The organism is Bacteroides sp. f07 (assembly GCF_042854785.1).
Classification (GTDB): Bacteria; Bacteroidota; Bacteroidia; order Bacteroidales; family Bacteroidaceae; genus Bacteroides.
Map to the genome: position 1 here is coordinate 3,171,932 of NZ_BAABXI010000001.1, position 57,671 is coordinate 3,229,602.

A 57,671-nucleotide genomic window follows, 5' to 3' on the forward strand; every position below is an offset into this window, starting at 1 on the left:
CAGACATTCTCACTTTGATAGACAGGAGTAGTGCGTGTGTTGTAGATTGCTTCACCATTTATTTTCAGCCATTGACCTATCTCTTTCAAGCGCCGTATTCCCTCTTCCTCGATAGTGCCTTCCGGCGTAGGCCCCACACCCAAAACCAAAGAACCGCCTTTAGCCACAATCTCCGTGAGAATATTGATTACTTGAGCTGCCGATTTGTAAGGAGCGTCTTTCCACCATCCCCAATGATTGGTCAGTGTGATGCAACTTTCCCAAGGATGATCCAGTTGCTGCTTGGGAATAGTCAGTTCCGGCGTTTGGTAATTTTCGTTCCGTCCGGGCACAGTCCGGTCTACCGCTATCAATCCGGGTTGGTATTCGCGTGCCTTATCTATGATTTGATCCATCTTGATGTCTTCCTTGGGAGCCCTTACCCAGCCCCCGTCCAGCCAAAGAAGGTCTACCCGACCATAACGTGTCATGAGTTCATTGATTTGATTAGCCGTATATCCTTGAAAACGTTTCCATTTATCCGGATTCAGCTTGATGTCATAATTCACATTCCGGGTGGGCGTTGCCCTGTCTTTACTCCAGTAATCATTGCAATGCCAATCGGGCTTGGAGAAGTAAGCACCTATCATAAAGTCTTTCTGACGGAAAGCATCAAACACTTGATAGGTCACATCTTTTAAAGGATTGTTTCTAAATGGCCCTTTAGTTATCGAGAAATCAGTTTCCTTCGTGTCAAACATACAAAAGCCGTCGTGATGTTTGGTAGTGAAAATCATATATTTCATGCCGGCATCTTTCATAATGTCTGCCCATACTTCCGGAGCAAACTTGGTGGGATTGAAAGATTCGCTTAATCCCCAATACCATTTTTTGAAATCATCATAAGGCATATCACCGAAGATTTTAGTGCGGCGCGGAATAAATTTTTCTTCCGAACACAACAGCCACGACTCGAAAGTACCCGGTACGGAATAAAGTCCCCAGTGGAACAGTACACCGAATTTCAAGTCTCGCCATTGGTCTAATTTCTGCAGTACTGCCGGATCTGTCGGATATTCATAAGAGGTGGATGATTTGTGCACATACCCCTGATCTTTAATATCACTTTGCTGTGCACATACATTCCAGGAAAAAGAGAGTCCGAACAAAGCAGACAATACCACTTTCATGTTTTTCATTTTTCTCATACTTATCGTCGTTTTAGAGGTTTTAAATTCCACCACTAAGATATGAGGATTAAAATGAAAGGGTGTTTTGTATCATTTTTTGTTTGTCCGATAACTGCCAGAAGAGTGCTAAAAACTATCAAAGTTTTTTAGATTTTATTCAAAAGAGCCTCTTGGACACTATTTCCTCTGCTTTTTCACATAATCAGAAGGCATACAACCCATATATTTTTTAAAACTAGTAGAGAAATAAGACCGGGAGGCAAAACCTACCATGGCACTCACTTCCGATATGGAATAACGTCCGTCCAACAATAATTTGCACGCCATATTGAAACGTATTCGCCGAATAAAATTTGCCGGCGGTTCACCTGATATGGAATTCATTTTGTAGTATAGTGACGAACGGCTCATAAAAAGTTTCTCCGCAAGATCATCGGCTGTAAAGTCTTCATCAGAGATGTTTTCTTCCACAGTCTGAATAGCCTTGGTAATAAACTCCTCGTCCAGTTTATTCGAAGTCATTTTTGCCGCATCAATATCAATCGTGCTGGAATAATAGTATCTCAAACGCTGCCTGGCTTTCAGGATATTATTGATTTTTCCTTTCAAGAGATACATAGAGAAAGGTTTGGGGATATAATCGTCCGCACCTGCCTGAATACCCGCAGTCTGCGCCTCAAGACTGCCTTTCGCCGACAACAGAATAACCGGAATATGGCAGGTTTGCATGTTCTTCTTCACAATCTCACATAACTTAATACCGTCTATCCCCGGCATCATGACATCAGAAAGAATTAAATCCACTTTCTGTTCCTTCATCATTTCCAGTGCTTCTTCCCCGTTTCCGGCTATCAACGTGATATAATCCGATTTAAAATTATCTTTCAAATAATCAACCATTTCCTTATTATCATCCACCAGCAGGATAGTCGCTCTCCCTTCTTCTTCCATACCATCCGGTTTCTCCATGTCAGTAGAATCAACTGCAACCTCTTCCATGTAGGAAACATCCATAGGAGAATACATAGGTTCTGATAAAGTGAAGGTCGCTTTCGTGTCCTGTTTTTGCTCTTCAGCTGGAAATACATGGATGTCTGCCGGCAAAATCACCCTGAATTCTGTGAATTTCCCGATTTCACTAGCGACCTCTATCGTACCCCTATGCTTGTCTATCAACAATTTCACCAAAGACAAGCCAATACCGGAACCTTTCTGATTATCGTCCACTTGGTAAAAGCGTTCGAAAATACGGGAAAGCTTCTCTTCTGGAATACCTATACCATTATCACGTATCGTAAATCCGTAAACAGCCTCCTTCTTCCACAATGATAATGAGATTTCTCCACCGTCAGGAGTAAACTTAAACGCATTGGAAAGTAAATTCATCAATATCGTTTCCAAATACATCCTGTCGACAGGAAATAATTCATCTTTCAAATCCGAACGAAAATGAAAATTAATATTTCGTTTCCGTGCATTCTCTTTAAATAAATTGAATACATTCATTGTCATGCTCCCAACCGGCCCTGAAACTATATTAATAGGTAATGTTCCCGACTCTGCCTTCCTGAAGTCAAGTAGTTGATTGACAATGTGCAGTAATTTCTGTCCATTCTTATAAACATAAGACAATTTTTGCTGCACAGCGGGCTCGAAAGAGTTCTTTTCGCCCAGCAATTCCTCTAACGGAGCTAATATCAGACTTAAAGGTGTGCGCAATTCATGAGACATATTAATATAAAAACGGACTTTCTCCTGGCTGATTTCTTCTATCTTATTCCGTTCGATATGCTCAATCTGTACCTGCATCCTCATCTTGGCACGAACAATAAAGAAATAAAATATAAAAACTAAAATACCGATGATAAAGAGGAAAAACAACGTTTTTGCCCACCATGTCTGATACCACATCGGAATAATATCAATAAAAAATTCCGCAGGGGTTTCAGCCCATTGTCCACTGTCACTACATGCCTTTACTTTAAAAACATATCTACCCGGAGACAAATTCCAATAGTTCACTCCACGGCTTCCTGCCCATGTAGCATAAATCCAATCCGAATCGTAACCTTCCAGCTTATAGGCAAACCTGTTACGGCTGTTTGACAGATAGTTAATTACAGAAAAAGTGATTCTGAACATCTTGAGTTCCGAAGGAAAAGAGACTCCCAGCAACTTCCCGTTGTCAGCCTGATAAAAATCGACATCTCCGTCTTTAGCCTGCCTTATCGGAAGATTCTGTATGGACAATCCGGTTATCACTGCATTAGGCGTAAAAGGACTGCCGGAGAAGTGTTCGGGATTAAAAAAAACGACTCCATTCAAAGTTCCTAAAAAGAAAGTGCCGTCTTTTGAGCTACATACTGCCGACTGCATAAACTGATTGTTCGGCAAACCATCTTGTTTGATATAGTTGCAGAAATTCCTTTTATGTAAATCAAAACAGGAAAGCCCCCTGCTTGTTGTGAGCCACAACCTTCCTTTTTTATCTTCCAAAATACCGCTGATACAATCATTAGGCAAACCGTCAATCATAGAATAACGCTCCCATGAAGGAGAAGTCCCTTCTTTATAACGGTACAATCCGGAAGAAGTGCCTACCCAAATGGCATGGCTACTGTCTTCATATACACACAACGCCTGTATCAGGCCAAGAGAATAAGCCCCTGCCGAATCAGCCATCACTCGCATTTCTCCGTCAGCACACATGTACAAGCTTTCTTCCGTGCCAATCCAGACACGCCGTCTTGAATCACGGAACAAGGTAGAGACAAGCACATCTTTCAGTTGAGGAAATCTGATTGCCAAAGGATGCAAGGAGATTTGTCTTGTTTGATAATCAAAACAATACAAACCAGCCATCGAACCAATCCAAAGTGTACCATCGTCTCCATCCAACAACGAATAGCAACTATTTTCCAAGGATGCGGCATCGGGAATATCATAATTACTTATATGTCCGGTCTTGATATTCAAATGGCTCAACCCGCCGTTATGCATACCGATATAAACTGAACCATTTTTCTCGGGAAACACACATTTAATGTTATTCGAACGCAAGGAGCCGGCTTTGTTGCCTTTATCAGAATAACAAGTGAAATGCCCGGTTGTCCTGTCATAATGATTCAACCCTCCATCATTTGTACCAATCCAAAGATTATTATCAAAAGGGGCTTCCGCTATGCAACTGACGGTATTGTCACTCAAAGAATTACGGTAGACGGAATGTTGCAGGACACGAAAATCAGGAGCTAATACATGATAATAATTAAGCCCTCCGTGATAAGTACCTACCCACATTCCCCCCTGATGATCCCTTAGAAGAGAACGTACGGAATTATGCCCCAAAGAAGAAGAGTCTTCATAGGAAAAGCGATATTGCGAAATACTTTTTGTATCCGGTTGGAGAATCAGTAGTCCTTCTACCGTTCCAATCCATAATCTTCCCCGGTCATCCAGTTGCAAAGCCCGGACAGCATCAGAAACAAACTGTTTCGGATAGTTTTTCCGGCTATAATGCTCTTGAATCTGGAATCTTTCATTTACCAAATATACCCCGTTTGTCAAAGAGGCTAACCAACAATTCCGGGTTTTATCATCATAAATAATATTGGAGATTACTTCATTCTTCAGCTCTGGAAGCAACTGAACAATATTGCCATTACGAAAATAATAGAAATAAATGCCTTTTGAAGTTCCAAGTAATGCTCCGTCTCCTATAGCACAAACTGAATAAACATTCTTCCCCTCTAACTGGGGAAGAATGTTCATCTTGCCATCCGTTTTCTCAAAAAGCACTAATCCCCGGTTGGTTCCTAACAACAACTGTTCCCTGTCCGCCGGCTCTTCCATCGCAAACACCTGAACCGACTGATTACCCGGTAATGAGTAATTTGTAAAATCATTACCTATAATATTATACCGGGAAAGTCCGACCATTGTCCCTGCCCATACAGTTCCCTTCCGGTCAGTATAAAGAGAATAGATGTAGTTATTTCCCAAACTGGCAGTATCGCCCAAAGATTTATAAAAAGTTGCAAAACGGAAGCCATCATGCCAGTTCAATCCTTCAGTAGTGCCTACCCATATCTTATTGTTATGATCTTGAGTTAAAGCAAGCACTGTATTGTACGACAATCCATCATCTACAGACAAACGTTTAAAACGAACTGGAGTCTCATCTGCCAATAAAGTAGACACCGGAATAAATTGAAAACAAATGGCTAAAACAATCAAATAACAAATTTGTATATATCGGTTTTTCATAAGTAATCACAGTTCAAGAACATTTTAACTAAAACAAAGATATATATTTCCAGCCACTTTTATCACATATACCCGTTAGCTTTAATTTCTTTATATCGTTTCAAAGCCTCCAGATAATAATAATCGGCATAAATCAATGGAGTATCGACTTCACTTTTGTGAGGGAAGCTACCCACCGAATGCATGAGAATAAATCCGTGATTCTCTCCTTCCCTTGCCAGGTATGTTTCTGAAGAAAGCTGTTCCAAGATTTGCCCGGCATAACGGAAATACTTCCCCCCTTGTTTTTTGTCCCCATAACCGCTTAATTCCAACAATGCAGAAGCTGTAATGGCAGCCGCCGAAGCATCGCGAGGTTCATTGGGAATGTTCGGAGCATTATAATCCCAATAAGGGATAAAATCTTTTTCGGACGGGCAATGGCTCATTATAAATTCAGCGATCTTATAAGCCGCTTTCAGATAGGCCTGTTGTTTTGTGAAACGATAACACATGGTATATCCATATACGGCCCAAGCCTGACCACGTGCCCAAGACGATTCATCATCATATCCTTGGTAAGTACCTTTCGACTCGACTGTACCATCTTCCGGCAAATAACTGACTACATGATAAGATGTCATATCTTCCCGAAAATGATTCTTCAGTGTTTTGTCAGCATGTGCTATGGCAATTTCCCGATACTTCGGATTACCGGTCTGCTCCGATGCCCAGAAAAGCATCTCCAGATTCATCATGTTATCAATAATGACAGGATAACTCCAACTGCCAAAGTCCCATGAACGAATCAATCCGACTTTCGGTTCAAAGCGCGTACAAAGGCTTTCGGCAGCGCGAACGAGAATCAGGCTGTCCGCTGGTTCCGGTTTTAGACGGATGCCTTGACCGTAACTACAAAACATCATAAAACCCAAATCGTGATTTTTCGTATAATACTGCATCGCTTCCAGACGGTCAGTATACAAACGTGCCTGTTTTGCCAATTCTTCCTTAGCTGTAAGTTCATACGCCAGCCACAGGCAGCCCGGAAAAAAACCGGAAGTCCAATCCGAAGGTTTTTCCAAGCGATATTTTCCATCTTTCAAGGAACGTGGAAAACAAAGGGTATCCGATTCGTTTTTCAACTTTTCTGCCATATAGAGCAATTGATGTCCGGATGTACTCACCGCACGGTCAAACCATTTAATCTCATTTTCTTTCGGAACATTACAAGCAGCCAGAAAAATAATTCCTGTTGCCACCATTAGAAGTTTGCTATTCATTGTTTCAATCTATTTCTGTTATTACTTCTCCATATATTAGCAACAAAGGTAGACTAACTTACAGACACCGGTTTTACAAAACTCTTTTTTTATGTCCGTTTCCATATTAGTAATGTTTGATTTTGTACAAAAGTTGTCCGCTTTCAGATATTCATAATGGTGCAGAAACGAACTGAGCCGCACGGAAAGAAATTAAATAATATAGTTTAGATTTTTCTCCACTGTATAAACAATCTATCTGAGACCCGGGTGTCAGATAGAACTCTACTACTAAGTTTTTTTCTTTGTTACTAGAGTAAATAAAATTCCGATGCATCTAATATCTATTCAAAACCGTGCAAGAATGAGCTAAATGATAATTTTCCAGTTAAACAAAATTAGAATACCCTCTTTGACATATTGAAAGCGAAATATTACGAAAATAATGATTATCTTTGAACCACTAAAAGGAGAATAACAATGAATGACCTGCTTCGTAAACTCCCCATCGGGATACAGACTTTTGAGAAACTTCGTAAGGGTGATTATCTATACGTAGATAAGACTGAACTTGTATGGAAAATAGCTTATACATCTACTCCTTACTTTCTGAGCCGTCCACGCCGTTTCGGTAAAAGCCTTCTCCTATCTACCTTTGAAGCTTACTTTGAAGGAAAGAAAGAACTCTTCAAAGGACTTGCCATCGAAAAGCTGGAAACGAAATGGGAAAAGCATCCTGTGCTGCATTTGGATTTGAACGCTGAAAAGTATGATTCTCCAGAAAGACTTTATGATATTCTTAGCCGCCAACTTACCCTATGGGAAATCCAGTATGGCAAAGGAATGGACGAAAACACTCTTTCCGGCCGTTTCTCCGGCATCATCCGCCGCGCCTACGAGCAAACAGGTAACAGCGTTGTGGTTTTGGTAGACGAATACGACAAACCTCTGCTTCAAGCTTTGGACAATGACGCCCTGCTGGATGACTACCGTAAAACCCTGAAAGCCTTTTACGGTGTATTAAAAAGCACTGACCGTTACCTGCGTTTTGTCTTCCTCACAGGAGTGACAAAATTCGCACAAGTAAGTGTATTCAGTGACCTCAACCAGTTGCAGGACATCACCTTATGGCCCGATTACGGCACTCTTTGCGGCATCACTCTTCAAGAATTACTGGATACCTTCCAACCGGAAATAAAGATACTTGCAGCCAATAATTCCATTTCTTATGATGAGGCAGTGTTACGAATGACGCGTCTCTATAACGGCTATCATTTCTGCATCAACTCAGCAGGCATTTTCAACCCGTTCAGTGTACTGAATGTTCTAAAATCAAAAGTGTTCGACAATTACTGGTTCCAGACCGGTACCCCAACCTTTCTAGTCGAGATGCTGCAAAAAACCGAATATGACCTGCGTACCTTGCTCGATGGCATCGAAGCACCGTCTTCCATGTTTTCCGAGTATCGTGTAGATTCCAATAACCCGATTCCGCTGATTTACCAAAGCGGTTATCTGACGATAAAGGATTTCGATAAGGAATTTGGCAACTATCTGCTGCAGTTCCCTAATGACGAAGTCCGATACAGCTTCATAAATTTCCTGGTTCCATTTTACACCGGAGTAAAGAACAGCGATCAAGGATTTTATATCGGTAAGTTTGTACAAGAACTTCGCTCGGGAGACTACGATTCTTTCCTCACCCGCCTGCAAGCTTTCTTTGCCGATTTCAATTACGAACTGAACGAGCAGACAGAACGCCACTACCAAGTGGTTTTCTATATTGTTTTCAAACTTATGGGACACTTCACAGACGCAGAAGTACGTAGCGCCCGTGGTCGTGCGGATGCCGTAGTGAAAACTCCTAAATACATCTACGTCTTCGAGTTCAAACTGCATGATACGGCAGAAGCGGCATTGAAACAGATTGACGATAAAGGTTACCTGATACCATATCAGGCAGATGGACGTGAAGTGATAAAACTCGGCGTAGAGTTCAGTGCGGAGAAACGCAATATCAGTCGTTGGCTGGTATGAATAGATAAAATTATAAACTATCAGAAGTAACCAATGCCCACGCCCGATAACAGCTTTTCTTATGGACAGGTACTAAAGGTAAATAGCCCGAATACACCTTCCCCTCCCTGATTTCCAACGGATAGGCTGCCGACATTCGCTCATGTTCTTTCAAGGCTTCGCCTTCCGAAGGATTATAGTCAATTCCGAAACGTCCTGTAGAATCAGTATGCATATAACGGTCGTACAGAAGACGTGTCGTGACTCCCATATTCATGCGCAGATTAATTTCTACGCAAGGATGAATCCGGAATACAGTTTTTTCATTCGCCGGAAACCGGCAAATCATCATATCAACTCCCAAATAACCTTTATAGGCAATTCCTATCAGCATAGAAAGTTTGCATTTCAAATGGCTCTCCAAGTCTGTCAAAGTTTCTAAAGGGACATATTGCGAAAGTTGTTTCCGGATAGCCTCATTAGAAAGCAGACAGTTCCCTTCATACATTCCGCTCTTACCGGTATGAAAGAGAGAATATCCCTCAAACGTCACTCCGCCTATACCGTCGGAATAAAACTCCATGGCAAAATCTTCCACCTTATTATATATAGGCTCCGCGATAACTCCACCTTGCGAAGCAGCCACACGCGTACACCAACCGGAAATAAAAGGAGTAAATACACCTTTACACCAATTCAATCCCTTGCCACTTCCCGAAAGTGGAGCTTTCAACAAGCAGCCTTCCCGCTCTTCCACAAAAGTTCTCCATTCTTCCGGTGTTTTCAAGTAATAAGATTCTCCACAGAAATGTTCATTCAACCGCAATTCCGGAAGCAATGAAACGGCTTTGGAACGATGGGAATATTCCCGTAAACCGTTTAATTGTTCCATGGAAGGAAGCAGGGCTTCATCCACGCCCAGCACTGAAAGCCGCTTCCGCAAAGCTGCGTCCCAGCCCCAAGGGTGAATATCCCAATCCGGTTCAGAAGCCAGTTCCGGGTCTGTCACCAGATGAACCGGAATATCCAGCAATTCCTGCATTTGCCTCAAATAATCCAGATTATAAGCGGAAGGAGCCAATACCGCACTCCCCTCCTCCGCATACCACATCGGAAGCAAAGACAACTCGGAAGCCATACGCCTGGCGGAAGCCGGAGCCATATAATTCATTTCACCACTGGCAAGTGCCAAATCATGCTCCGGATTGAATATATAAAGAGTCTTTTTATCCATCACAAACGAATTCAAAACATTATTCTGCAAATATATACAGGAAATAGTCAGGAAAGTCCACTATAAACAGAAAGTTGGAATTAAAAGCACAATTTTGCCATCTCTACTTTGCAAATCCTAAAAAAAGCACTATATTTGCCACCCGAAAAACAAAGAACAGAAATGGAATCATTCTATCGCACACACGCCTACCTAGTTGAGCACACTAATGCCCCCGTTCGCCGCGACCTTATGGACGAGATTGACTGGAGCGACCGCTTGATTGGTATCAAAGGGACACGTGGCGTAGGAAAAACCACTTTCCTGCTCCAATACGCCAAAGAGAAATTCGGAACCGACCGTTCATGCCTGTTCATCAACATGAACAACTTCTACTTCTCGGGACATAGTATCGTAGATTTTGCCAACGAGTTCCAGAAACGCGGTGGAAAAGTATTGCTGATCGACCAGGTGTTCAAACACCCGGAATGGAGCAAGGAACTGCGTATGTGTTACGACCGTTTTCCCAATCTGAAGATTGTCTTTACCGGTTCGTCAGTGATGCGACTGAAAGAAGAAAACCTCGAACTGCGTGATATCGCAAAGAGCTATAATCTGCGCGGATTCTCTTTCCGCGAATTCCTGAACTTGCAGACAGGCATGAAATTCCGGGCTTACAGTCTCGAAGAGATTCTCAGCACTCACGAGCAGATAGCCAAAGGAGTACTTTCCAAGGTTCGTCCGCTGGATTATTTTCAAGATTACCTGCATCATGGATTCTACCCGTTCTTCCTCGAGAAGCGTAATTTCTCGGAGAATCTGCTGAAGACGATGAACATGATGGTGGAAGTAGATATCCTGCTCCTCAAACAAATTGAACTGAAATATCTTTCAAAGATAAAAAAATTACTATATTTGCTCGCTGTCGATGGTCCGAAGGCTCCGAATGTCAGCCAATTGGCTAGCGACATACAGACATCCCGTGCCACGGTGATGAATTATATCAAGTATCTGGCAGACGCACGACTCATTAATCTTGTTTATCCGAAAGGAGAGGAATTTCCCAAAAAACCGTCCAAGATAATGATGCACAACTCCAACCTGATGTACTCCATCTATCCGGTGAAAGTGGAAGAACAGGATGTGCTGGATACTTTTTTCGCAAATTCATTATGGAAAGACCATAAGATACACAAAGGAGATAAAAACGTCTCTTTTATGGTAGATGAGGTCATGCCGTTCAAAATTTGCCAGGAAGGAGCAAAAATAAAGAATAACCCGAATGTGACATATGCGTTGCATAAGGCTGAAATAGGTCGGGGCAACCAGATACCTCTCTGGATGTTCGGCTTTTTATATTAAAAGATTTATTTACTTAAATATTTAATTTAGTTATGACTAAACAGAAGAAATTCATCACTTGTGATGGTAACCAGGCTGCAGCACATATCTCGTATATGTTCTCTGAAGTAGCAGCTATCTACCCCATCACTCCTTCTTCGACTATGGCTGAGTACGTAGACGAATGGGCTGCCGCAGGACGCAAGAACATCTTCGGCGAAACAGTATTGGTACAGGAAATGCAATCTGAAGGCGGTGCTGCCGGTGCAGTTCACGGTTCTCTTCAGGCTGGTGCGTTGACTACTACTTACACTGCTTCTCAGGGTCTTCTCCTGATGATCCCTAACATGTACAAAATTGCCGGTGAATTCTTGCCTTGCGTATTCCATGTATCTGCCCGTACATTGGCTTCTCACGCATTGTGTATCTTCGGTGACCACCAGGACGTTATGTCAGCTCGTCAGACTGGCTTTGCCATGTTGGCTGAAGGTTCTGTACAGGAAGTTATGGATTTGGCCGGTGTAGCTCACTTGGCTACTATCAAATCACGTGTTCCGTTCATGAACTTCTTCGATGGTTTCCGTACATCTCACGAAATCCAGAAGATCGAAATGTTGGAAAACGAAGACTTGGCTCCGCTGATCGACCAGGAAGCTTTGGCTGAATTCCGTGCCCGCGCACTGAATCCAATGAAACCGGTTGCCCGTGGTATGGCTGAAAACCCCGACCACTTCTTCCAACATCGTGAATCATGCAACAACTACTATGAAGCAGTTCCTGCTATCGTAGAAGAATACATGAATGAAATTTCTAAACTGACAGGTCGTAAATACGGTTTGTTCGATTACTATGGTGCAGAAGATGCAGAACGCGTGATTATCGCTATGGGTTCTGTAACAGAAGCTGCCCGCGAAGCTATCGACCACTTGGTGGCAAACGGTGAAAAAGTAGGTATGGTTGCCGTACACTTGTATCGTCCGTTCTCTGCTAAGCACTTTCTGGCTGCCGTACCTAAGACTGCCAAGTCTATCGCAGTTCTTGACCGTACTAAAGAACCGGGTGCTAACGGCGAACCTCTTTACCTTGACGTTAAAGACTGCTTCTATGGTGCAGAAAATGCTCCGGTTATCGTTGGCGGCCGCTACGGTCTGGGTTCTAAGGACACTACTCCTGCTCAAATCCTTTCTGTATTCGAAAATCTGGCTATGCCAATGCCGAAGAATCACTTCACTATCGGTATCGTAGACGATGTTACTTTCACTTCTCTTCCTCAGAAAGAAGAAATCGCTTTAGGCGGTGAAGGTATGTTCGAAGCTAAATTCTACGGTTTGGGTGCTGACGGTACAGTAGGTGCTAACAAGAACTCTGTGAAGATTATCGGTGACAACACTGACAAACACTGCCAGGCTTACTTCTCTTACGACTCTAAGAAGTCAGGTGGTTTCACTTGTTCTCACTTGCGTTTCGGTGACAACCCGATCCGTTCTACTTACTTGGTAAACACTCCGAACTTCGTTGCTTGTCACGTTCAGGCTTACCTGCACATGTACGATGTAACCCGCGGTTTGCGTAAGAACGGCTCTTTCTTGCTGAACACTATCTGGGAAGGTGAAGATTTGGCTAAGAACCTGCCTAACAAGGTGAAGAAATATTTCGCGCAGAACAATATTTCTGTATATTATATCAACGCAACTCAGATTGCACTGGAAATTGGTCTGGGTAACCGTACCAACACAATCCTTCAATCTGCATTCTTCCGTATCACAGGCGTTATTCCTGTAGACCAGGCTGTTGAACAGATGAAGAAATTCATCGTCAAGTCTTACGGTAAGAAAGGTGAAGACGTTGTCAACAAGAACTATGCTGCCGTTGACCGCGGTGGTGAATACAAACAACTGACTGTTGACCCTGCATGGGCTAACCTGCCGGATGACGCGAAAACTGAAAACAACGATCCTGCATTCATCAACGAAGTAGTTCGTCCGATCAATGCACAAGACGGTGACTTGCTGCCGGTATCTGCATTCAAAGGTATCGAAGACGGTACTTGGTATCAGGGTACTTCTAAATACGAAAAACGTGGTGTGGCTGCATTCGTTCCCGAATGGAATCCGGAAAACTGTATCCAGTGTAACAAGTGTGCATACGTTTGTCCTCACGCTTCTATCCGTCCGTTCGTACTCGATGCTGAAGAGCAGAAGGGTGCTAAGTTCGAACAACTGAAAGCTGTAGGTAAAGTATTCGACGGTATGACATTCCGTATTCAGGTAGACGTTCTCGACTGTCTGGGTTGCGGTAACTGTGCCGACATCTGTCCGGGTAATCCGAAGAAGGGTGGCAAAGCATTGACAATGAAACACCTCGAAAGCCAATTAGCTGAAGCTGACAACTGGACTTACTGTTCTGAAAACGTAAAGACTAAACAACATCTTGTTGACATCAAGTCTAACGTGAAGAACTCTCAGTTCGCTACTCCGTTGTTCGAGTTCTCAGGTGCTTGCTCCGGTTGTGGTGAAACTCCGTACGTGAAACTGATTTCTCAGTTGTTCGGTGACCGTGAAATGGTTGCTAACGCTACCGGATGTTCTTCTATCTACTCTGGTTCTGTTCCTTCTACTCCGTATACTACAAACGAAAACGGACACGGTCCTGCTTGGGCTAACTCACTGTTCGAAGACTTCTGTGAATTCGGTCTGGGTATGGAACTGGCTAACGAAAAGATGCGTGCACGTCTTGTGAAAGTTATGAACGAAGCTATTGCTGCTGACTGCACTCCGGCTGAAGTGAAAGAACTGTTCGCAGAATGGATTAACAATATGCTGGATGCTGACAAGACAAAAGAATTGGCAGCTAAGATCATTCCGGTTGTTGAAGCTAATAAGGATAAATGCAACCACTGCAAACAAATTGCTGAACTGCAACAATATCTTGTTAAACGCAGCCAGTGGATTATCGGTGGTGACGGTGCTTCTTACGATATCGGTTACGGTGGTCTCGACCATGTAATCGCTTCCGGTAAGGACGTTAACATCCTCGTTCTGGATACTGAGGTTTACTCTAACACAGGTGGTCAGTCTTCTAAGGCTACTCCGGTAGGTGCTATCGCTAAGTTCGCTGCTGCAGGTAAGCGCGTACGTAAGAAAGACCTCGGTCTGATGGCTACTACTTACGGTTATGTATATGTTGCTCAGATTGCTATGGGTGCTGATCAGGCTCAGACTCTGAAAGCTATCCGCGAAGCTGAAGCATACCCCGGACCATCTTTGATTATCGCTTACGCTCCGTGTATCAACCACGGTCTGAAAGCCGGTATGGGTAAGAGTCAGGAAGAAGAAGAAAAGGCTGTTAAGTGCGGTTACTGGCACTTATGGCGTTACAACCCGGCTTTGGAAGAAGAAGGCAAGAATCCGTTCCAATTGGATAGCAAAGAACCGAATTGGGAAGATTTCCAAGGTTTCTTGAAGGGTGAAGTTCGTTACGCTTCTGTAATGAAACAATATCCTGCTGAAGCTGAAGAGTTGTTCAAAGCTGCTGAAGAAAACGCTAAATGGCGTTACAACAGCTACAAACGTCTGGCTAGAGAAAACTGGGGTGCTGAATAATTAATCACGCTCTGATACATATAAAATGGGAGTCTGCTCAATGCATGACTCCCATTTTTTGTTTGAGCCGGAGCTGAATAAAAGTTAGCGCCGGCTCAATTTTCTTGATTCTGTTTGTCCTTTGATTCCGGAATCCAACTATCGACCAGCTCACGGTGTTCGTCTCTCCACTTACGCGCTATCTCCCCTTCGTCCATCCGGGCGTCTTTCATAGCTGTCATAAAAGAGCTGAGTTCTTCTGTCGTTAATTTGATGTTACCAAAAAATTCGGCAGCGAACGGGTCTTTTTCACTGAAGCCTTTCCAGGCGATGGCATGTATTTCTTCCAAGTCTCCATACACCTTCTTCGGGTCGTCCAGGAATTTCAAGTCATACTGATCGAACATCCAATGCGGTGTCCATCCTGTGATGACAATCCATTCTCCCTTATCCATCACTTTCTTCAGAGATGCCAGCATGGTCGAGCTACTCGAAGTCATGAGATTATACCCATCAAGTCCGTAAGCAGAGATAGCTTTATCCGTAGTTTTCATAATTCCCGCTCCGGCATCGATTCCTACTATTTCAGAAGAGAAACGGTCTTTATTGGCTACCAGTTCGTCTATGGAATTGACGGTGACGTATTGGGGAACGACCAGTCCGACACGTGCTTCTCCATACACTTCACCTAGGAATTCAATGCTATCTCCGTATTGGTCCATATAGTCTTTCATTGTTATCGGCAGCCAGGCATCCAAAAAGACATCTGATTTCTTTCCTGACATAGACACGAAAATCGGAGCAAGGTCTGCATTTTGCAATTCCACTTCATAGCCTTGTTCTTCTAATACGACCTTAGCCAAATGGCTCATGGCAATACCTTCCAGCCAGTTGGCATAGGCTATTTTCACTTTCTTTTTGTCTGCGTCCGGATTCGTACAGGAAGCCAGGAAAAGCAGGACGGAAAGTATTATTCCTGCTAATTTATATATTCTCATTTTCGTTCCTTTCTATTTTTTAGTCCTTCTTATTCTTTCGTCCTGCCATACCTTGTGTGATACGGTCTAAGATAATGGCTAAGATTACCACTGCTATACCACCCTCAAAACCGAGTCCGATTTTCATTTGAGTAATACCTTTCAAGACTATTTCTCCCAGACCACCGGCAGCAATCATTGCGGCGATGACGACCATGGAGAGCGACATCATGATCGTTTGGTTTACTCCGGTCAGGATAGTAGGTAATGCCAAAGGAAGCTGCACTTTATACAGCAACTGCCAACGGGTAGCTCCAAATGAACGGGAAGCCTCCACTACATTCTTAGGAACCTGCCGGATTCCCAATCCGGTAAGACGGACTACGGGCGGCATGGCGAAAATGATAGTCGCAAAAACTCCGGGCACCGCTCCCAAACCGAAGAAAAGGACGGCAGGAATCAAGTAAACAAAAGCAGGCATCGTCTGCATCAAGTCGAGAATGGGGCGGAGTATTTTCTCTGCACGCGGACTGTTCGCCGTCCATACTCCTAAAGGCACGCCAACAATCAAAGCCAGACAAGTAGATGACAAAACGAGAGCAAGCGTTTGCATGGTTGCCTCCCAAAATCCCATTCCATAGATAAGCAATAAGCCTAATACAGTGAAGATAGCTGTCCCGCGTCCTGCCTTCATCCATGCTGCTACGACAAGCACCAGGATAGTTATATAAAAGGGAATTCCGAAAAGTATATGCTGAAATCCGATGATGAAACTACCGATACCTGCATTCACGGCATCAAAAAAAGTGGCGAAATGCACCATCATCCAGTTGATGGCACTTTCTATATATTGTCCTATATTTATCATAAGTCTATTGCGTTTTGAATTATTTCGTTTATTTCTTCTTTATCTTTCCCTGTCACTTCGATAATTAAAGATGAAAGCGGGATGGTTCCCAAAAATTCGTGGGTTTCGTCAATTACCCAAACAGGTGAATTGCTCTTTGTCATCAGGGGAAGTATGTCTTCCAATACCGTATCACACAATACTGAATGGACTTCCGTACGCACAATCGCTTCTATGGATTTTTCCTGTTTGCCACGTAACTTAAGCAGGTCGTTCAGACGTACTTCGCCTACCAGTTTGTCGTCGGCATCTATGACGGGCAATACTGTGATATTCTTCGCGCGCATTTTGCGGATTAAGACCTCGGGACCTTCTTTTTTCAGACGGGCAACCAATGGTTTGTCAATCATCAAGGATGAAGCAGTGATAATTTTACTTCTGTCAACGTTTTCTACAAAGCGGGCTACATAATCGTTGGCCGGTTCAGTCAGAATTTCTTCCGAAGTTCCTATTTGTACTACTTCACCGTCTTTCATGATAGCAATACGGTCGCCCAATTTAATCGCTTCGCTCAAGTCGTGGGTAATAAAGACAATAGTCTTTTTCATCTTCGATTGCAAAGCAAGCAATTCATCCTGCATCTGTACCCGAATCAAGGGGTCGAGAGCAGAGAAAGCCTCATCCATTAACAGTACTTCGGGATTATTGGCCAAGGCACGGGCCAGTCCGACGCGTTGCTGCATCCCGCCGGAAAGCTCGCCTACCATCTGATTCTCATAACCTTTCAGTCCTACCAGCTTCATACTTTCCATGGCTTTCTTTTCGCGTTCCTCTTTCTTCACTCCCTGAAGTTCAAGCCCGAATGCTATATTATGTAATACGGAACGGTGGGGTAACAGACCGAAGTTCTGGAAAACCATCGCCAGTTCCTTGCGCCGGACCTGTAACAGTTCTTTTTCAGAAACCTTGGAAATATCCACCCCATTCACAAGCACTTGTCCCGAAGTGGGACGTATCAGACGGTTGATACAACGCAGTAATGTCGATTTCCCACTGCCGGAGAGCCCCATTATCACAAAAAATTCTCCTTCGTTAATTGAAAGATTAGCATCTTTCACTCCTACCGTGCACCCGGTATCTTTCAGAATCTCCGCTTTACTCTTACCTTCTTTCAGCATCTTGAGTGCTTTCTGCTTCTCATGACCAAAGATAAGATACAAATCCTTTATTTCTATTTTACTCATAATATATTGGTTTAGATTATAATATTTGTTTTGCTTTCAACTGCCGTGTCTATCATTCTCAACAATGATAAACAAGTTGAAAGCCGCTTAGTTCGGTCACGTTACAGGATAACATGACAAACTGATGAGTTCTAAATGATTAAAAAAACAGACTGAGTAGTTTAAAAGGAATAGAATTTGATAAGATTATCCTCTCAATAAGCAGTAAAAATGGTATTTTTATATCTGAATAACAGCCTGTTTCTGCATATTATTTCCACAAAGATAGGCAAAATAGATTAAAGATGCAAATTTTATTCAGAAACGGAGTAGTTCCAAAGATGCTTTTCCAAGTCTACGCACCCATTTTGTTTGAAAGAAATCCCTTCTTCCAAAAGTAATAGTTTTTGCTCTTCCCAACCGGGGACAAGACGTCCTGATGCATTGACCACCCTATGGCAAGGTGCGGAAACATCGTCCGGCAGTTGCTTCAAAGCACGCCCTACCATACGGGAACATTGAGGCATTCCCAGTAACCCGGCAATACTTCCATAAGTAGATACCTTACCTGCCGGAATCTCACATACCACCTGATACACTTCTTGGCAGAAGGTTTTTGAAAGACTCGCTTTATCTACTTTATAATCTTTCATTGCTCTGTTTTTTACTGATTTTGTTCTCCAAAGCTAGATAAAAAGAAGAGAATTTGCAAATAATCAGTCTCTATTATACAATATTTGCAACTTTACTTGCTTTATCTACAAATAATTCCGAGATTTGCAACGATTAAACAACCAAGTTACTAACAAAGCAAACTACTCTGTTATGAAAAAGAAAAATATCCTATTCGTAATCTGTATGTCGGGCGCCTTCACTTTCAGCTCCTGTGAGAAGAACCTTTACGATGAAAGCAAGCAACCCGAGAAAGAAATTCAAGTAAAAGACTTGGAGATACCGGCAGACTTTCAGTGGAAATTAACTCAAGTAACCGAAGGGAGAGTATCAGCTACCACACCTACTACAGTTTCCCTTTTCCTGGATGAAGTATGTAGTACAGGAGAAAAAATAGCAACTATTCCGGTAGATGCAGAAGCATCCACTCTTCCTTTAAGTATTCCGACCTATGCAAAAATGCTGTATGCCCAATACGAGACGAGTACTAATGGTACAAAGAAGATAGCTATACCCGTAAATGCTGACGGAAGTTTCTTATTGAATATCACTGATGGTAAGGCTAACACTACCCGGACAATCACTCGCGGACACGATATAGAAGATGACACAAAATTAGAAGGAGGAATCATCCTTCATCCGAAGGATGGTTGGGGAACAATCATGTTTGAAGACCAATTTCCCTCATTAGGAGATTACGACTTCAATGATTTTGTAGTCAATTACAAGGTACAATTCCAAGACATCAAAAAGATTAATAAAAAATATACAGCACAGTATATACAAATAGGATTACGTCTAAGAGCTATCGGTGGAATATTCCCCTACTCTCCTTATTTAAGATTGAAAGAGATAGATACTGACGAAGTAGAAAGTATAGAAGTTTATGAGTCAAAAAATATAAGTTCTGCATTCGATGAAATAGAACATATCTCTAAAGAGCATGAGCATCTTATTATCAACCTCAGCCCATTAATTCAAAATCTGTCAAAACCGGCAGGCAGCCAATATTTTAATACAGAACGAAATGCTTTAATAGCTACGGATGATTTACCGGAAATTCATATTCTGATTGAATTGAAGAAGAGAAAAGAAGTAAAAGAAATATTAGAAGACGACGAGTTTGACTTCTATTTAAAACGCAAGGATAGCGGAACTGAAATACACATGAATGGCATTGAACCGGTAGCATACCAATATCCATTCAATGACAAGAATCTATATCCAGTATATAAAGACGGAGATGAAGAAGACGATAACTACTATTATAGTAAAGAACGTCTGATTTGGGGATTGAGAGTACCGGGCAATGCAGCACACGCTATTGAGGGAGGCAATTTCCTAAATGCCTATAAAGGTTTTGCCAAATGGGCACAAAGTGGTGGAAAGAATGAACAGAACTGGTATAATCAGGGAAATGCAGATGATAATCTATTGATTCATAATTAATCCGCATAAATAAAAAGACTGTCTCCCAATAATGGTAAGTTCATCATTATTGGGAGACAGTCTTTTTATTATATATTGAGGGATTTCCCTGCCCTATCCTTTCCTCTTCAACAAATCCGTTGGGCTCTCACCAAACTGTTCCTTATAGCATTTAGTAAAATAAGAAGGAGAACTGAAGCCGACTTCATAACCTATTTCAGCCACAGTCATATCCGATGAAGCAAGCAGAGACGCGGCTTTCTTCAGGCGGGCAATTCGAAGTAATTCATTAGGAGAATAGTTAGTCAGGGATTTTATCTTCCGATAAAGCTGCACACGACTCAGTCCCATATCCTTGCCCAAGTCTTCTACATTCAGACCGGAATCTCCCATCTTCGCATCAATCAAGGCTTTGAATTTTTCTACAAAGTCCTTGTCCATATCACAGACATCTTCTTTTGCTAATGTCTGTCCGTCACCAAAGAATTGTTTCAGACGACGATGTGAATCTATCAGGTTGCGGACACGTGCCAGTAGTAATTGCGAACTGAAAGGCTTGGAAATATAAGAGTCCGCGCCGCCGTCATAGCCTTGAATCCGTTGTTCATCCAAAGAACAGGCTGTTAATAGGATAACAGGAATATGACATGTTTGCAATTCACTTTTCAGACGGCGACAACATTCAATACCGTCAATGCCGGGCATCATTACATCGGAGATTATCAAGTCCGGGACATATTTCATGGCCTTACGGATACCTTCCGAACCGTCTGCTGCTTCAATGACAGTATAGTCGGAATGAAGCAATCCATGAATATATGAACGAATATCCGCATTATCATCAATGATAAGTACGGAAGGTTTGGAAGAATCATAGTTCTTTTCCAGTTCCTCTTCTTCAATGGATAAAGCATCATTCAAGGGAGAAGCTTCGGAAACAGAAGATGCGGGAGAGTCTTCCAAAGAAGAAGTCTCATAAGCACAAGCCTGTACTGGCAAATCTACCGTAAAGACAGTTCCTTGCTTTTCATCACTTTCCACTGATATAGTTCCGCCGTGCAATTCTACGAAAGCCTTTACTAATGCAAGTCCTATTCCCGAACCGGCATGGTGCATATCTATTTTATAGAAACGTTCAAAAATACTCCGGATATGTTCTGCGGAAATCATCGAACCGGTATTGGTTACCGTAAAACGAATCCACTGGCTACTTTCTTTCATCAACGAAGCCAGGCGGACTGTTACTTTTCCATTCTCGGGAGTAAACTTAAAGGCATTGGAGAGCAGATTGAAATAAATACGTTCCAGTTTCTCTATATCTGCCAATGTATGGTAATCCGTATCCGGCATATTGTCAAAAGAAAAATGAATATGCTTTTTGCGGGCTGCCGACAGGAAAGATTCGTTCCAACCTTCGAAAGAGGAAAGAATATCTACCGGAACGGGAGTATATTCCATCTTGCCATTTTCGTATTTACGGAAATCCAAAATCTGATTGACCAAGCGCAAGAGGATATTTACGTTTCGTTGTATCAGCATCAACATTCGATGCTGGTCACCACTTAGTGTATTATCGGCCAACAGATGCTCTACCGGATCGGCAACCAAAGTTAATGGAGTACGGAAATCATGAGAGATGTTCGTAAAGAAAACAAGTTTGGCATGGGTCGCTTCTTCCAGTTGATGGGAAAGCTGTATTAATTGGTCACGCTGTTCTTCCAGTTTGTCACGTTGTTCTTCCAACTTATCCCGTTGCTCTTCCAATTGTCTCTTTTGTTCCGACAATTCTTTATTCAGCCTGTTTTTAGAGCGAAGAGACTTATAAACAACTAATAATAATCCTGCCACCAATAAAAGAATGACCAAACCACCATACATGACAACCTGCTGCGTAGCTACACGTGACAGATACCCGCCGATACGTCCGTTTAAGGTTTCTATCTTCTGGTCCAGTTCTGATATATGAGTGGTCTGAAGTTGCATGACGTGTGCGTTCGTACGGTCTACAACAGCGGTATTCATCACAGTTTCTCTAGGATAAGGCTTTTTCTCAAGGATGTTCATTGCCAACTGCAATACCTTGTCGCCATTGGTAGGATAGATAAAGGTGGCGTCCAACACACTGTCTAGCACAAGTTCAAGTCCGTTTCCTTTACCCGGCAGAGCGTCGATACCGACAAACATCATTTCCTTATCCCGTCCCACTTTCTTGGCGGCCTGATACGCTCCCGGAGCTATGCGGTCATTATGAGCATATACGGCATCAATCTTCGGATGACGACGGAGCATGCTATCCATTGCCACTTCTGCCGGACCACGCTCCCAGGCAGCATCCGCTTTATCAATCAGTTTGACGTCCGGGAAGTTACTGATGGCAGCCATAAAGCCTTGATGCCGTTCCATAGCAGGAGTCGAACCACCTAAGCCGGTAAGCTCCACCACATTTCCTTTTCCTTTCAGGCTGGATGCAATGTAGTTTCCCACCGCGCGACCTATTTCATAATTATCAGCACCGATATATGCAGTATATTTATCAGAAAGAATCTTCCGGTCTACCAAAACAACGGGAATTCCCTTTTGGTAGGCTTCTTCTACTATCGGAGTCATGGGAGCTGCTTCATTGGCGGAGATTATCAGTAAATCGACACCCTTATCTATGAAATAATGGACATCTTCCGCCTGCTTGCGGTTATCATCTCCGGCAGAACGTATTTCGACCGATACCCCGTCATAGAACATCGCTTCACGGAGAATTTCATCATTCATCTTATGCCGCCATGAATCATCACTGCATTGAGCCACCCCAATACGGAAACGAGGAGCATCCTGCCGACAGGCAGCCATTCCTAAAAGACAAAACAATAGCACTATCCACTTCGTATATTTCATCGCTTTAATTGTTTTCATTCTTTCGTTTTTCTTTCTGTAATCCAAATTCTTTTCCCTTCGTTATTAGCATTCACTACCGGGAAGTACATCAATTCCACTTTCGCAGGATTTAGCGTATATTTACTTGTAAATCTCGGTAACAGAGGAATCTTAAATCCATAAGTGCCTATCAGCAATTTCTCGCTAAAGATAACAGTTTTCTCTTTAAAATATTCACCTTTGAAAAGAAAAACATGAAAAGGAACGACCGGAGCATACCGATAATGAACTTCATTCTGCTCTACATCAGCTAACAGGAAATGTCCCCCGGAAAGAAGATAAGATGAATACAAATATTCACCGGAGAATTATTAAGAAAAGTGTAAAGCCTAAATAAAACGCTTAATCAATGTTATAAAACATCTCTTTTTATTTGGATTATTTGCAGATATCACAGAAGTCCGTATCTTTGCACTGTGTTTTTCATAGTATTAGATTTAAGGTTAACAAAGGTTGGAGCAAGGCGTTGCTCCTTTTTTTATGTCCGTACCTTAATTTAAACATAAAAATAGAGGTACATTCCATAAAATGAAACATACCTCTACATATAATATCAAAAAGCCTATAATAACCTGTCTTTCAACACCTGCGGAAGTTCCGGCATCGCCCCGCTCTGCGTACAGACATAAGCAGAAACTTCCACCGCCAATTTATGAGCTTCGGGAACCGGCTTGCCATTCAATATGGAAGCACAGAAAGCTGCCGTAAAGGAATCGCCTGCTCCTACCGTATCGGCTACGGGAACTCTCGGTGTTTCTTGGAAAGAGACGACACCCGGAGTAAATACATAGCTGCCATTGATGCCGCAAGTCAGAATCAACATCTTCAGATTATATTTAGCCAACAGAATCCAGCACTTATCCTGCAAGTCGATGCCCGGATAACCGAACATACGGCTGATGGTCACCAGTTCTTCATCGTTTATCTTCAAGACATTGCAACGTTGGAAAGATTCGCGCAACACTTCCTTGGTGTAGAAGTCTTGGCGGAGATTGATGTCAAATATCTTCAGTTGTCCGTCTATATCGGGCATTGTATCCAAAAAACGATTGATAGTAGTGCGACTTGCTTCATTGCGTTGCGCCAACGAGCCGAAGCAGACGGCACGCGTACTCAGAGCCAAGCGTTTCAGTTCGTCCGTGAAAGGAATGTTATCCCAGGCAACACCCTCCTTGATTTCATAGCAGGGCACACCTTCAGCATCCAGTGTCACTTGCACCGTACCGGTAGGATAATCTACCCGTTCAATCTGAGTGTTCAGTTTCTTGTCTTTAAATACTGACATTATCTCGTCACCCAGTTCGTCATTACCTACCGCACTGACTACACGGCTGTCAAAGCCGAATTGTGAAACATGGTAAGCAAAGTTTGCCGGAGCACCACCTATTTTCTTTCCTTCGGGCAGCACGTCCCATAGTGCTTCGCCCATTCCTACTATTATATTATTCATGATAAACAGAGTTTAATTGATTCCCAAATATAAAATTATTTTCTGATACGGAGCGTATAGAACAGCAGATAAAGCACACCGATTGTCATAACGGCAATTGCTCCGTTCTGTCCCATAGAAGTATCCGAAGCCACTCCCATCGCTAACGGAAATACCGTTCCACCGAAAAGCCCCATAATCATCAAGCCGGAAACTTCGTTTTTCTTACCCGGCAGATACAGCAACGCTTGCGAGAAGATGACGGAGAATACATTAGAGTTACCAAAACCAATCAGGGCAATGCAAGCATAGATTACCGCTTTCTCATGGAAGATGAACAAACCAATCATGGCAACCAGCATCATCACTACACTGATAGCGAAGAAAGACTTCGGAGACATCTTGCGCAGAATGAAAGAACCCAGAAAACAACCTGCCGTACGGAAGATAAAATAAAGGCTTGTCGCAAAAGCGGCATCATCCAGTCCCATGCCGATGCGTTCCATCAGAATCTTCGGAGCGGTAGTGTTCGTGCCTACATCAATGCCGACATGACACATGATACCGATAAAGCAAAGCAGGATAAACGGTTTGCCGAGCAAGGCAAGGCACTGACCGAAAGTAGACGGTTTGCCCTCTTCCTTTTCTTCTTCAATCTGTGTAATGTTGAGCAAAAGAATGGCGATGACAGCCACTATCATATAAATCGGGAAGAGAATCCGCCAACCCAGGTCGAAAGACGGAATAGCTTGCGTCGCTCCCCACATGGCAATATATGGCGCAAGGAAAGAAGCGATGGCTTTTACGAACTGCCCGAAAGTCAGGCTACTCGCCAGGCGGTCACCCCGCACGATGTTGGAAAGTAACGGGTTCAGGGAAGTCTGCATCAATGCATTTCCGATACCCAACAGGGAGAAAGAAATCAACATCAGCATATAACTGTCACCGAAAACCGGCAGCAACAGTGAAGCGAATGTCACCAGCAGACTGAGCAATACTGTTTTCTTCTGACCGATACGGCTCATCAGCATCCCCGTCGGTACGGAGAAAATCAAGAACCAGAAGAAGACGAGTGAGGGGAAAATATTTGCTTGCGAGTCCGACAGGCCAAGGTCTGCCTTTACATAATTGGAGGCAATGCCTACCAAATCAACGAACCCCATAGCGAAGAAACATAGCATCACCGGGATAAGTTTGGAGAGAGAAGAGTTTTTACTGTTTTCCATTGTTATATCTGTTACTTAAATTTCGCATACCTGTTTGCCCCTTATCCTATTCACACTTCATACCACTATAATAAGATTATACTCTGCCGTAGAGAATAAGGAAAAGGGCACATAGATTAAACAGAAGAAGGCTATCGCTTCAACCGGTAAACCACAAACGAATCTACTTTATAGGCTCCGCCTTTGCTATAAAAGTCGATGTGACTGTAAGGTTCTGATGGAAAGACCTGATTGGTCATTGCAAAACGACCACCGTCACCGAATGCTTCCACACTTGATTTATCTACCAACAGGCGAAGTTTCAATTCATCCCTGCCGCTTTCAACAGCCGTCCATGTCAGCATCGGGAAGTTTTCGTTGAAGCCGACATCTCCGCTTTTACGACGGTCCATAGAGAATTTGTTCTCTTTCATATTATATTGCATATCCACTTCCTCACCTTTGTCATTGTAAAGACGGAAGCCGATAACGTCTGCATGTTGATTCTTGATAGCCAGTTCTATTTCGTAGGCGCCTTCGTTGCCCGGAATCATTTCTTTCACCGTGCGCGTCCCGTTCACTTTGAACGAGCGTTTCTTTGAGATGCCGCGCAGTTTCAGCAGTTCGGGAGAAGGGGCGGATTTGAGATAAATCCCACCATCTACGACAAACAGGCTCAAGTCGCGGGGAACAGAGTTCGGGCTGCGATATTGGGAAGTCGGAACATCGTTGGCATATTGCCAGTTACTCATCCACGCAATAGCGATGCGGCGGTTGTCGGGAGCATCGCTCCAAGTCACAGTGGCATAATGGTCTTTTCCCCAGTCCATCCATTTGGTAGCTTCCGGCTGGTTGTCGCAGACAAATTTCTTTCCGTCAAAGCTGCCGATAAAATACTGGGTGGCGGAGTCGCCGAAAGGTCCGTCGCCAAGGCTGCAAAGCAGCACCCATTTCTTTTCATCGGTTCCCTCCACCGGAAGTTCGAAGAGATCGGGACATTCCCATACATTACCATGGGCACCGTATCCTTCACCGAAGCTGCTTTCGAGCGACCACTCTTTCAGATTCGGAGAAGAGAATATTTGCATTTCCTGTCCTACGGCAAGTACCATAATCCAGCGTTTTGTTCCTTCGTACCAAAAGACTTTCGGGTCACGGAAGTCACGGGCTTCGGAGACTAGGACGGGGTTGTTTTCATATTTGGTAAACGAACGTCCGTTGTCGGTGCTGTAAGCGATACTTTGCACTTGGCGTTCGCCGTTCTGCGTATAGATGGCAATGATGGCGCCTGCACCGAAGCCAGCGGTATTGTTGTGGTCTACAACAGCCGAACCGCTGAATATGGTTCCGAACGCATCCGGAGCAATGGCAACCGGACGGTGTTCCCAATTAACCAGGTCTTTGCTGATGGCGTGCCCCCAGTTCATGTTCCCCCATTTGGAGCCATAAGGGTTGTATTGGTAAAACAGGTGGTATTCACCATCTTTATATACCATTCCGTTCGGGTCGTTCATCCATCCATAGAGGGGTGAGAAGTGATAGGCGGGACGGAACTTTTCGCGGTTGGAAGTATCGAACGTGTCGGACAGCTTCATTTCCTTGCAGCAAGCAGTATTGTCCGAAGAAAGGTTGACGCGAACCGGGTCGTTCGAGTTTAGTTTGAATTTGAAAGATATCAGTTGGCCGGAATAATCAGAGAGGTCTACCGGAACAAAGTAATCCACTTTATTGACAGCCAGACGGACATCGAAGTTCTTCACTTCCTTATTATCAACAATCATGCTGATACGCACGTCAGGAGACGCGTCTTCTACAGGCAACAGCAGGTATTTCTGAGTTGTGTTGACACGTACCAGGCAATGTCCTTCTCCTAAATTCTTTATTAAAAAAGAAGAATCAGCCGCTCGGAGTGAGAGTGAAACAGTCATAAGAACCAAACAAATCAGAAGAGTCTGAAGTTTTCTCAAAGGCAAAAATACATTCATGTTTTATGGTATTAAGGTTGCTACTTATTTTATGGTATCACATTTCTTGTTTACAGCGCAAAGATAGGCGCTCTGCTTCATTACGCCTATCACATTTGTTTCAAACGCTGTAAAAGATGTTACTTTCCGGTCAATAAGTACTCAGTTTTATATCGGATACGGTGACTTCGCCATCCGTACAGAAGACAGACCACGGATTCTTAGCCAAATCGTAGATACGGTTGGTGAAAGCGTATTTTCCGTTGACATAGACTACACATACGGATTGCTCGGTGTAGGCTTCGATGTGATATACATTGTCTGCTGCCGGAACGATAGCACGCTCTGTGATAGAAACCGCATCGTTCCATTCGCCAGTCTTTTCGTTTACTGTCACTTCTTTCATTTTCAGATAGCCGTATTTATCCTCAATGAAAATACGCACCTTTTCTTCCTTATCGCTGCAATCTACAAACGACAGTCCGAACACAGCTTCTGTTCCTTCGGGGACGGTTACGGTCATTGTTATCTTATTCTGGTTTCCCAAACGGGCGAAGCGGACAAAGGAGTTTGTCTTCAAGGTGTAAGAAGAAGCGGTAGATGCCACCTCTCCTACTCTCGCCTTTTCGGTCAAGGCAACCGGTTGTGAGTACTTGGCTGAGATAGCCTGCGGAACGTTCAGGCTTAATGTGCCGTCTTCGTTCTGGACCAGTTTATGAGCTACCAAGGCTCCTGCCCAATCGGTGTTACCTGTTGTTTTCCGACCTTCTCGGGTGGCACACCAGCCCCAAAGATAGCGGTTCTGTCCATCACTTGCCGTTTTACCCGCATAGAAAGAAGTAGCTTCCAGTTTTCCTTCATCCGGAAGCGTGGACGGGTATCCGTCACCGGAGAGATTCATCAGTTCGTCCAGTGTGCTTGCATAGAAATATTGCACCATGCGGGTAACGTCCTTATCGGAGTAAATCATGTACCAATAGTTGCCCATTTTGAATACGTCGGGACATTCATAGAAACGTCCCCATACATTCGTAAAGAAAGGTGCTGCCAATGTCCAGTCGTGAAGGTCGGTCGAGGTAAACTGCGCTATCACACTTTTGCCGTCTTTCAGGGTTGAAACCAACATCCGGTAAAGCTGCGCGTCATCATCATAAAAGACATACGGGTCACGGAATTCGTTCTTGTCGTATCCCTGTTCCACGGGAGAAGGCAGGCGGAAAGAACGGTCTTTTGTCCATGTCCTGCAATCTTTGGAAGTGGCTAGCAGAATCACTTCGCGAGGCTCGGCGGATTTGTGTCCGGTATAGAAAGTATAATAGGTCTTGCCGGCCTCATCATAGATTGTACTTCCTGTGCCGATGGCGGGGTCGTCTTCTACCGCTGCGCCGCAGGGGATGGCTTCACGGAAAGAGATGTAGTTGGCCGCGTCCGTAGTTGCCAATTCGTGGATGGGATGGTAAATGGTAGAGTTGCCGTCGCGGTCGTCCTGCAGATAGAGGATGCGGAACTCCTTGCTCACGGGGTCGAAGAAAGGCATCGGGTCGCCCACATAGCCGACATAAGGTTTATAGTAGGTGGTATAATTACCAGGTTCTGTCGAACTGAAGAAAGTCGTTGTTTCGTCCAGGTTCTTATCTGTTATGACCGGGGCGTTGTCGTCGCTGCAAGCAGTGAACGACATTGACATACCCAGCATTGAAGCTATTAATATCATAGTTTTCATAATTTTCTTTTCTTTCTGTTAGATTAAACGATGTCACTTACTCAAATAATCAATCGCATTCTCCGTCATTCTCGTCACATTGGACTGATATTGATTGCCGGAATTATTCTCGTCGTACCAGTCATAGAAAGGAGTGCCGATACAGATGGCTCTACCAGTTGTTTTTCCTGCGACCGTGCGCGGAGTAAATTCCGCAATGACAATTCCGTCTTTATCATCTCCTTCGGTTCCAGCGTAGCCCAAATCAATGCCACCGGTGTTATTCTTCCAGTTTTCTACTGATTGATAATCGCCCCAGTTAGAACCGACATACCAACGCAATGTACGGTTGGTGCAACGATAACCGATATCCGTCAATTTAACCAACGAACCGTTTTCGACTGATAAACCTTCAAAGATAGCATGGTCTTCATGACCGGCTCCGATTACGAAGCTGCCCGGAGCATCCGAGGTATAATCCGGTTTGGAATCAGGGAATGTGTTGTTAGGTCCCTTCCCGTCTGCCGGAATCATCCAGCGGTCACCGATATATTTCAAACATTCACCTGTCAGCAAGAGATTTCCACCATTTGCGTAATAGTCTCTTATCTTATCTTTAGTATCCCAGTTCAAGTCCGGCCAACCGTCGTTGCTGTCATGGAACCAAACCGTCCGGAAGTTTTCCGGAGCGAGTATCACATTGCCGTCCCTTATTTCAAGATAAGATACATATCGTGCTCCCGGGAATTTCTCCAGCATCCATGTAGCCGCCGTTTTTTCTTCTTCGGGCAACTCGGCAACCGTAGCAGCCAAGCCTACAAATGCCATCGGTTCCACCGATTTCACTTTCTCTACCGTGACGGTATAGGTAGCCACATTCAGGCGGTTCGTCACAGTATATTCTTTCGGAGTAGTGAAGTCGAGCGTGGTGCCGGACAACGGACTTACCGTAGCCCCGTCCGGAACAGTCACGATTGGCGACAAAGCCGTCACATCTACATCATCGAGCACATATACCAGAATCGTCTTGTCCGTTTCATTGATTCGACCGGCAGACTCTCCTATCATGAACTTGGTAATCTGCGGTTTGTCCGTTTCCACGGAAATTGTATAGTTCATGAACACATTGCCATTGGTGACCTTCACTACTACCGGCATGGTGAAGTTGACTGGTTTGCCGCTCTCAAGACTCGCCGTAGCACCTTCGGACAAAGTGAACACAGGCACCAGGTTTGTTACGTCCGTATCATCTGTCACATGTACCTTTATCGTCTTCGCCTGATTATCCTGCTCTATGATAAAGTGGTCGTTTCCTTGGATACGGAAAGAAGTAATCCATGTATCGCCGTTCAAGGCAAAGGAAGTATCATCATCGTCACTACATCCGGTTGCAGAAAAAGCCAGTGCAACCAGCAGCACCATATATATTTTATTAATCAAAGTCTTCATCGTTTTCCTGTTTATTAATTATCCCAACCATTATTCTGCTGATACAAACCACCGCTATAGTTTATCTGCTTCTGCGGTATAGGCAGATATTCGTTCTTTCCGGCCGTGAAGTTTGCGTTCGAGTAGTATGAGCGACGACCGGCCTCCGAATGGTAATACTGATTCATTACCGTTGCGGCATCTCCCCAACGAACCAGGTCGAAGAAACGGCTTCCTTCCAAAGCCAGTTCCAGACGGCGTTCCCATTTAAGGTCTCTCATTGCAGCACCTTTATCCGACCAGTCGGCGGACGTATAAGGAGCTACGTTGAAATTTGCTCCGTAGTCGAAAACAAGCGTCGTGCTACGGGCGGCACGGTTACGTATCTCATTGACCAGCGGCAGGGCTTCCGACAGTCGGTTCAACTGAATCAGGGCTTCCGCACGCATCAGTACCACGTCTGCATAGCGCAGCACGATACGGTTCATCGAGTTAGCCACAAAAGGAGAGTTTACTTTCTTCAGGCAAGAACAGTCGGGATCTACGTTCTCTTTCAGCGAAGAATAGAGTCCGTAATATTCCTGGTCGTTGCGTGTCCATGATTTGTCGAAAGTATAGTTTACGTTATACTTATAAGGGAATCCGGGGATGGCTACCGTATGGAACAGACGAGGGTCGTATTCACTTTGAGCATCGTAGTTGTCTTTCGTGTTATAGTTATCAAACAACGGTTTACCGCTTTCGGTACGGAAAGCATTGACAAGATTCTGGCTTGGTTTCTGAAAGTCACAGCATCCGAAGAACTGGGGAGCTGTCAGTTCGTTTCCAAAGTTCAGGTTACCATACATCGTATTGTCATCCTGTGAGTACTGGACTGCCCAAATGGATTCTTTTCCGTTTTCATATTGCGGCAGGAAGTTGTAGGCGAAATCTTCTTCCAGTCCGAAACCACCGGCAGTCATGGTGGCATTGTCCGTATAAGTCAGTACGGCTTTCAGGTCGTCTTCGTTAATTTCGGTCACTTCGTTCTTTTCGTTTTGGCGATAGGCCTTATAAAGCATGGTCTTTGCCAGGTAGGCGGAAGCGGCGGCTTGCGTAGGACGGCCTTTCTCCACTTGGGTGTCGGGCAAATGGTCGTAGGCGAACTTAAAGTCATCGGCTATCTTTTGCCAAAGCTGGTCGTTGGTGTACTGGCGGTTGGAAATCTTAGTATAGTCCGTGGTCGGGATGGTTTCATCCACATATACGATGTGCTTGAACATTACTTTCAGCAGGAACATATAATGTCCGCGCAGGAAACGCATTTCACCAATACGTTCGTTTTTCTTCGGGTAGGTGGCTTCGTCCATTCCGTCCAGTGATTTCAAGGCAGCGTTGGCACGTGCCACGCCCGAGTAGAGGCGATACCAGATATCATCAAAAGCCCAATTGTCGGTAGTCATGCCTGTGGCTATCTCCAGGAAGTGGAAATGCGAGCCGTCTTCGGAGTTCGCTCCGCCTTTATATGCATCGTCCGCACGGACATTGCCGTAGGGCCAAAGGCTGAAAGAACTGTTCATGTCCTCGCCGGAAACCATGTGGGCATAGGCGGCAATCACCAGATTGTCTACATTCTCAGGGTTGATGGTCTGCCCTTCGTCAGAGCTCCCCTGTAAATCTCTGTTCAGGAAATCATCACAACCGGTGGTACCTATCAGAGAGGCTGCCAGAAGCAAAGAGGATATATATAGTTTCTTGATTTTCATGATTCTTGTTGTTTAAAGATGAATGAATTAAAAGCCGATGTTGAAACCGAATGTCAGGTTCAAGGGGATTGGATAACCGAAGTTCGGATTTTCGGGATCCATGCCGGTGAAGTTCTTACTCTTGATGGTGAGCAGGTTCTGTGCACTAAAGTAGAATCGCAGGCGTTCCATCTTGATTTTCTTTGAAAGTTCCGTTGGCAGCGTATAGCCCAGTTGCAGATTACGGAGTTTCAGGTAAGAACCGTTTTCGATATAATAGCTTGAGATTCTCTTTTCGTTATTCAGGTCTTCAAGGCAGACGGCGGGAATGTTCGAGTTCGGATTCTCCGGTGTCCATGCGCCCAGCAGGCGGGTTCCGCGGTTGGCATTCATGTCTCCTACCGACCAAAAATCGGTGTTCTTCTTTACTTCATTGTAGACATCTACGCCTTGTACACCTTGCCAGAACATGGTGAGATCGAGGTTCTTGTATTCCAAGTAGATATTCAAGCCATAGGTGAAGTCGGGATTCGGGTTACCAATCCATGTCTGATCTTTGGTGTCGATGACTCCGTTATTATCCAGATCTTTGTAGCGGATACGTCCGATGCCTTTTCCTGTCTGGTCGGCATGGTTGTCTACTTCTTCCTGAGATTTGAAGATGCCATCAGCAATGTAGCCTGCCCTCATATTGATGGAATGACCGATGATGTTCATCACACCGTCGCCACCGAAGTCTCCGGTAGAAGCTACTTCACTGGGAACGAACAAGATTTTGTTGCGATATAATCCGAGATTAGCATTTATGTCATAACTCAATCCGAAGGCGGTTTTGTTGCGATAGCCCAGGTTGAATTCGAAACCTTTATTCTCCATCGAGCCGGCATTCCGCCACTGACCGCCGCCTTCGCCAAGGATGGCGATGTAAGAGGGCTTAATCAAGATGTCTGTCGTTTTCTTGTAATAGTATTCGGCAGATCCGTACAGGGTCTGGTTGAACAGGCTGAAGTCGATGCCGACATTGGTTTGGGTGGTTGTTTCCCACTTGATGTCGTCGTTTCCTATCTGAGTGCGGACAAAGCCGGAAGGGAGCAGCCCACCGCCGTTATTACCGGTGATATCATAAGAAGTGCCGTAAGTGGGAGGATTGCCTGTGCCGTATTTGGACTCGTAGATGGAATAGCGGGCATAGTTCTCAATATCCTGATTACCAGTCTGTCCCCATGCGGCACGGATTTTCAGGTCATCAATTACGCTCTTGGTCTTTTCCATAAATGCTTCTTCGCTGATACGCCATCCTAAGGAGACGGAAGGGAAAGTGGCGTATTTATTGTTGCTACCGAAACGGGAAGAGCCGTCACGACGGAGTGTAAATGAGAGCAAGTATTTGTCGGCATAGGAGTAGTTCAATTTTCCGAAGAAGGAAACAAGGGAGAAACCGCCGGCACCACCGCTTGCCTGTGACTGTCCTACACCTGCGGACGGGTACATATAATCGGGAGTCAGGATGGCGAATCCTTCGCGGTAAGCGGCAAAGTTGATATCGTCTTCACGATTCAACTCCATACCTGCCATAACATCGCCACGGTGTTTACCTATCTCCAGTTCGTAAGTGGCAACGGCATTCCACATCCATTTGGTGAAGTGTTCTTGTTTCATTTCCACTGCGTCCTTGTCGCTGTTCAGGAAGCCGGTGTTGTAAGGGAGCGTGAAATTACGCTGGTATTTCTGTGCGTAGTCCAAGCCGAAAGTAGAACGGATATTTAGTCCTTTCAAGGGGTTCAGATTGACGTATGCATCACCAAAAAGACGCCAGTAGGTATAGCGGTTGTTGCGGTTGTCGTAGACTACACGCGCTACGTTCTGACGGTCGGGCATGGTACTGTTGGGACCACCCCAGTTGGTTCCGTCTACCGTGCGGACAGGAATCATAGGAAGGGCAATCATTGCATCACTCATGATGTTGCCGGGAGCTTGCACTTCGGTGGTACGGTTGAGGGTGAAATGTTCGCCGATGGTCAAGATATTGTCTATTACTTTATAGTCACTGTTGATACGGGCGGAGATACGGTCGAAGTCGGTGTACTTTATCAGACCATCGTTCTTATAATATCCCAGAGAAAAGAAGTAGTTGCCGCGTTCCGTACCGTTGCTTAGTGAGAGGTTGTACTGCTGGATAAAGCCGGTGCGGGTAATTTCATCGAACCAGTCCGTATCACCGGTGGCAATTGTATGAGCATCATCTATGAATTTGGGGACGTAGATGTTGTTCAAGACGGGGCGTCCTTCGGCATTGTATCCCCAGTCGTATTGATAGCCGATAGAGTTGGCATTCGGATTATTACCGCTGTTTACGTTGGCTTGCCATAAAGTACGGCCGTATTGTTCGGTATTCATCATATCAAGTTTAGACTGGTACATGGAAGCGGATACCGAGGCATCGAAGTTTATCTTGATTTGACCTTTCTTACCTTGTTTAGTGGTGATGATGATTACTCCATTGGCAGCACGCGAACCGTAGATAGAAGCCGAAGCCGCGTCTTTCAGGACTTGGATGGATTCGATGTCGTTTCCGTTCAGTTCGTGCATACCTGCTTTAGATGGTACTCCGTCAATGATATAAAGAGGGTCGTTGTTGTTCAACGTACCGATGCCACGGATACGGACGGTAGCGGAGCCGCTCGGATTACCATCGGCTGTAATGTTCATACCGGGAACACGGCCTTGAAGGGCTTTCACCGGATTGTTCTCACCTTGTTTCTGAATCTCGTCTACCTTAACGACGGATACGGCACCGGTCAAATCGGCTTTGCGTTGAGTGGTATAGCCGGTCACAACGACTTCGTCCACCATCTGTGTATCTTCTTCTAATAGTACACGAATAGAAGCAGCCGCTTTCACGGTCACCGGTTTATAACCGATATACGAAATCTTTAAGGTTGAATGGGCGGGAACGGAAAGAGTGAAGTTACCGTCAAAGTCGGTAATTGTTCCGTTAGCCGTGGCTGTGGTTTCAATGACAGAGGCACCGATAACCGGCTGTCCGTCCGTCTTGGAAGTAACGTTTCCTTTCACTGTAATGTTTTGCCCCCAAAGGGTTGACATGAAAGCAAACAGGAAACAAACGCTGCTAAGAAGTTTTTTGTTCTTCATAAATACTGAGCATTAGTTTAATGTTATTAATTTAAAAGTACGAATTTTCTCTTTATCGATGATGCAAATTACGGTTGATTTATGTCAATCTGATGAAAGAAATGTTTCAAAGGCTGTTATTTTTGTTGCATAGGGCGCTATAATCACAGAAAACGCTACCTTTGTATAGTGATAAGAAGCTAAAAATAGAGTCGGTTACAAATTATAACCAACTGAAAAATGAATGATATGAAAACAATCTCCAACGAACAACTTACGATTCAAGTATCTCCGCATGGAGCCGAACTTTGCAGTATCTTTGCCAATGGAAAAGAATATCTGTGGCAAGCCGACCCTGCATTTTGGAAACGCCACTCCCCTGTCCTGTTCCCCATTGTAGGAAGTGTGTGGGAAAACGAGTATCGCAATGAAGGTATTCCTTATGTACTTACCCAACATGGTTTTGCCCGCGATATGGAATTTACGCTTGTTTCTGAGAAAGAGGACGAAGTATGTTATCGTCTTGTCAGCAATGAAGAAACGTTGCAGAAATATCCGTTTCCCTTCTGTCTGGAAATAGGTTACCGTATTCATGGGAAGCAAATTGAAGTGATATGGAGAGTTAAGAATACCGGTGAAAAAGAAATGTCTTTTCAGATTGGCGCACATCCTGCTTTCTATTGGCCGAATTTTGATGCTGCCACTTCAGAAAGAGGTTTCTTCGGATTCGATAAGAAAGAAGGGTTGAAGTATATTCTTATCTCTGAAAAGGGATGTGCAGACCCTTCTACTGAATATGCGTTAGAGTTGACGGATGGATTGTTGCCACTTGATATACATACTTTCGATAAAGATGCTCTGATATTGGAAAATGAGCAGATTCATAAAGTCGCCTTATATAATAAGGAAAAACAGGCTTATCTAAGCCTGCACTTTGATGCTCCGGTGGTAGGACTTTGGTCACCGCCTGCCAAGAATGCTCCTTTCGTATGCATCGAGCCTTGGTACGGACGTTGTGACTGTGCACACTATACAGGTGAATACAGAGATAAAGAATGGATGCAGCATTTACAACCTGAAGAGATATTCCAAGGGGGATACACAATTGAAATAAATGAGTAATTGACGAATAACCAACAATATTCAAACAATGCCCGAACTAAAAGTAGCTGCCGGATTCACATCCGACAGCTACTCACACCTAATTCTAATCTACAAAACCTAACTTATAAACCCAATCTATATACTTTTAATGAATCAACATTGAATACTCCCCCTTTACTGTAAAAACACATACGGTTGTATGGTTCTGTCGGAAAGACGAGATTAGTCATTGCTATCTTTCCCCCATTCAGAAAGACTTCTACCGAACATTTATCAACAAAAATATCCAAAGTATATCTTTTCTCTTTCCTTATAGGTGCCCAGGTAGCCAATGCGAAATCATCCATATAATTAATCGAAATCGTTTTTCTACGGTTGTGGGCTTCCAGTTTATGAGATACGCTATTCTTACCGAAATCCACAATACCGCTTTTCGTACGATCCATTACCAGTTTTTCCTCAGGAAGATTGAAATAGATGTCAACTTTCTCACCCTTATCATTAAAGAGGCTGAATCCTATAATCTCCGCTTTTCCGGCAGTAATATCCAATACAAGTTCATAAGAACCTTCATTCTCAGCCAATAAAGTATCAATATGACAATCTCCGGTAACTGTAAAAGCAGGAATCTCCTTACTTTCTTTCCGCAACGTCCTGACTTCCGCTACCGGAGCAGCGGAAAGATAAATATCATTGTCTTGTGTGTACAGTCCCAATTCACGTGGCAATGCATTGGCACTGCGGAATTGTTCCGACGGAACAAATTCGCAATACTGCCGGTTATTCATCCAAGGGACTACAATTGTCCGTTCACCTGTATTTGAGAAACAAGCTGTAACAGAATGGTCTTTTCCCCAATCCAGCCATTTTGTGACATCAGGCTGATTGTCACAAATAAAATTCGTCCCGTCAAAGTTTCCAATAAAATACTGAGTTGCACTACCGCCGAAGTAACAGCCTGGATTTACATTGACTATCAAAGCCCATTTCTTACGACCGATATCTCCATCTACCGGAAGTTCCACCATATAAGGATATTCAAATAAGCAAGGCTGAACTCCGTATCCTTCTCCAAAGCTGCTCATATACTTCCAGACTTTTTTATCTTTGGAATCATAAAAGCTTATTTCCTTACCGGCAGACACAATCATCACCCATTTATTCTCCGATGCATACCAAAAAACTTTGGAAATATTAAAGACTTCCAAGTCATCGGAAAAGATATGTTCCAATGTATCACGAGAAGTAGTCGGTACTAAACACTCCCAATGTATAAGGTCTTTGCTGACAGAATGTCCCCAATACATATTTTCCTGTTTAGAACCATAGGGGTGATATTGAAAATAGATATGATATTCTCCGTCTTCATAGGATAATCCGTTTACATCGTTCATTCGGCCGTAAAGAGGAGTATGATGGTAGACAGGACGGAATTTATCCGTATTTGTTGTATCAAGCGTACCGTTTGTGTGGCAACAAGTTAGTCCGCAGACGACTACCAGCACAAGTAGTATACCTTTATATCGTTTTATCCAGGGGAGTATTCTCATAGCAACAAAGTATTCTTAATTCATACAAATTTTTAATCAAAAATAAGACGAAGGCAAAGATAGGGGGTATCTTTACCGTCGTCTATAAACTTTGTTTCAAAGGATGTCAATTTTGATACACACCTTATTTGGGAAGTAACAAAAATAAAGACAGACAACCTCTTTGTTTTCCTGAATTTATTTTTCTACTTTTGAAGCCAATCTTTAGACCTCTGCCTATGCCGGCCAATAGAAATGCCTTAATACGCTATAAAACGATTGATAACTGTCTGCGTAATCCTTACCGACGCTGGACGTTGGAAGATTTGATGGACGCCTGTTCGGATGCCCTCTATGAATATGAAGGCATTGACAAAGGAATAAGCAAGCGTACCGTACAAATGGATATCCAGATGATGCGCAGCGAAAAACTGGGATATAACGCCCCGATTATTGTGTACGAGAATAAATATTATAAATACGAAGACCCGGAATACAGTATCACGCAAACTCCGCTGAACGAACAGGACTTGAAAACAATGTCGGAAGCAGTGGAAGTGTTGCGGCAGTTCAAAGGATTCTCTTATTTCACGGAAATGAGCGACATTATCAACCGCCTGGAAGACCATGTGGCTTCCGCCCGGATGAAAACAACTCCGGTCATCGACTTCGAAAAGAATGAATCACTGAAAGGGCTGGATTACCTGGACACCATCTATCACGCCATTGTAAACGAGCATCCGATACGAATCAAATACCGTTCGTTCAAAGCACGCTCGGCAAACGAATTTATTTTTCATCCTTATCTATTAAAAGAATACCGGAACCGATGGTTCGTCTACGGAGTAAGAAGAAGCGGACGAATATTGCAGAATTTAGCTTTGGACAGAATACATTCATTGGAAGTCCTGACTCAAGAACCCTATATAAAGAATACATTCTTCGACCTGAATACATTCTTTGACGATCTGGTCGGAGTGACTAAAAACTCAGGAAGCAAAGCAGAGAAAGTCGGTTTCAAAGTGGCGGCTGACGAAGCGCCTTACATTATTACCAAGCCTATACATCACAGTCAGCATTTAGTGGAAGAACTCGCTGACGGAAGCGTCATACTGGAAATTGAAGTAGTCATCAATCACGAACTCGAACGGGTATTCTTCGGATATGCCGACGGGATACAAATCCTGTATCCGGAGACATTGACAGAATTGATGGGCAAAAAACTAAAAAGAGCTGCCGAACAATATACTAATTCAAAATGAAAAGGAGCCACTGCCGATAAATCATCCTATCCGCCATTCAATAAAAAAGTTTGGAGAACCGTTTATTCTCCAAATAAAGTTTTTGCACACTCATATCCTTCCTGATAAAACTCTGTCAGCTTCTGCACATCTTTCTCGATACGGTCTACAGTAACAGGTTTCAGCGGACGGATAACGATAATCTTTCCTTCGTCTTCCATACGCTCCACCATTTCCAACTGTTCATTATACACGGCACAGCGATGACTCAATGCTTCGCGGAGCTTCGGGTATTTACGGTATACGAATGACGGGACACGAATATCTTTCGAATCTTTCCGGTAGCCACGGTTGCGGGTGAGCACAACCACATTGCGCGTGTAGCCATCGGCAATGGCACGCTGCAAAGGAATAGAGTCAACGATTCCCCCATCAAGCATCGGAACACCGTCCACATAAGCAATGGGGCAAACAATAGGCAGGCTGCTGGAAGCACGGACGATATCAATCACCCGGTTCTTGTCTTTCTTCTCTTCAAAATAGTTGGCTTCTCCCGTCAGGCAATTCGTGGTCACCATGACGAAACGTTCGGACGACGCGAAATACGTTTCATAATCATACGGAAGAATATGTTCCGGAAATTCGTTGAACAGCAAATCGAAGTCAAGGATATTCCGCTTCTTGAGCAGATACTTCAAACCGATATAATTGTATTCTTCCAACAAGTCAATGTTACTGTATTTGGCACGTCCCCGTTGACGGGACGCATAGGACAATCCGTTGCATGCTCCGGCAGATACCCCTATCACATAAGGAAACCGGATGTCACAATCCATCAAATAATCAAGTACGCCACAAGTAAACACTCCGCGCATCCCCCCACCTTCCAACACTAACCCCGTGGATTCGTCGATATGTAAATTCTTCATTTTTTCCCGTTACTTTTATTCCTGCGGATGACCAACAGAGAAGATAATTCCTTCATCACCGATTCATCCTCAGATAATTTAGAATAAGAAAGATGGCTCATTATCAACAGCCCATCTTTCTCATCAGTTACTAATTCTTCAATTCCCTCAAACCAGTTTACACTGACCTGTCCGGGATAATGCGCCATCAAATTGTCAATCCGTTGCACGAAACCTTCATCATCCGTATCGAATGCGAAGAGACGTACGGAATGTCCGTTCTGCAACATCATTTCGAGATATGAAAGCATGAATGCGTCAATCATACCGCCCAAAACGAAACTGACCAAAGCCCCTTCCCGGTACTGACGATTCACAAATACAGCGACAGGACACTTCACCTGCTCCATGATTCCGTCAATCTTGTCACGAAACAAAGGCAGCCATAAGATAGCTCCCGGAGTTCCGGTCACCGGCATATCGGAACGATAATGGCTTCCGGCTCCCAACAGCAGCATATCGGGATGCTCGTCGCGGACAAAATGAATCATTTCCTGCACCAGTTTATCCGTCACCCGGTAATGATTGCCTACCTCTATATCCAGCTCTTTTGCCCGCTGATTGAGCAAAACAAAGCTTTCTTTGGCATAATGTGCCGCATTCAACGGATTCAAGTCCGTACCTACTGTATAATGTGCCGCAATCAGATGATTCTTCTTCAGTTGTTTTCCAAACAACAAAGCGTAAATGGAAAGCAACTTGCTCCCGGATTCCGGACGCCCGAAGCAAAATATCAATTTGCGTTTCAAAGATAGCTTTTCTTCCCGATGTACAAAAAAACGTTCGACCAAATGTAGCAGCGGAGTGGTCATAAAGGTTGTAACTAACGCCATAATGACCAATATTACAAAAATAGATGGCGGAAGAACTCCCATTTCATAACCGATATTCAAAGCGACAAGTTCCATCAGTCCACGGGTGTTCATCAATGTGCCTATCGTCAGACTATCTTTCCACGATTCCCCCACCAGGCGAGCGGCAATGGCACAGCCACCCAGTTTTCCGGCTATGGCAACTGTCACCAACAACAGGCAAACGAGCCACAATTCCGGACTGTTTATCAAACCTATCTCCGTGCGAAGCCCTGTAAAGGCAAAGAACAGAGGCAGGAAAAACACCAAAGAAATGTCCTCCACTTTTTCCATCATTACTTTACGAAAACCGATATTGGACGGCATCACCACTCCTGCCATGAAAGCGCCGAACAAGGCATGGATGCCGATAATCTCCGTAATGCAGGATGAAATAATAAGAATCAGCAGGATAAACGCTACGAATGTTTTGTTAATGGCTTCCTGATTGGCATAGACCTCTCCCACTTTCTTGAGGAACGGGCGGACTACCAGAAACATAATCGCAATATACACCACAGCCAGCCCCACCGAGTAGAGAGCGCTTGTAAAACTCCCTGCTTTCGAGATGGCAATCACCACCGCCAACAGGCACCAGGCAGTCACATCGTCGTTGGCAGCGGAAGCAATGGTAAGTGTCCCTAAAGGGGATTTAGTCATGTTCCTCTCCTGAATAATACGCGCCAATACAGGAAAGGCGGTGATGCTCATGGATATACCGATGAACAGAGCAAAAGGCAGGAACGGAGTTTGGGAAGCGGCATATTCTTCATAAATCCAATAAGAAGAAAGGATACCGAGGAAGAAAGGCACTAAAATCCCGGCATGACTAATAACGAGCGTTTCATTGATTTTATTCTTCAACACACTGAAATCCAGCTCCATGCCAATGACAAACATAAAGAGTATCAGTCCTACCTGACTCAACAGTTCGAGATTAGTGAGCGAATGGACGGGAAAAAGAAAATGGAAAGCATCGGGAAAGAAAAGTCCGAGCACGGAAGGCCCCAACACGATACCGGCTACGATTTCTCCAATCACTCCCGGTTGCCCTATGAGGTTGAACAGGTAGCCGAAGAGCCGCACCATCAACAAGACAGCTATAATTTGAATAAGCAATGTAGTGAGCGGATGATGCAAGTTATCTTGCAGGAACTGGAGAAACATGGCGAAAGGACTGCCTTGTACCACATTCAGCGTATCTACCGCATGATGCGAAAACCGGTCGCCCTCTTCAATAGCAACATAAATCAACCCTCCAAACAAAAGTAACATCAAGACATAGATGACATAATTCTTCCGAGCCCTATTCCGCATAAGTTCAAGCTTTTACTATTTGTTGCATAATTATAATAAAAACAAACGAAAAAGGCAGAAAGTTTGGCAAAAACAGTAAATATTCAAACAAAACCTTGTTTTTTTACTTCAATCTACGTAACTTTAGGCTAGCTTAATTGTTTTAGTAGGAAAAAGATAAAAAAGTCCTGCCCGCAGGCAAGCACCATGAGAATTCAGTTTGAGATTAAAGAAAAATTGCCGGAAATCATTGAGGAAATCATGCATTCCGAGAAATGGCAAACTTCCGTGAAGGAAGAAATCAGCGGCCGGACGACCGTTGTGATTCGCGACCAGGCATATGGTTCAGAAGCTACCATTGAAATCTATGCTACATCTATCGAAATCAAAACCGCATGGTCCAAGTACTCCTATCGTATATTTGTAACCAACGACATCATATGGTGCGAATATAACGGTGCCTATCGTGGATTATTGGAACAAGTGCTCTTGCCGACCATCACCCCGAAAGAAGGTCTGCTCAATTCGGACGTGACCGAGAGTTCGCTTTATGGAAATGAACATAAAAAACTAAGGGAGTACGCTGAAGCAAACCTGAAGCTGAAGCAATTCCGTCGGGAGAACTTTAATGAACAAAAGAGTGGGACTGCACGATTTGACCATCCGAAACGTGTGTATGATGAGTTCATCAAAGAAGATTATGTAGTGACTTCTCAAAAGAGAGAGTAACCTGCGTCCTGTACATTACAACATTAACCTTGTACCATCGCATTGGCACAACTGTACCGCACCATTGGCGCAGTCATGCCAATGCGGTATTATAATTGTACCAACTAACCGTGCCGGGATACGGTAATATTCATTCTTTTTTTATGCAATTTGAACCCAAACAGATGGTTTTCAAAAGAGGAATCCTTATATTTGTAGCCAAAACAAATTTAATATGAATGTCATAAGAATGAAAAAAAGTATCCTTATCGCTGCCTTAGGCTTATTCAGCCTGAGCGCAATGGCACAAGACGCAAAACCCCAAGAGGGATTTGTATTCACGACAGTGAAAGAAAACCCGATTACTTCAATCAAGAATCAGAACCGTTCGAGCACTTGCTGGAGTTTCTCAACCCTCGGATTCGTTGAATCAGAATTGCTTCGTTTAGGCAAAGGCGAATATGACCTGGCCGAAATGTTCGTAGTACACAAAACCATGCAAGACCGTGGAATAAACTATGTACGTTATCACGGTGACAGTTCTTTCTCCCCCGGCGGCAGTTTCTATGACGTAATGTACTGTATCAAGAATTATGGTATCGTTCCTCAGGAAGTAATGCCGGGAATTATGTATGGTGACAGTCTGCCGGTGCACAACGAACTGGACGCTGTTGCCAGTGGATATATCAACGCTATCGCCAAAGGTAAACTGAGCAAACTGACTCCGGTATGGAAGAACGGACTGGCTTCTATTTATGACACCTATTTAGGAAAATGCCCGGAAAGTTTCACGTATAAAGGAAAGGAATATACTCCGAAGTCTTTTGCCGAATCACTGGGACTAAATCCTGACGATTACGTATCACTGACTTCTTATACCCACCATCCGTTCTATTCTCAATTTGCTATCGAAATTCAGGATAACTGGCGTAACGGCCTGTCTTACAACCTGCCCATCGATGAATTGATGGCTGTAATGGACAACGCAATAAAGAAAGGTTATACTTTTGCATGGGGCAGCGATGTTAGTGAACAGGGATTCTCACGTGACGGTATTGCCGTTATGCCGGATGCAGCGAAAGAATCTGAACTTTCCGGTTCGGACATGGCTCGCTGGACTGGCTTGACTGCTGCCGACAAGCGCAGAGAATTGTTCACCAAACCTTTCCCTGAAAAAGATATCACCCAGGAAATGCGTCAGATTGCTTTCGACAACTGGGAAACAACAGATGACCACGGAATGGTTATCTACGGTATCGCTAAAGACCAGAACGGAAAAGAGTACTTCATGGTGAAGAATTCCTGGGGTAAATCTGGCAAATACAATGGTATCTGGTATGCTTCCAAAGCATTCGTAGCCTACAAGACTATGAATATTCTGGTACACAAAGATGCGCTTCCTAAAGATATTGCCAAAAAGTTAGGCATTAAATAAACGTTATTCATATCGAATATTTTCTCATCGTAGTAAGAACATTTTCTCACGATGATAAGAATTAATACTCATCCCTATGAGAATATTTTCTCATCGCGATGAGTATTTTTTCTCATAACGATGAGAATTGTTTGAGAATATAATAAGGTATATTATGCTATGTATTAACTAAATAGCAATTTATTATTTGATAGTTCCCATAGAAACCTTTCCATATACCCACACTCATCCTTATCCTCCAGAGTCAAATCTTAAAAGAAGAACAATTCATATTAAAAATAGAACATTAAAAAACTATTTTTTCCACTATTCACTTGCAAACAATTAAAAATAGAACATCATTATAGAAAAATAGACCTTGTTAATCAAGAATTGTTAGCCGAACTTTGCAAAGTTTTATTAAATATGCAATAAAAGCAAGAAACAAAATGAGAAACTTAGAGAAACTATTTTGGGTAGCTTGTGCTGTTTTTTTCTTTACATCATGTGAAGAGACTTACAATGACAAGCTATTCTGGCCGAGAGAAATCAGCCAAGAATATGGCTCATATATTAAGCCATATACGTTAGACCTAACCTACAGTGGAGAGAAGTTAATTGGAAAAACTGTCAGCTTTAAGACAGAAGATAGCGAGACGGGGACGTTGACGCTAAATGGTGTGATTCCGGGAGAAACGATTACTCCCATTAATGGCATCAAACTTTATGAGAATGGAGAAAAAGACGCCTATACCTTCAGTGGAAAAAATACCACGATGGGTGGCGCAACGGTAGAATATGAAGGAACAATAACTCCGAAAGCTATGCAGTTGTCACTTGAGGTGACGATGGCGTATGCCAGTTCTGTTGCACGGACATATATTTTTCCGGAACGTTCATACACCGATCCGACCAGCCCGTCAACTCGCCAAAGCGGGGCATCTTATATCAATATAGAATCATCTGACCCAATGGGAGCATTTATTGCTGCCATATTGCCACAACTTGCATATCCGTTGTTAGACACAATGCTGCCATACGCTCTGCAAAGTATAAAACTGGAGAAAGATGGCAATGTCAGTGCCTACTACACAACAGATCCTTTTGATTTTAACGAAATCACAGCAAATCAGACTCTAACTGACGCTAAATTCAAACAATGGATACAAAGCCGGAATTATACCGCTTCACCCAAAGGGTTAGCCTATTGGAGTTATGCTAATCAGACTTTATCAGTACAATTAAATGTTCCCGCAGTTATTTCATTGATTACCCAAAACAGCGGACAGGAATTAGACCCGAAACTAATCAACGGAATATGTGAGGCACTATTAAAATCAGACCCTATACGATTGAAAGCCGCACTAAGTGCGGTTAATCTGATTCTAAACAATGAAGTTATCAATTATATCTTAAATGTAGATGACGTTACCTTTACAACGATATTCTCCTGGATTAAAGATGGAATACCGTTGGAAATGAAACAAAATGAAGAACATACTTACGCATACCTTACTAAAGAATCACTAATGCCCATCATGAAAGCCGCCCTTCCTATTCTCGGTGAAAAGCTGGAAGAACTGGGAATGTCCGCAGATGATATATTAGGATTGTTAGCCACAATAGATATAATGAATATAGGACTTGACCTCACCCAACAAGTTTCAGCCCAATAAACAAGTAACCAGTAAAAAAGACAATGAAGAAAATATCAACTTTATTAATAAGCAGCCTCGTTTGCATAACAGGTATGACAACCTCTTGTAGCGAAGATTACCCGGGACCGGATCCCGTAGATGTAACAGCGAATTATTCAAACAAGCATCTTAGTCATTCCAATTTAATTTTGAATTATAGTGGAGAAGAGTTACTTGGCAAAAGTATTGACTTCAGTACAGTGAAAGGAGAAAGTGCTAATATCACTCTTTACGATATTCTCCCAGGAGAAGAAGTTGTTTCACTAAGAAATATATCTTTGACAGGAACAAGTAATGAATATACTTTTTCAGGAGATGCAGTTGGAACAAATACCAATATTCAATTCCATTATGATGGCAAAGTAGAAAAAGGGCATCTTATTTTTAACCTTACGGATATACAAACTGCCGGTAGTCCACAATGGAGCAACAATTATCTATTTTCCGAGATCACTAAAGTATCCAATGAAAATATGGGAGCAGAGACACCAGTGACTGGCGCCGGTTTTGTTGATACCAAAATGGCAGCAGGCTCCGATTCGGATTATAATGTATTTTTACGAAGTACATTAGCATATTTTCTACCACAATTTCTTCATTCCGTAACATTGAAAGCCGATGGAAATATTCAAGCTGAATATTCTACCGGTCCTATTATGATTGATGGTAAAGTTCCAGATATGGAAGCAGAAGGAGCTATGATGAATATTGTGCAGTTTATTTTTTCCAAACTATTGGGAGGGGGAGTTACCAATGATGATGTAACAGTTGTAATAAAAGACCGCACTTACTATACTTCGCCAACAAATTTGGTTTATTGGTATCCTAAAGATGGTCAAATCAGGATTAAACTTAATTTGCCTGCCATAATTACAGTCGCAATGAAAGGACAAGGAAAAGTGATAGATGAGAATCTATTAGCTTCTCTTACTGATATAATTTTAAAAATGGATCCAATTGCACTTAAAGGAATACTGATTAAAATAAATGGAACTTTACAAAATGACATCATAAAATTCATTACAAACCTGGATGATGTAACTTTTAAGACCTTCTTTGAATGGATCACAGTGGGAATTCCAATGAATATAGAGAAAGCAGATGGACATACACATCTCTATTTGGATAAAGTAACTATGCAACCTATTTTAGATATGATACCGAGTTTAGTCCCGATTATTATAAATATGTTACCAGAATCAACAGACGATTTCTCTAAAATGATGTTAGAAACCTTGCTTAATCAGTTCGCTGGTGATTGGGGAAATTCCGAAAAATTCAATATCGGACTCGACTTAGTACCAAACAAGTAACATAAAAAGATGATTAAAAAAGAAAATATAAAATGAAAAAACTATATATCCTAACAATCCTAATTTGTCTTATCAGTTTTGGGACAAGTTTTGCCCAAACTCTGAAAGGACATATATATGACGCCAAAACCAACGAGCCCTTGGTGGGAGCAGCCATTACCTACAAGCTCCACGGCAACCAGGGAGTAGTATCCAATATCAACGGAGAATACGAAATCAAACTTCCCGAAGGCGGAGTAGACCTCGTATTCAGTTATGTAGGCTATGATGATGTACTGATGCCTATCGTTATTGGCAAACGTGAAGTAATCACTAAAGACGTTTACATGAAGGAAAGCACCAAGCTGCTGGAAGAAGTAGTAGTCAGTGCCGGACGTTTTGAACAAAAGCTAAGCGATGTCACCGTCTCTATGGACGTTGTCAAATCGGGTGACATTGCCCGTCAGGCACCAACGGATATTTCTTCTACTCTCCGCACGCTTCCCGGTGTAGACATTGTAGACAAGCAACCTTCTATGCGCGGCGGTAGCGGCTGGACTTACGGAGTAGGTGCACGCAGCCAGATTTTAGTAGACGGCATGAGCACACTGAATCCCAAAACAGGAGAAATTAACTGGAACACCGTTCCTTTGGAGAATGTAGAGCAAGTAGAAGTTATCAAAGGAGCCTCTTCCGTATTGTATGGTTCGTCAGCTTTGAACGGTATTATCAACATTCGCACCGCCCGTCCGGGACTGACACCGAAAACACGTTTCAGTGCCTATGTCGGTATATATGGAGATGCAGAAAATGATGAATATCAATGGAGTGACAAAAGCTTTTGGAAAGACGATAAATACGCAGTGAAACCAATTCTGCGCGGAAGCCTTCTCAGCGGTGTACGGAATCCGATTTATGAAGGGTTCGACCTCTCCCACTCCCGCCGTATCGGCAATTTTGACGTCAGTGGCGGTATCAATCTTTTCACTGACGAAGGGTATCGCCAACAAGGATACAACAAACGTTTCCGCATGGGTGGCAGTCTGACTTACCACCAACCGGATATGGGAATGAAAATCCTGAATTATGGTTTCAATGTAGATTTCCTTTCCAACCAATATGGCGACTTCTTCATCTGGCGTTCACCGACGGAAGTATACAAGCCCTCTCCTTTCACCAACATGGGACGTGAAGAGAATAACTTCCATATCGACCCGTTCATCAACTACGTGAATCCCGAAAACGGTACATCACATAAGATTAAAGGACGTTTCTATTATAGTGCCGACAATATCGTACGTCCGACTGACGGGGCATCTATTACTGATATTTTGGGAAATATGGGAACAGACGCACAAACCATACAAAATATCGCAGGCGGTGATTATAGTTCACTCTATCCCGCACTGGTAGGTATCGGCTCAGGACTTGTCAACGGCAACCTGGAAGATGCAATGAACGGAATATTCACTTCATTGGGCAACATCTTCCCGAACGCAACCACCGCTGACTATTGCGATCTTATCTCATGGGCAATGGACAACGGACTCCCCGGCGATCTGGACAAATTAGTGCAAGACGGAAAATTACCAAGCGACCTTGTTCCCTGGTTGTCTAATGTCGTTAATCCTGCACGCAACAATCCGAAAACTCAGACTGATAAGAACTTCGACTATTACCTTGACTACCAGTTCAACAAGAAATGGGACTGTGGTGCACAAATCACTACCGGAGCTACTCTTGAACATATCCGCTATGATTCTGCCATTATGGACGAAGTGTACAAAAGCGATAACATCGCTGCTTTCTTCCAGTACGACCAACGCTTCTGGGATCGCCTGAGCGTATCTGCCGGTGTACGTGCCGAATATTATCGTGTAAACAACCACCACCGAGAAGCGGAAACTAAGATATTCGGGACAAAAGTTCCGTTCCGTCCCGTATTCCGTGCCGGATTGAACTATCAGTTGGCTGATTACAGCTTTATCCGCGCCAGCTTCGGACAAGGTTACCGTAACCCGTCCATCAATGAAAAATACCTGCGTAAAGATATTGGCGGTGTCGGCATTTATCCGAATCTGAACATCAATCCCGAGAAAGGATTTAATGCTGAACTTGGATTCAAACAAGGATATAAGATTGGCAATTTTCAGGGATTTGTAGATATTGCCGGATTCTATACGCAATATAAGGATATGGTTGAATTTCAGTTCGGACTGTTCAACAATGCCAATTATACGATGATTAACAGTATCGGTGATGCCATCCAAATGTTATCGGACGGCAAAGGTTTCGGTATCGGTGCCCAATTCCACAACGTATCGAAAGCTCAAATCTACGGAGTTGAAATCTCGACAAACGGCGTGTACAACTTCAATAAGAATACGAAGTTGTTCTATAACTTGGGATATGTATATACTGAACCCCGCGATGCAGATTATCAGGAACGCAATGCCGTAGAAGGCCTTTATACCGACCCATTGCAAATGAAAGAGAAATCAAACACCGGAAAGTATCTGAAATATCGCCCGAAACATAGTTTCAAAGCCACGGTAGACTTCCAGTGGAAACGTATTAATGTAGGTGCCAACGTGGCATGGAAGAGCAAGATTCTTGCAGTAGATTATCTGATGATGGATGAACGTCCCAAAATGCAAAATGACTTGATGGATTACGTACGCGGTATCCTCTTCGGTTATTCAAAAGGCGAAACGCTGGCTACTTACTGGGACAAACATAACACGCCCTATGCCACCGTTGACTTCCGTTTCGGTGTGAAAGCAACCAAAGAAGTGGCATTCCAGTTTATGGTAAACAACCTGTTTAACAAGGAATACAGTTACCGTCCGATGGCAGTAGCCGCCCCACGCACTTTCGTCCTGAAAATGGATGTCACTTTCTAAATAATTCTTAAGATTTAGTTTTGATTATGGAACGGCTGCGTTATGCAGCCGTTTTCTTTTTTTACCCTACCTGCCAACATTTATCTATATATTGCGTATCTTTACCCCCGAAAAGAAAATATACAACCGATAAAATGAAAAAACATATTGTACTTATTGCAATCCTATTTTGCGCAGCCTTTGCACAGGCACAAGAAGTTTTTGTAAATGCAGATTTTGTCAGCAGTTATATCTGGCGTGGTATAGACAGCGGCAATGCAAGTGTGCAACCCTCACTCGGACTCAACTGGAAAGGACTGACCGTCTATGCATGGGGTTCTACCGAATTTCGTGAGAAGAACAACGAGATAGACCTTTCATTGGAGTACGAATATAAAAACCTGACTCTTTACGCCAATAACTATTTTACCCAAACAGAAGATGAACCTTTCAAATACTTCAACTACAACTCACACTCCACAGGGCATACCTTTGAAGTAGGAGCCGGATATATGCTCAGTGAGAAATTCCCGTTATCAGTGAGCTGGTACACTACATTTGCCGGAAACGACTATCGGGAAAACGGAAAACGCGCCTGGTCGAGCTATTGCGAGCTGAGTTATCCGTTCTGTGTGAAAGACGTTGATTTAAGTATTGAAGCAGGCTTTACGCCTTGGGAAAGTTTCTACTCCGACAAATTCAATGTGGTCAACATCGGACTATCCGCAACAAAAGAAATCAAAATAACATCCGGCTTTTCATTACCTGTATTCGGAAAGCTGATAGCCAATCCTTACGAAGAGCAGGTTTATTTTGTATTCGGAATCACACTCTAGCAAATTTATCTATTTAATAATTTACTAATAATCACCCCCATGAAAAAACACTCTCTTATTTTCTGTGCAGGAGTTCTTTTACTGAGTGCCTGCAATCCGGCAAAAGCACCGGAAGCTATCTTGCCTGTCCCTGAAGCCAAGCAGGTGGAATGGCAAAAGATGGAAACGTATGCTTTTGTGCACTTCGGACTTAACACATTCAACGACCGCGAATGGGGATACGGAGATTCCGACCCTAAAACATTCAATCCTGCCAAACTGGATTGCGAACAGTGGGTACAGACTTTTGTAAATTCCGGAATGAAAGGAGTAATCCTGACAGCGAAACATCACGACGGATTCTGCCTATGGCCTACCCAACTAACAGAGTACTGTATCCGCAACACTCCGTATAAAGACGGGAAAGGAGATATTGTCCGCGAACTATCGGACGCCTGCAAAAAGTATGGTATCAAGTTCGCTGTTTATCTGTCGCCTTGGGACAGGCATCAAGCCAATTACGGTTCTCCAGAATACGTAGACTACTTCTATAAGCAACTCAACGAACTGCTGACCAACTACGGCGACGTATTTGAAATTTGGTTTGACGGCGCCAACGGCGGAGACGGTTGGTATGGTGGCGCAAAAGACAGCCGCACGATCGACCGTAAGACTTATTATGATTATCCAAGAGCTTACAAAATGATTGACGAACTGCAACCGCAAGCTGTCATCTTCTCTGACGGTGGTCCGGGTTGCCGCTGGGTAGGTAATGAAAAAGGATTTGCCGGAGCTACCAACTGGTCTTTCCTTCGTGCCGGAGAAGTTTATCCGGGCTATGCCAATTATCGCGAATTACAATACGGTCACGCCGACGGCAACCAATGGGTAGCTGCCGAATGTGACGTTTCCATCCGTCCGGGATGGTTCTATCATCCGGAAGAAGACGAACGTGTGAAAACAGTGGATGACCTGACTGACTTATATTACCGCAGCGTAGGACATAACGCAACGTTATTGCTGAATTTTCCCGTCGACCGCAACGGATTAATTCACCCGACAGACTCTGCTAACGCTGTTAATTTCCACAAGAACGTACAAGAACAACTGAAGAATAATCTGCTGGCAGGGATTTCTCCCAAAGCATCGGACGAACGGGGAACTGCATTCTCTGCAAAGGCTGTTACAGACAATGATTACGATACTTATTGGGCTACCAATGACGATGTAACCTCTGCCACTATCGAATTCAACTTGCCCCAACCGGAGAAAATCAACCGTATGATGTTGCAGGAATACATTCCTCTCGGACAGCGTGTAAAATCATTCGTAGTAGAATATAACCAGGAAGGTGAATGGCTTCCCGTGAAACTCAATGAAGAAACAACAACCGTTGGTTACAAACGTCTTCTCCGTTTCGAAACAATCACGACCGATAAGATTCGTGTCCGTTTCACTGATTCACGTGCTTGTCTTTGTATTAATAACATTGAAGCATTTTACGCTGGAGAAACTTCTGACACATACACCGCAAAAGCGGAAGAACTGAAGAGTTTCCCGTTCACTCTTAACGGAGTAGACGCAGAAGAAGCACAGAAATGCATGGATAAGAACGACCAAACGACCTGTTTCATCAATGGGAATACAGTATTGATTGACTTGGGAGAGGAACGCACTATCACTTCATTCCATTATCTTCCCGATCAGAGTGAATATAATAAAGGGGTAATTGCAGCCTATGAAATATCTGTCGGTATGGATAGTAAGGCAGTCAATCAGGTAGTAGCCAAAGATGAGTTTTCTAATATAAAGAATAACCCGATTCTGCAATCTGTTTACTTTACCCCTGTCAAAGCCCGCTATGTCCAGTTGAAAGCAACGCGGATGATACATGACGGAGAACCGATGGGATTGGCAGAAATCGGCATACAATAAAATAAAAGATATTTAGCCACATTCAATTTTCTAGAAAAGAAAGAGAATGTGGCTGAATATCTTTTGGGTCAAAAAAGAGGTCATGTCATTTCTGAAATGACCTCACTAATATCACAAACTAATATTATTCTTCCTTATTTATTAGGATGGGCAAAATTAAACTTCTGTTCACTCCATGCAGGAGTTCCATTAAGATTAATGTGGTTACCATTAGGACTGCTATCTTTTAACACATTACCAGTACCTTCATCACACTTCCAATAACCAATCAGTCCTTCAGAATCACTTGGTATCTGACGTGACATAGCATCCTGAATTGCACCAGCAGTCAAACACTTCTTCCACAGACGAATCTGGGCAAATTCGACCTGCATATAAGATCCAAAAGAACCATCAGCAAGCGTTATTCGTGAGAATGTATAATCTCTCGCATCAACTTTCTCTACATCCATTGCACCATCCTTGTACAAGGTAATCTTCTCTCCATCGTAAGTGTATGCTATATGATACCATGTATCAGGCCACCAGAATTCATTGCTATCCATATCGAATCCGGGGCTATCCAAATGGAACTGTAGCGTCGGAGCGATTTGTGCAACTCCGTCAGCCCAGTAACGAGGTAATATTCCATTAAAAGTTATAGGAGCAGACCCGTCACAATAAATATAGTTTCTAAACCATTTATTACTAAGCCCAACCCAATCGCCAGTTGCCATACCTGTAATATTATCAACTTTAAGCCAATACTCTATAGTCCACTGGTCAGCAGGAATCTCACTGTTAAACGTAGTTGCCGTCTTATTCCCTCTCTTCAGTATGATCGAATTTTGCTTATTAGGGGAAGTCAACAGATAAAGCATACGATTCGCGTTTCCCTTCATTTCTACCGGTCCCTCCACGGAAGTAATACGTAGCGGAATAGCATAAGCCTCACCATTTGGGGTAGTATATGGCTTTATAGTAAGATTGATAACGGGAGCTGAAACATTTCCGGCAGAAATTGTTACAGTCTTTTCAAAACTACGAAACTCTTCAGGGAGAACCAGATAGTTCGCCTCATTCTTCTGATTATAATCATCAAGCAACTGTTGGTCAATATCCAACGTTACGGTCACATCCTGGTCAATTGCACGCACCAAACGGACTGTCAACGTTTTCGTTACCTCATCTTCATCCACCAATTGCGTTTCCATCTGTTGGTCAAACTTATCAGAAGGAGCAGCTTCCTGAATATACAATCCATTATCAATAGGATTCAACTCAGCATCGTCACATCCAAAGACTGACGCTAAAATAGCTCCCATCACGATATATTTGGAAAATTTAATCATCTTCATTTTTTCTTTTTAATTATGTTCATACAATTAATGCTGAGCCGGATTCATTACCTGAATAACCTCACGCATAAAGAAATAATCATTCACCGGACGACATAGGTTAAAACGGTAAGCACCCACTCCACCAATACGGGCATTTACACCCGGACGGTAGTACATAGCCATTCCTTTTAAGGAATATGTCACAATTCCATCACGTGTTGTAAATACGGGGCCACCATCTCCTTTATGTTTCTCAAAGTCCTCGCACCATACGGTTTTACTAAGAATCGTAGCCTCATCTTCTATTGAACCAAATTTATTCAATAATCTTTGAAAACGTTCATCCAGTGAATTATAAATATCTTTATTGCCATCACCTGTATTATAATAAGCTTGAACAACATAATAGTCCAACAACTTACCGGACTCTATATTCAAAGTTTGTGGTTCGCCGTCAACCATAAGAATACGCCCTGTACCTGATTTCGGACCGAACGACTTTGACAACTCATCTAATAAGATATGCATACGATCCGAATAACTACTAATATTACCTCCATAACCGAAATTCGGTTCATAGTCAATATCAAATCCGTCATAATCATATTTATTAATAGAATCAACAATCACTTGTGCATATTTACGGATAGCTTTTTCGATACCTTCTGCCGAAGTATCTCCATGATTTCCATACCAGCCCCAGTATGCAGCCATTGCTTCATCACGAGATTCGTATTGCACACCATCCACTATAAAATCATTCTCTACTGATTCGGGAGTATGTGACCGACCAATGTTCGTGATATGTTGGCAATACAATATACGAGTGCCTTTCTTTTCTCTGACTTCTTTTAAGTCGCTTTTCTGTGCTTCCGTCAAATTAAAAGCACTGCCCCACAAAGAAACAATATCCATTGAATCGGGAATACCTCTCAACTGATTGTTCATATTGGTACCGACTCCTGTCCAATCACTATACCAGCCAAAACAAATAGGATGTTCTGACTTTTTATATTCTCTCAGTGCCTTATAATAGTCGTCACCATTAATGTTCACCGGTTCTGTGAACTTAGGTTCCATTTCTGTCCAATCGCTACACTGAATAAACATCAGTGCACCCATTGCCACAAATATGATATATAGTATTTTCTTCATATCGTAATCTTTTTTATTTTAGCTGTTAATAACTTCCATTACTCTTCAAAGCCCACCAAAGGTCGGTTCCATTGGAGTCTTTTCCACCATTAAGCATACTTACAGCCGCTTCCACATTTTCTTTATTCGTATTGTATTCGGTATCAGCAAAACGAATACGGCGTTGCCCACGTTCAACAGTACAATCCGCATTTGCAGAACTGGTTGCCGGAAAAATTCTCGGATACCCTGTACGGCGGTAATCCGCCCATCCGTTCATCGGGTCGGGATAGCAGGCAATCCACTTCTGAGTAAGAATTCTTTCCAGTTTCTCTGCATCACTGGCTCCTTCATCCCATTGAATAGTAATTGAAGACTGGTTAGTGTAATTATCCGCAGGATGCGAGCTATCTGTATAATTTCCTGGAACAGAAGTATTGTCCGCCAAATACTCATCTGCGCCGGACACATTAAATTCGGCAAATGACAACCGGACTCCCTGTTTATAGAAAGTCTCCGCGTCACCCTTCATATCCCAACCTTTCAGCTCACCCTCAGCACGTAAGAAAGCAGCTTCGGCAGCATACATTACCGGTTGCGGTAAAGACCTGCCGGTCGTTATCATAAGATTGCTATAAATACTATAATTAGAGGGAACCGGAATTTCTGTGGAACCGGAACGGACTCCGACATATTCTCCTGACAAGCCACTTGTCGATTGGGTAAAATAAGCACTTCGACGTGGATCTTTGTATCCGTTCATATAAGAAACAATACAAGCATTAGCTCTCAACTCGCCCCATCCGCTGACAATGGAATATCCATTTACACCGATGCCGCTGTGAGTCGTGTCATACGCACTTTCAGACGTAGACTCCAATACACCGCCAAGCACTGCTTCTTCTGCCTTACTTTGAGCATAATCCGCTACTCCCGATACACGGATAGCCATCCGCAGTTTCAATGTATTAGCAAACTTCACCCACTTTGCGCAATCACCGCCATAGAACTGGTCGACTGTTGCCAAATCCTGATTAATACCTAATTCTGCAGCTGATTTCAATATGGTAATCACATTATCCAAGTCATCAAACATTGCACGCCAGGCAGTCGGTTCATCATCATAAAGAGATTTTATATCGCCTGATGTCACTTTAGAATATGGGATAGGACCTTGCAAGGAAGCCATCAGTTGCATGGCATAAATACGCGTCAACTGTGCCATGGCATAAATAACGCCTTTCTTCTCCGTAGCTTCTTCAATCCGAAAGAAATTCGGATAAATCTGACCATAAATAGTTCCCCATGAAGCACGGTTATGGTCTTCCATCGCATTATAATAAGCAAAAAGATTTCTGCCTTTACCCCAATCGTAAGGCGCAGTAATCTGCCCGCTAAAACAAGCCCACATACAGTTTATAGCCTGGCAGTCGTTTTGTTGAGGAGATGCATAGACCTTAAACATAGTCGACAGCAAGCTGTTGGCGGGAACTTTCCCCGGTTGGTACGGATTGGTATTGTATTCCTCAAAATTAGTAGTACATCCTACCATCATCAGACACATAGCTACACCTGCACCAATATTTCTTATTATTTTATTCATACCTATTATTATTTAAAACTGAAATTTGACATTAAATCCAAAGTTTCTCGTACTCGGAAGCATATATGAATCGAATCCCTGATAAAAATTGGAAGATGCAGAAGTCGTTATTTCCGGATCGAAAGGAGCTTTACAATAAATCATCCACAGGTTCTTTCCTACAAGTCCGACAGTCATTCCCATGCTGTTACCAAACCATTTCTTCGGCAATGTATAGCTCAGGCTCAGTTCTCCTAAACGCACGTTAGTAGCACTATAGGTATGATAAATGGAAGCCCCCTGGATAGTCTGAAAATAAGAGCGTGCATCTACCTTTGCCTGATTAATAACCACACCACCTGCATCGCGTACATCAGCACTAACCTTTGATACGCCGGCAGCATCAAGAATTGACTGT

The 57,671-nt window shown here is 43.3% G+C and carries 36 protein-coding genes and 1 pseudogene (2 of these 37 running past the window's edge); 13 read left to right on the forward strand and 24 right to left on the reverse strand.

The annotated features are described in order from the left end of the window. The 3 genes from ACGHVY_RS12975 to ACGHVY_RS12985 all read right to left on the reverse strand — a co-directional run. Window positions 1–1,187: the 5' portion of an alpha-L-fucosidase gene (locus ACGHVY_RS12975; protein ID WP_390599404.1), read on the reverse strand. 232 nt of this gene lie to the left of the window's left edge; only the first 1,187 of its 1,419 coding nucleotides appear in the window; it begins with the start codon at window positions 1,185–1,187; its stop codon lies beyond the left edge, outside the window. Window positions 1,188–1,346: 159 nt separating this feature from the next. Further along, window positions 1,347–5,435: a two-component regulator propeller domain-containing protein gene (locus ACGHVY_RS12980; RefSeq protein ID WP_390599405.1), complete on the reverse strand. Its 4,089-nt coding sequence runs from the start codon at window positions 5,433–5,435 to the stop codon at window positions 1,347–1,349. Between the two features lie 62 nt (window positions 5,436–5,497). Then, complete coding sequence (locus tag ACGHVY_RS12985) at window positions 5,498–6,697, reverse strand: glucuronyl hydrolase (protein ID WP_390599406.1); 1,200 nt, start codon at window positions 6,695–6,697, stop codon at window positions 5,498–5,500. Window positions 6,698–7,156: 459 nt separating this feature from the next. Between ACGHVY_RS12985 and ACGHVY_RS12990 the strand changes: the two genes are divergently transcribed. Then, window positions 7,157–8,713, forward strand: a complete 1,557-nt coding sequence (locus tag ACGHVY_RS12990) for an ATP-binding protein (RefSeq protein ID WP_390599407.1) — start codon at window positions 7,157–7,159, stop codon at window positions 8,711–8,713. Window positions 8,714–8,723: 10 nt separating this feature from the next. Here the strand turns inward: ACGHVY_RS12990 and ACGHVY_RS12995 are convergent, their stop codons facing one another. Beyond that, window positions 8,724–9,926: a hypothetical protein gene (locus tag ACGHVY_RS12995; protein WP_390599408.1), complete on the reverse strand. Its 1,203-nt coding sequence runs from the start codon at window positions 9,924–9,926 to the stop codon at window positions 8,724–8,726. 162 nt (window positions 9,927–10,088) lie between these two features. On the opposite strand from ACGHVY_RS12995, the gene ACGHVY_RS13000 reads away from it, so the two are divergent. Continuing rightward, window positions 10,089–11,267 carry an AAA family ATPase gene (locus ACGHVY_RS13000; protein ID WP_308744544.1) on the forward strand — a complete coding sequence of 393 codons (1,179 nt, stop codon included), beginning with the start codon at window positions 10,089–10,091 and terminating at the stop codon, window positions 11,265–11,267. Window positions 11,268–11,299: 32 nt separating this feature from the next. Next, complete coding sequence (gene nifJ, locus ACGHVY_RS13005) at window positions 11,300–14,848, forward strand: pyruvate:ferredoxin (flavodoxin) oxidoreductase (protein WP_390599409.1); 3,549 nt, start codon at window positions 11,300–11,302, stop codon at window positions 14,846–14,848. A gap of 95 nt (window positions 14,849–14,943) precedes the next feature. Here the strand turns inward: nifJ and ACGHVY_RS13010 are convergent, their stop codons facing one another. The 4 genes from ACGHVY_RS13010 to ACGHVY_RS13025 form a co-directional block, all read right to left on the reverse strand. Beyond that, entirely contained in the window at window positions 14,944–15,825 is an 882-nt protein-coding gene (locus ACGHVY_RS13010; protein WP_390599410.1) for a glycine betaine ABC transporter substrate-binding protein, read from the reverse strand. Window positions 15,826–15,844: 19 nt separating this feature from the next. Beyond that, on the reverse strand, window positions 15,845–16,672 hold the full coding sequence (locus tag ACGHVY_RS13015) for a proline/glycine betaine ABC transporter permease (RefSeq protein ID WP_308746844.1): 828 nt from the start codon (window positions 16,670–16,672) through the stop codon (window positions 15,845–15,847). Next, entirely contained in the window at window positions 16,669–17,895 is a 1,227-nt protein-coding gene (locus ACGHVY_RS13020; RefSeq protein ID WP_390599412.1) for a glycine betaine/L-proline ABC transporter ATP-binding protein, read from the reverse strand. Before ACGHVY_RS13020 ends, ACGHVY_RS13015 begins: the two co-directional genes overlap by 4 nt. Before the next feature lie 293 nt (window positions 17,896–18,188). After that, window positions 18,189–18,527, reverse strand: a complete 339-nt coding sequence (locus tag ACGHVY_RS13025) for a methylated-DNA--[protein]-cysteine S-methyltransferase (RefSeq protein WP_308746842.1) — start codon at window positions 18,525–18,527, stop codon at window positions 18,189–18,191. A 172-nt stretch (window positions 18,528–18,699) separates the two neighbouring features. Here ACGHVY_RS13025 and ACGHVY_RS13030 point away from each other — a divergent pair, with 172 nt between their 5' ends. Then, window positions 18,700–19,995: an LruC domain-containing protein gene (locus ACGHVY_RS13030; protein ID WP_390599413.1), complete on the forward strand. Its 1,296-nt coding sequence runs from the start codon at window positions 18,700–18,702 to the stop codon at window positions 19,993–19,995. Window positions 19,996–20,088: 93 nt separating this feature from the next. Here the strand turns inward: ACGHVY_RS13030 and ACGHVY_RS13035 are convergent, their stop codons facing one another. From ACGHVY_RS13035 to ACGHVY_RS13075, 9 genes are all read right to left on the reverse strand, one after another. Further along, window positions 20,089–22,863, reverse strand: a complete 2,775-nt coding sequence (locus tag ACGHVY_RS13035; protein ID WP_390599684.1) for a substrate-binding domain-containing protein — start codon at window positions 22,861–22,863, stop codon at window positions 20,089–20,091. 14 nt (window positions 22,864–22,877) lie between these two features. Then, on the reverse strand, window positions 22,878–23,195 hold the full coding sequence (locus ACGHVY_RS13040) for a hypothetical protein (protein WP_308746839.1): 318 nt from the start codon (window positions 23,193–23,195) through the stop codon (window positions 22,878–22,880). A 269-nt stretch (window positions 23,196–23,464) separates the two neighbouring features. Next, entirely contained in the window at window positions 23,465–24,352 is an 888-nt protein-coding gene (locus ACGHVY_RS13045) for a carbohydrate kinase (RefSeq protein WP_390599414.1), read from the reverse strand. 35 nt (window positions 24,353–24,387) lie between these two features. Further along, entirely contained in the window at window positions 24,388–25,557 is a 1,170-nt protein-coding gene (locus ACGHVY_RS13050) for an MFS transporter (protein WP_390599415.1), read from the reverse strand. A 131-nt stretch (window positions 25,558–25,688) separates the two neighbouring features. Further along, window positions 25,689–27,521, reverse strand: a complete 1,833-nt coding sequence (locus ACGHVY_RS13055) for a DUF4980 domain-containing protein (RefSeq protein ID WP_390599416.1) — start codon at window positions 27,519–27,521, stop codon at window positions 25,689–25,691. A gap of 130 nt (window positions 27,522–27,651) precedes the next feature. After that, window positions 27,652–29,223, reverse strand: a complete 1,572-nt coding sequence (locus tag ACGHVY_RS13060; RefSeq protein ID WP_390599417.1) for a glycoside hydrolase domain-containing protein — start codon at window positions 29,221–29,223, stop codon at window positions 27,652–27,654. A 33-nt stretch (window positions 29,224–29,256) separates the two neighbouring features. Continuing rightward, window positions 29,257–30,651 (reverse strand): DUF4960 domain-containing protein, encoded by a 1,395-nt coding sequence (locus ACGHVY_RS13065; RefSeq protein ID WP_390599418.1) that lies wholly within the window; start codon window positions 30,649–30,651, stop codon window positions 29,257–29,259. 14 nt (window positions 30,652–30,665) lie between these two features. Further along, a complete protein-coding gene (locus ACGHVY_RS13070; RefSeq protein WP_374047427.1) occupies window positions 30,666–32,369 on the reverse strand; it encodes a RagB/SusD family nutrient uptake outer membrane protein in 1,704 nt (567 codons plus the stop codon). 33 nt (window positions 32,370–32,402) lie between these two features. After that, a complete protein-coding gene (locus tag ACGHVY_RS13075; protein WP_308746832.1) occupies window positions 32,403–35,507 on the reverse strand; it encodes a TonB-dependent receptor in 3,105 nt (1,034 codons plus the stop codon). Between the two features lie 228 nt (window positions 35,508–35,735). Here ACGHVY_RS13075 and ACGHVY_RS13080 point away from each other — a divergent pair, with 228 nt between their 5' ends. Next, window positions 35,736–36,608, forward strand: coding sequence for an aldose 1-epimerase family protein (locus ACGHVY_RS13080; protein WP_390599685.1), 873 nt, complete (start codon window positions 35,736–35,738; stop codon window positions 36,606–36,608). Window positions 36,609–36,712: 104 nt separating this feature from the next. On the opposite strand, the pseudogene ACGHVY_RS13085 reads toward ACGHVY_RS13080, so the two are convergent. Beyond that, window positions 36,713–38,050 (reverse strand): annotated as a pseudogene (locus ACGHVY_RS13085) (glycoside hydrolase family 32 protein); the annotation flags it as partial. A 308-nt stretch (window positions 38,051–38,358) separates the two neighbouring features. Here ACGHVY_RS13085 and ACGHVY_RS13090 point away from each other — a divergent pair. Continuing rightward, a complete protein-coding gene (locus ACGHVY_RS13090; protein ID WP_390599419.1) occupies window positions 38,359–39,381 on the forward strand; it encodes a helix-turn-helix transcriptional regulator in 1,023 nt (340 codons plus the stop codon). 62 nt (window positions 39,382–39,443) lie between these two features. Here ACGHVY_RS13090 and ACGHVY_RS13095 read toward each other — a convergent pair whose 3' ends face one another. Beyond that, entirely contained in the window at window positions 39,444–40,289 is an 846-nt protein-coding gene (locus ACGHVY_RS13095) for a patatin family protein (RefSeq protein ID WP_390599420.1), read from the reverse strand. Beyond that, complete coding sequence (locus tag ACGHVY_RS13100) at window positions 40,286–42,496, reverse strand: cation:proton antiporter (protein WP_390599421.1); 2,211 nt, start codon at window positions 42,494–42,496, stop codon at window positions 40,286–40,288. Before ACGHVY_RS13100 ends, ACGHVY_RS13095 begins: the two co-directional genes overlap by 4 nt. A 186-nt stretch (window positions 42,497–42,682) precedes the next feature. On the opposite strand from ACGHVY_RS13100, the gene ACGHVY_RS13105 reads away from it, so the two are divergent. The 7 genes from ACGHVY_RS13105 to ACGHVY_RS13135 all read left to right on the forward strand — a co-directional run bounded on the left by ACGHVY_RS13105 (window position 42,683) and on the right by ACGHVY_RS13135 (window position 53,218). Next, entirely contained in the window at window positions 42,683–43,204 is a 522-nt protein-coding gene (locus ACGHVY_RS13105; protein ID WP_390599422.1) for a hypothetical protein, read from the forward strand. Between the two features lie 229 nt (window positions 43,205–43,433). Then, entirely contained in the window at window positions 43,434–44,618 is a 1,185-nt protein-coding gene (locus tag ACGHVY_RS13110) for an aminopeptidase C (RefSeq protein ID WP_390599423.1), read from the forward strand. Between the two features lie 428 nt (window positions 44,619–45,046). Further along, entirely contained in the window at window positions 45,047–46,273 is a 1,227-nt protein-coding gene (locus ACGHVY_RS13115) for a DUF4925 domain-containing protein (RefSeq protein ID WP_390599424.1), read from the forward strand. A 23-nt stretch (window positions 46,274–46,296) separates the two neighbouring features. Next, window positions 46,297–47,607 carry a DUF4925 domain-containing protein gene (locus tag ACGHVY_RS13120; protein ID WP_390599425.1) on the forward strand — a complete coding sequence of 437 codons (1,311 nt, stop codon included), beginning with the start codon at window positions 46,297–46,299 and terminating at the stop codon, window positions 47,605–47,607. A gap of 32 nt (window positions 47,608–47,639) precedes the next feature. Then, on the forward strand, window positions 47,640–50,489 hold the full coding sequence (locus ACGHVY_RS13125; RefSeq protein WP_390599426.1) for a TonB-dependent receptor domain-containing protein: 2,850 nt from the start codon (window positions 47,640–47,642) through the stop codon (window positions 50,487–50,489). Window positions 50,490–50,623: 134 nt separating this feature from the next. Beyond that, the gene (locus ACGHVY_RS13130) at window positions 50,624–51,304 is read left to right on the forward strand and encodes a hypothetical protein (RefSeq protein ID WP_390599427.1); all 681 of its coding nucleotides are present in this window, start codon (window positions 50,624–50,626) and stop codon (window positions 51,302–51,304) included. A gap of 39 nt (window positions 51,305–51,343) precedes the next feature. Next, the gene (locus tag ACGHVY_RS13135; protein ID WP_390599428.1) at window positions 51,344–53,218 is read left to right on the forward strand and encodes an alpha-L-fucosidase; all 1,875 of its coding nucleotides are present in this window, start codon (window positions 51,344–51,346) and stop codon (window positions 53,216–53,218) included. Window positions 53,219–53,352: 134 nt separating this feature from the next. Here the strand turns inward: ACGHVY_RS13135 and ACGHVY_RS13140 are convergent, their stop codons facing one another. The 4 genes in view from ACGHVY_RS13140 to ACGHVY_RS13155 are tightly spaced (at most 27 nt apart) and all read right to left on the reverse strand, a layout consistent with a single transcriptional unit that may run on beyond the window. Continuing rightward, complete coding sequence (locus ACGHVY_RS13140; protein ID WP_308745403.1) at window positions 53,353–54,555, reverse strand: BT_3987 domain-containing protein; 1,203 nt, start codon at window positions 54,553–54,555, stop codon at window positions 53,353–53,355. Between the two features lie 27 nt (window positions 54,556–54,582). After that, window positions 54,583–55,692: a glycoside hydrolase family 18 gene (locus ACGHVY_RS13145; RefSeq protein ID WP_390599429.1), complete on the reverse strand. Its 1,110-nt coding sequence runs from the start codon at window positions 55,690–55,692 to the stop codon at window positions 54,583–54,585. 25 nt (window positions 55,693–55,717) lie between these two features. Beyond that, on the reverse strand, window positions 55,718–57,274 hold the full coding sequence (locus tag ACGHVY_RS13150) for a SusD/RagB family nutrient-binding outer membrane lipoprotein (protein WP_390599430.1): 1,557 nt from the start codon (window positions 57,272–57,274) through the stop codon (window positions 55,718–55,720). A 12-nt stretch (window positions 57,275–57,286) separates the two neighbouring features. Further along, window positions 57,287–57,671: the 3' portion of a SusC/RagA family TonB-linked outer membrane protein gene (locus ACGHVY_RS13155; RefSeq protein WP_390599431.1), read on the reverse strand. 2,903 nt of this gene lie beyond the right edge of the window; 385 of the gene's 3,288 nt are visible here — the last part of the coding sequence; its start codon lies off the right edge, out of view — the gene reads right to left on this strand; its stop codon occupies window positions 57,287–57,289.

Bases quoted from the DNA above. Each gene is read 5' to 3' on its own strand.
- ACGHVY_RS12980 (WP_390599405.1), bottom strand. From the start codon at position 5,435: ATGAAAAACCGATATATACAAATTTGTTATTTGATTGTTTTAGCCATT.
- ACGHVY_RS12985 (WP_390599406.1), bottom strand. From the start codon at position 6,697: ATGAATAGCAAACTTCTAATGGTGGCAACAGGAATTATTTTTCTGGCT.
- ACGHVY_RS12990 (WP_390599407.1), top strand. From the start codon at position 7,157: ATGAATGACCTGCTTCGTAAACTCCCCATCGGGATACAGACTTTTGAG.
- ACGHVY_RS12995 (WP_390599408.1), bottom strand. From the start codon at position 9,926: ATGGATAAAAAGACTCTTTATATATTCAATCCGGAGCATGATTTGGCA.
- ACGHVY_RS13000 (WP_308744544.1), top strand. From the start codon at position 10,089: ATGGAATCATTCTATCGCACACACGCCTACCTAGTTGAGCACACTAAT.
- nifJ (WP_390599409.1), top strand. From the start codon at position 11,300: ATGACTAAACAGAAGAAATTCATCACTTGTGATGGTAACCAGGCTGCA.
- ACGHVY_RS13010 (WP_390599410.1), bottom strand. From the start codon at position 15,825: ATGAGAATATATAAATTAGCAGGAATAATACTTTCCGTCCTGCTTTTC.
- ACGHVY_RS13015 (WP_308746844.1), bottom strand. From the start codon at position 16,672: ATGATAAATATAGGACAATATATAGAAAGTGCCATCAACTGGATGATG.
- ACGHVY_RS13020 (WP_390599412.1), bottom strand. From the start codon at position 17,895: ATGAGTAAAATAGAAATAAAGGATTTGTATCTTATCTTTGGTCATGAG.
- ACGHVY_RS13025 (WP_308746842.1), bottom strand. From the start codon at position 18,527: ATGAAAGATTATAAAGTAGATAAAGCGAGTCTTTCAAAAACCTTCTGC.
- ACGHVY_RS13030 (WP_390599413.1), top strand. From the start codon at position 18,700: ATGAAAAAGAAAAATATCCTATTCGTAATCTGTATGTCGGGCGCCTTC.
- ACGHVY_RS13035 (WP_390599684.1), bottom strand. From the start codon at position 22,863: ATGAAATATACGAAGTGGATAGTGCTATTGTTTTGTCTTTTAGGAATG.
- ACGHVY_RS13045 (WP_390599414.1), bottom strand. From the start codon at position 24,352: ATGAATAATATAATAGTAGGAATGGGCGAAGCACTATGGGACGTGCTG.
- ACGHVY_RS13050 (WP_390599415.1), bottom strand. From the start codon at position 25,557: ATGGAAAACAGTAAAAACTCTTCTCTCTCCAAACTTATCCCGGTGATG.
- ACGHVY_RS13055 (WP_390599416.1), bottom strand. From the start codon at position 27,521: ATGAATGTATTTTTGCCTTTGAGAAAACTTCAGACTCTTCTGATTTGT.
- ACGHVY_RS13060 (WP_390599417.1), bottom strand. From the start codon at position 29,223: ATGAAAACTATGATATTAATAGCTTCAATGCTGGGTATGTCAATGTCG.
- ACGHVY_RS13065 (WP_390599418.1), bottom strand. From the start codon at position 30,651: ATGAAGACTTTGATTAATAAAATATATATGGTGCTGCTGGTTGCACTG.
- ACGHVY_RS13075 (WP_308746832.1), bottom strand. From the start codon at position 35,507: ATGAAGAACAAAAAACTTCTTAGCAGCGTTTGTTTCCTGTTTGCTTTC.
- ACGHVY_RS13080 (WP_390599685.1), top strand. From the start codon at position 35,736: ATGAAAACAATCTCCAACGAACAACTTACGATTCAAGTATCTCCGCAT.
- ACGHVY_RS13090 (WP_390599419.1), top strand. From the start codon at position 38,359: ATGCCGGCCAATAGAAATGCCTTAATACGCTATAAAACGATTGATAAC.
- ACGHVY_RS13095 (WP_390599420.1), bottom strand. From the start codon at position 40,289: ATGAAGAATTTACATATCGACGAATCCACGGGGTTAGTGTTGGAAGGT.
- ACGHVY_RS13100 (WP_390599421.1), bottom strand. From the start codon at position 42,496: ATGCGGAATAGGGCTCGGAAGAATTATGTCATCTATGTCTTGATGTTA.
- ACGHVY_RS13105 (WP_390599422.1), top strand. From the start codon at position 42,683: ATGAGAATTCAGTTTGAGATTAAAGAAAAATTGCCGGAAATCATTGAG.
- ACGHVY_RS13110 (WP_390599423.1), top strand. From the start codon at position 43,434: ATGAAAAAAAGTATCCTTATCGCTGCCTTAGGCTTATTCAGCCTGAGC.
- ACGHVY_RS13115 (WP_390599424.1), top strand. From the start codon at position 45,047: ATGAGAAACTTAGAGAAACTATTTTGGGTAGCTTGTGCTGTTTTTTTC.
- ACGHVY_RS13120 (WP_390599425.1), top strand. From the start codon at position 46,297: ATGAAGAAAATATCAACTTTATTAATAAGCAGCCTCGTTTGCATAACA.
- ACGHVY_RS13125 (WP_390599426.1), top strand. From the start codon at position 47,640: ATGAAAAAACTATATATCCTAACAATCCTAATTTGTCTTATCAGTTTT.
- ACGHVY_RS13130 (WP_390599427.1), top strand. From the start codon at position 50,624: ATGAAAAAACATATTGTACTTATTGCAATCCTATTTTGCGCAGCCTTT.
- ACGHVY_RS13135 (WP_390599428.1), top strand. From the start codon at position 51,344: ATGAAAAAACACTCTCTTATTTTCTGTGCAGGAGTTCTTTTACTGAGT.
- ACGHVY_RS13140 (WP_308745403.1), bottom strand. From the start codon at position 54,555: ATGAAGATGATTAAATTTTCCAAATATATCGTGATGGGAGCTATTTTA.
- ACGHVY_RS13145 (WP_390599429.1), bottom strand. From the start codon at position 55,692: ATGAAGAAAATACTATATATCATATTTGTGGCAATGGGTGCACTGATG.
- ACGHVY_RS13150 (WP_390599430.1), bottom strand. From the start codon at position 57,274: ATGAATAAAATAATAAGAAATATTGGTGCAGGTGTAGCTATGTGTCTG.